This window comes from Pseudomonas sp. Lb2C2, from assembly GCF_052112205.1.
Taxonomy (GTDB): domain Bacteria; phylum Pseudomonadota; class Gammaproteobacteria; order Pseudomonadales; family Pseudomonadaceae; genus Aquipseudomonas; species Aquipseudomonas kilonensis.
This window is the reverse complement of record NZ_JAUTYW010000010.1, coordinates 113573-171243: the sequence shown is the minus strand read 5'-3', so window position 1 is coordinate 171243 and position 57671 is coordinate 113573. Positions and strand designations below refer to the sequence as shown.

The window sequence follows — 57671 nt, the reverse complement described above, 5'->3', positions numbered from 1 at the left end:
ATCTTGCCGACCTGGATGCCCGACGGGCGGTAGCTCATGTCGCGGATCGCCCCGACCGGGTCCGGCAGGGCCGCGACCTGGCGCAAGCCGACGATCATGCCGTCGATGCGTGCAGGGGTCAGCGCCAGGCGCTCGAGCATGGCCGGTTCCAGACCATTGGCCCGGCCGGCGGCCAGGTCCAGTTCGTTGGCAGCGGACAACTCGGCGCGTGCAGCGTCCAGCGCATTGGCGGCGGCCTGCAGGGCGCGGTTTTTCTGCGCGGTGCTGGCCCGGCCGATGATGCGCGACGCTGCACGAGCGGCGCGACCCAGGCGGGTCATGTAGTCAAGAACGGACTCAGTCATGGTCTGTGTGGTCTTGGCGATGAGGAAAGCGGCAGATTATAGCTGTCGTAACCCTCGACTAACAGCATGGACTCACAGTGGTGACCGGCGGAGGAGCAAAACAGGTGTAAACAGCCGGTTGAAGCGACTGTTCAGCGGTGATTAAGCTTTCCATTGCTATCATCGCGCTTCCTTTGGCCTCATTTCGTTTAACGCCATGACCGATCTGCCATCGCCCAACGCCCTGCCCCACGCCTTTTTCGATCGCGACGCCCAGGTGCTTGCCAAGGACCTGCTGGGCAAAGTCATCCGCCACAAGGTGGGTGAGTTGTGGCTCAGCGCGCGGATCATCGAGACCGAGGCGTATTACTTCGCCGAAAAGGGTAGCCACGCCTCGCTGGGCTACACAGAAAAACGTAAGGCTTTGTTTCTGGATGGCGGGCACATCTATATGTACTACGCCCGGGGCGGCGATTCGTTGAACTTCAGCGCCCAAGGCCCCGGCAATGCGGTGCTGATCAAATCGGCGTACCCGTGGGTCGATGCCCTTTGCGGGCCGGCGAGCCTGGCGCAGATGCTGCTCAACAACCCCGACGCCCAAGGCCGGCCGCGCACACCGCAAAAACTCTGTGCCGGCCAGACCTTGCTGTGCAAAGCCCTGGGGCTGAAAGTGCCGGACTGGGACGCCAAACGCTTCGACCCCGAGCGCTTGCTGGTGGAAGATGTCGGGGTGCCGACGGTCAATGCGATCCAGACCACCCGCCTGGGCATTCCCCAGGGCCGGGACGAGCACCTGCCCTACCGTTTCGTCGACGCCGCCTACGCCCCGTGGTGTACCCGAAACCCTTTGCGGCGCGGGCAGGTCGAAGGGCGTGATTATTTTTTGTTGCCCTGATGAAATACCGCATCCCGCTGTGGGAGCAGGCTTGTGGGAGCAAGGCTTGCCCGCGATGCAGGCGACACGGATCAACAGTAAGGTCGCGTCATCGTTTGTCGCGAGCAAGCTTTGCTCCCACAAGTTCTCCCCACAGTAAAAAATGCATGCCCATCACTATTCAATGGAGTTGTATTTATGGGCCCATGGCTCGATAGCATCACTGGCTGGTTGACCGTCAACCCGCAATGGCTGGCGGTGGCGGTGTTCATCGTTGCCTGCGTGGAGTGCCTGGCCATTGCCGGCCTGATCGTGCCGGGTACGGTGCTGTTGTTTGCGATTGCCGTGCTGGCCGGCAGCGGCGCGTTGTCCTTGGGCGAGACGTTGCTGCTGGGCCTGCTTGGCGGGCTGCTCGGGGACCTGGTGTCGTATTTCCTGGGCCGGCATTTCCACCAGAACATCCGGCGCCTGCCGGGGCTGCGGCACCACCCGGAATGGATGAGCGCTGCGGAAAGTTATTTCCAGCGCTACGGCATCGCCAGCCTGCTGGTGGGCCGTTTTATCGGCCCGCTACGGCCGATGTTGCCGATGGTGGCCGGGATGTGCGACATGCCGTTCCCGCGCTTCGCCGCCGTCAGCGTGTTGGCTGCGGCGGGCTGGACGGTGGCGTACCTGTTGCCGGGCTGGGCCACCGGGGCGGCGTTTCGCCTGCCACTGCCCGAAGGTTTCTGGCCACAGGCCGGCGTGGTCATCGGCAGCATCGCGGTGATGATCGGGCTAAGCGTCAACAGCAGCATGCGCCGCCATCGCCATGCCACGGCACTGATCGCAGGCCTGGGCCTGGTGATCCTGATCGGCCTGTTCATCGGCTTTCGTTACCTGACGGCGTTCGACCAGGGCTTGATGGCCCTGGTCCAGGAGCACCGCAGCGCGACGCTGGATGAAATCGCCGTGACCTTCACGCTGATCGGCGAATTCCGCTACATGTTGATTGTCTGCAGCCTGGTGACCGGGTTACTGCTGTTGGCACGGCAATGGCGCCAGGCAATTTTTGCCGGGGGCACGATGCTGATCACCGCCCTGGCCAATACCGGCTTCAAACACTTCTTTGCCCGTGTGCGCCCGGAAATCCTCAGCGACCCGCTGACCAGCTACAGCATGCCCAGCGGCCACTCCTCCGGGGCATTCGCGCTGTTCCTGACCCTCGCCGTCCTGGCCGGCCGCGGCCAACCGCCACGCCTGCGCCTGACCTGGCTGTTGCTGGGCTGCTTGCCGGCGCTGGCCATCGCCCTGTCGCGGGTCTACCTGGGCGCGCATTGGCCGAGCGACATCGTCGCCGGGGCGATGCTCGCCGCCAGCGTCTGTGCCGCCGCCCTGTGGTTGAGCCAGCGCCAGACCCCGCTGCCGGCCATGCCGCCAAAAGTCTGGTGGCTGGTCCTGCCGGCGCTGGTGGCGGTGTTCAGTTTCTTCGCCCTGCGGCACTTGCCGCATGCGATGTTGCGGTATGCCTATTGAACACACTATCTGTGGGCACTGGAGATCCACTGTGGGAGCGGGCTTGCTCGCGAAAGCGGAGTGTCATCCAACACATGTGTTAACTGATCCACCGCCTTCGCGAGCAAGCCCGCTCCCACAGGGGTCGGTGTTGTTCGGTGGATATGAGTGGTGTCAGGCGAAGAGCTCGCCCTGCAACTCATCGAGCAACGCCTGGATCGCATCCAGGCGCTGTTGCGGGTCGTCGAGTTGCAGCAGGTCGATCTTGTCCAGCTCATTGAACGGCAGCAGGTAGGCCAGTTGATTGGCCAGCGATTGCTGGCCGGTCGCTTCGGTACCCATGTTCAGGGCCTCGACCATCGGGTGCTCGGCCAGGGCCTTGAGCAGCGCCACCAGGTCGGCGTCTTCCTCTTGCAGCGGTTGCTCCGGCTCTTCTTCCAGCCACTCGACCTCAGCGACCGTCAGTTGATCCGCCTGGACGCTGCTGCCATGGACGATAAAGCGCCGCCCGCCCTGCACGCGAATGCCCAGCAGGCCATTGTCCTGCTGGGAGAAATCGGTGATGCGCGCCTCACAACCGACCCGCGCGTAACCTTCAGGCGCGATGCCGACTTCCTCGCCATCGAGGATGCACACCACGCCGAAGCCTTCGCCCTTTTTCATGCAGCGCCCGATCATGTCGAGGTAGCGCGCCTCGAAAATCTGCAAATCGAGGATGCAACCGGGGAACAGCACAGTGTTCAACGGGAAAAGCGGCAAGCTCATAACCAATTCCTTAAACCGTCATCGACACCACCAACGGCAGCAACACCGCGGTAGCCACGCCCATCAGACTCATCGCCAGCGCCGCAAAGGCGCCGGTTTCCTCGCTTTCCTGCAACGCCACCGACGTGCCCACGGCATGGGCCGCCAGCCCCAGGGCCATGCCCCGGGCTTCAGGGCTATGGACACCCAACCGGGTCAAAATGCTCGGGCCGAGAATGGCCCCAAGCACACCGGTGATCAACACGAACACCGCCGCCATGGCCGCCACGCCGCCGATCTGCTCGGCCACCAGCATGGCGATCGGCGAAGTCACGGACTTGGGCGCCATGGTCATCAGAATCATGTGCTCGGCACCGAAGGCCCAGCCCAACACCACCGCAGAGCCCGTGGCAAACACCCCAGCTATCACCAGCGTAGTAAAAATCGGCCAGAACAACTGCCGGATCCGTCGCAGGTTCAAATACAGCGGCACCGCCAGGGCGACCGTGGCCGGGCCCAGCAGGATGCTGAGGATCTCGGTGCTCTTGCGGTATTCGGCATAGTCGATGCCGCAACCGACCAGCACGACGATCAACAGCACCATCGACATCAGCACCGGTTGCAGGAACACCCAGCGGGTCTTTTCGAACGCCGCCAGTACCAGTTGATAGGCGCCCAGGGTAATGCCGATGCCGAACAGCGGATGGTGAATCACCGAGGTCCAGGCGCCCTGCCAGTCGAGCATCATTGGCTGTCCTCCGGGGCGGCGATGTGACGGCGGGCCAGGCGCTGCATCAGCACTCCCGTCAACGCCACGGACAGCACCAGGGACAAGGTCAATGCGCCGACGATGGCCCAGAAATCGGCGGCAATGGCCCCGGCGTAGACCATCACCCCCACGGCGGGCGGCACCAGCAGCAATGGCAGGTAACGCAGCAGGCTGCCGGCCGCCAGGTTCAACGGCTCGCTGACTTCGCCGCGCACCACCAGATAGCCGAGCAGCAACAGCAGGCCAATGATCGGCCCCGGCAGCACCGGCAAGAACAAATGATTGATCGCAGTGCCCAGCAATTGAAACAGCACCAGCCAGGTCAGGCCCCGTAGCAACATCCGCTCTCTCCCCTGCAACAGACTCAATGAACGCGCCAATTCGGTTCACGGCGTGATTGTGTGGCGAGGGAGCTTGCTCCCGCTTGAGTGCGAAGCGCTCATAAAATGGGGCCGCTGCGCAGCCCAGCGGGAGCAAGCTCCCTCGCCACGAAATCAAACGCACACGTCAAGTGAACGGAATTGCAAAGAATGCGCCGGCATTATAAGCATGCCCGCGCTATGGGTCGGCATTCGTAAAAAGCATGTTCGGTGACCTTACTTGCGCGCCATGTTGATCTACAGTGGTTCTCCGGGGATGCCGATCCCCGTTCCAGAAAAAGTACAACAGATGAACCCAAGGAGAGTCTCAATGCCCTACGTCCCCGTTGCAGCGCTCAAAGATTATGTCGGCAAGGAACTTGGACGTTCCGAATGGCTCACCATCGATCAGGAGCGCATCAACCTGTTCGCCGAAGCCACTGGCGACTTTCAGTTCATCCACGTCGATCCGGTCAAGGCCGCACAGACCCCGTTTGGCAGCACCATCGCCCACGGTTTCCTGTCGCTGTCGCTGATGCCCAAGCTGATGGAAGACATCCTGATCCTGCCCGAGGGTGTGAAAATGGTCGTCAACTACGGGCTGGACAGCGTGCGCTTCATCCAACCGGTGAAGGTCGATTCCAAGGTCCGGCTCAAGGTCGACCTGGTGGAAGTCACCGAGAAAAAACCCGGCCAATGGCTGCTCAAGGCCACCGCCACGCTGGAGATCGAAGGTTCGGAAAAACCGGCCTACATCGCCGAGCCGCTGTCGCTCTGCTTCGTGTAAACCTGTGCGGTCGCGAAACCGCTCAGGCAGTTTCGCATCGCTTCTCTGTATCCAAGGGGCATAGCTGCGGCATACTCGTGGCCTGATGACCTGGATCCCGTTATGCGCTTATTCGTCCCACTGACCCTGACCCTGCTGCTCACCGCCTGTGGCAACGGCGAATCGCCGCTGCCTCCCGACGCGCGCCTGCCCGATGGCGGCCGCTATCGCGGCGACCTGGTGGACGGGCTGCTGCAAGGCCAGGGGCGCATCGATTACCCCAATGGCAGCTGGTACGCCGGGCAGTTCGACAAAGGCCAGTGGCACGGCAAAGGGGAATGGCATGGCAGCAATGGCGAAGTCTATCGCGGCCAGTTCCAGCAGGGCCTGTTCCACGGCCAGGGCAGCCTGACCACACCGAGCAGCAGCTACACCGGCGGCTTCAAGCTGGGGCGGCGGGACGGTGAAGGGACGCTCAAGGAAAACGGCATGACCTACCGGGGCGAGTTCAAGGCCGACCGCTATTCCGGTCTCGGACGCCTGGAACTCGACGACGGCAGCCAATACCAGGGCCCATTCGTCAACGGCAAGCCCAACGGTGAAGGCCAGCGCTTCGATGCCAGCGGCAACCAGTTCACCGGCCATTTTGTCGACGGGCAACTGCAAGGCAAGGGCACCTTCAACAGTGCCGAGGGCGATGTCTACATCGGCGGCTTCAAGAACAACCAGCTCAACGGTCGCGGTCGCTACGAAAATGCCGACGGCGATGTCTGGATCGGCCAGTTCAAGGATGGCGCACTGACCGGCAAGGGCGAACTGATCGGTGCCGACGGCAGCCACTATCTCGGTCAATTCAATGATTGGCGCTTTACCGGCGAAGGCCGCCTGAACCTGCCCGACGGCAGCTTTTACGTCGGCCAGTTCGAAAGCGACAGTTACCACGGGCGCGGCACCCTGGCGCTGACCGACGGCACCGTGCAAAGCGGCACCTGGGCCAACGGCCAGCGGGTGCGCGACGCTGGTGGCAGGCTGCTGCCGGATGTCCTCGAACTCGGCCTGCTGGCCCAGGGCCGCCTGCTGGAGGACGCCCTGGCCAACATCCCGGCCTCGACCCCGGCGGTGGAGCTGTACAGCCTGACCCTGGGCGGCGACGGCAAGCAAAGCGTGTTCCTGCGCGAATCCGACTATGTCGCCAACATGCTCACCAGCCGTTTCGGCGCATTCGGCCAGATCCGCCTGGTGAACCACCGCGATCACCTCGGCGACCGGCCCATGGCCAGCCGCGAAAGCCTGCGCCGCGCCGCCGCCACCCTGGCCGAACGCAGCGGCCCGGAAGACCTGATTTTCATCTACCTGACCAGCCACGGCACCAGCGAGCATGAACTGGTGCTCGACCAGCCGCGCATGGAACTGGCTGACCTGCCCGCCGACGAACTGGCCGTGGTCCTCGCACCGCTGAAGAACCGCGACAAGATCGTGGTGATCTCGGCCTGTTATTCCGGCGGCTTCATCCCGGCACTCAAGGACGAACGCACCTTGATCATGACCGCTTCCCGGGCCGACCGAGTGTCCTTCGGCTGCTCCGAGGAAGCCAATTTCACCTATTTCGGCGATGCGCTGTTCGCCCAGGCATTGAACCAGACCGACGACCTGGAGCAGGCCTTCAAACGGGCCAAGGCCACCGTGGCCGAACGCGAACAGGCCGACAACTTCGAAGCCTCCGAACCCCAGATGTGGGCGCCGAGGACGGTCCTTTCCCACTGGCAACTGCTGCGCAAACAGCAGGCACGTAAAGCATTGCAAAGTGCTGCATTGAACGACGAGGCGACAAAGAGCAACTAAGCTGAACCGTATCAAGGGGGAAACACTATGTACTTGACGCCTCAGCATGTTTTGCTCGCCGGTGCGACCGGGCTGACCGGGGAACACCTACTGGACCGGCTGCTCAACGAGCCGACCATCACTCGCGTCTTGGCGCCTTCACGCCGGCCACTGGCTGAGCATCCACACTTGGAAAACCCGGTTGGGGAGCCGGCCCAGGTGCTGCCACAACTCAGCGGCCAAGTGGACATCGCCTTCTGCTGTCTCGGCACAACCATCAAGAAAGCCGGCTCCGAAGCAGCCTTTCGCGCGGTGGACCTGGACCTGGTGGTGACGTTTGCCAAGCGCGCCCGGGAACTGGGCGCACGGCACCTGGTGGTGATCAGCGCGCTGGGGGCCGACGCCAAGTCATCGATCTTCTACAACCGGGTCAAAGGTGAAATGGAAGCGGCACTCAAGACCCAGGGCTGGCCGCAACTGACCATTTGCCGGCCTTCCCTGCTGCTGGGCGACCGCGTCGAACCGCGCCTGGCCGAGCAACTGGCCGGGCCCTTGTCCAAGCTGATCCCGGGCAAGTACCACGGCATCGAAGCCTGCCAACTGGCCCGGGCCATGTGGCGCCTGGCGCTGGAAGAGCAGGATGGGGTGCGGGTGGTGGAGTCGGATGAGTTGCGCAAGCTCGGCAAATGATTGCGGCGTCTGAGCGGGCGCCATCGCGAGCCCCCCCAATCCAAGACCAGGCCCCCATTGTGGCGAGGGAGCTTGCTCCCGCTCGACTGCGCAGCAGTCGCCTTGGGTTTCAGAGGAAAAACTTGGGGCCGCTTCGCAGCCCAGCGGGAGCAAGCTCCCTCGCCACAGGTTCCGGGCAGACCAAGGCACCGTGATGTTCGTTACAGCCCGCCCGTAGCCTGAAACCCCACACCTATCGCCGTAAACAACGACAACGGCAACAACAAGGTATCGAGCAGCGTACTGCCCGGCAGATCGAGCCCCGGGTAACGCGGTGCCTCGGCACCAAAGCGGTCCTTGGCGCAGCAACCACCGTTGAGGGCGTACAGATCCAGGCGTGTCCCGGCGTACACCACCGGCGCGCCAGGCTTGGCGGCGTCGAGGGTGCGGGCGGTGGCGCAGCCGGTCAGCTGCAGCGCCAGCAGCACAATCAGCAGCTTATTCATCGCTGCTCAAATGATGTTCGCCCCAGCGCGGCAACATGTCCTGGGGGATGTTCAGCAGATTGAGGATCCGCGCGACCACGAAATCGATCAGGTCATCAATGGTCTGCGGCTGGTGATAGAAACCCGGCGAGGCCGGCAGGATGGTCACGCCCATGTTCGACAGCTTGAGCATGTGCTCCAGGTGAATGCTCGAATACGGCGCTTCCCGCGGCACCAGGATCAACTGGCGGCGTTCCTTGAGCGTCACGTCCGCCGCCCGTTCGATCAGGTTGTTGCAGGCCCCGGTGGCAATCGCCGACAGCGTCCCGGTGGAACACGGCACCACCACCATGGCGGCCGGCGCGCCGGAGCCCGAGGCCACTGGCGACATCCAGTCTTCCTTGCCATACACGCGAATCTGCCCCGCCGCCGCACCGGTGTATTCGGTGAGGAAGGCTTGCATCATCTGGGTCTTGGACGGCAGGGTCACGTCGGTCTCGGTGGCCATCACCAGTTGCGCGGCCTTGGAGATGAGGAAGTGTACCTCGCGGTCTTCACGCACCAGGCAATCGAGCAGGCGCAAACCGTACTGGGCGCCGGACGCACCGGTCATCGCCAGCGTGATGCGTTCGGGGCCATTGCTCATTTCAGGGCCTCGGCCAGTTTGCCGTGCAGGCCGCCGAAGCCGCCGTTGCTCATGATCACCACGTGAGTACCGGGCTGAGCCTGGCTCTTCACGCGCTCGATGATGCCTTCCAGGGAATCGCTGACAATCGACGGCACCGTGCACAGCGCCGCAGTGGCGCCGAGGTCCCAGCCGAGGTTGGCCGGGGCGTACCAGATCACCTGGTCGGCATCGACCACGCTTTCCGGCAGGCCATCGCGGTGCGCGCCGAGCTTCATGGAGTTGGACCGCGGCTCGATGATCGCAATCAGCGGCGCATCGCCGATGCGCTTGCGCAAACCGTCGAGGGTGGTGGCGATGGCGGTCGGGTGATGGGCGAAGTCGTCATAGATGGTGATACCGCGCACTTCGGCGACCTTCTCCATCCGCCGCTTCACGCTCTTGAACGCGCTCAACGCGGCAATGCCCATGGACGGCACCACGCCGACATGCCGGGCCGCCGCCAAGGTCGCCAGGGCATTGGCGACGTTGTGCTGGCCGGTCATGTCCCACTCGACCACGCCTTGGGACACACCTTCAAACATGACTTCGAACTGCGAACCGTCATCCTTGAGCAACTTCACCTGCCACTGCCCACCGGCGCCGGTGGTTTGCACCGGGGTCCAGCAACCCATCTCGATCACGCGCTGCAAGGCCGGCTCGGTGGTCGGGTGAATCACCAGGCCTTCACTCGGGATAGTGCGCACCAAATGGTGGAACTGCCGCTCGATGGCCGGCAGATCGGGGAAGATGTCCGCATGATCGAACTCAAGGTTGTTGAGGATCGCGGTGCGGGGACGGTAGTGGACGAATTTCGAGCGCTTGTCGAAAAACGCGCTGTCGTATTCATCGGCCTCGATCACGAAGAACGGCGTGCCACCCAGCCGCGCCGACACCGAGAAATTCTGCGGCACGCCACCGATCAGGAAACCCGGGCTCATGCCGGCGTGTTCCAACACCCAGGCGAGCATGCTGCTGGTGGTGGTCTTGCCGTGGGTACCGGCCACGGCCAGGACCCAACGGCCCTGCAGCACGTGATCGGCAAGCCACTGCGGCCCGGACACATACGGCAGGCCTTTGTTGAGCACGTACTCGACCGCCGGGTTGCCCCGGGACATGGCATTGCCGATGACCACCAGGTCCGGCGCCGGGTCCAGTTGCGCCGGGTCATAGCCTTGGGTCAGTTCGATGCCCTGGGCTTCCAGCTGAGTGCTCATCGGCGGGTAGACGTTGGCGTCGGAACCGGTCACGTGATGGCCCAGTTCCTTGGCCAGGACCGCCATCGAACCCATGAAAGTGCCGCAAATACCGAGAATATGGATGTGCATAGTCGACCTCGTAAAACATGGCCGCAGGTTAGCCTAGGGAGGGGGAAATCGCACCTTGTGTTTGAACCTCGGCGCACAGGCGGCCTTCTGTGGGAGCAAGGCTTGCCCGCGATAGCGGTGGATCAGCTTGCAGCGATATTGAATGTGCCGACGTCATCGCGAGCAAGCTCGCTCCCACAGTTGACCGCACAACCCCGGCTCGCTACTGGCTGCTTTTGTGGCGAGGGAGCTTGCTCCCGCTCGACTGCGCAGCAGTCGCCTTCGGTTTCAGGGTGGAAAGAAAGCTTGGGGCTGCTGCGCAGCCCAGCGGGAGCAAGCTCCCTCGCCACAACAGCAGTCAGCAGTCAGCAGTCAGCAGTCAGCAGTCAGCAGATTAATTATCAGTGGTTCAGCGGGCAATCGCGTGCTTACGCAGCTTGCGGTAGAGGGTATTGCGGCTGATCCCCAGTTGTTCCGCCGTGTGGGTCATGTGCCAGCGCTGGCGCTCCAGTGCATCGAGCAACGCCAGGCGCTCGGCATCCGCCAGCGGCCGCTCCGCCACCGTTTCAACCAGCGCCATCGACGGACGCTGGCGGATCATGGCCGGCAAGTCCTCCAACCCGATCCGCCCGCCATCGCACAGCGCGGCAAGGGTCCGCAGCACGTTGCGCAGTTGCCGCACGTTGCCCGGCCAGTCGAACCCCAGCAACGCCTGGCGCGCCGGTTCGTCGATGGACACCGTCTCGGCACCGCTCTCTTCAGCCAGCAAAAAATCCAGCAACTGCGACTTATCACTGCGTTCGCGCAACGCCGGCAGCGGGATTTCCAGGCCATTGAGGCGGTAGTACAAGTCCTCACGAAAACTGCCGTCCTGCACCCGATCCAGCAACTGCCGGTGGGTGGCGCTGATGATCCGCACGTTCACCGCCTCGGGCTCGCCGCCGATGGGCACCACTTGGCGGTCTTCCAGCACCCGCAGCAAACGGGTCTGCAAGGCCAGGGGCATGTCGCCGATTTCATCGAGGAACAGCGTGCCGCCGTCGGCCTGTTGCAGCTTGCCACGCATGCCTTCCTTGCGCGCGCCGGTGAAGCTGCCGCCGCGATAGCCGAACAGCTCGCTCTCGATCAGGCTTTCCGGGATGGCCGCGCAGTTGAGGGCGACAAAATGCTTGCCGGCGCGCTGGCTGGCGTGGTGCACGGCCTTGGCGAACGCCTCCTTGCCGGAGCCGGTTTCGCCCTGAATCAGCAGCGGTACATCGCGCTCGAACACCCGCAGCGCCTTGCGAAAATGTTCCTGCAACGCCGCATCCCCCAGGCAGATGCCCGGCAGGCGCGCGGGCTCGATGGCCTTGATCAGCGGAGCAACCGGCACCGGCACGCTGCGCGGCTGCCCCCGCAACACGGCGAACAAATGCCGACCGTCACGGGTGCGCAGCGGCCAGCTCGCACTGGCATTTACACTCGCGCGGCCGAGTAATTCGTCCAACGAACAGTCGAAAAAGTCCTCCACCCGCTGACCGAGCAAGCTGCCGCGAATATGCCCCAAGAGGTTCAGCGCGCTCTGGTTGACGGCGCTGATCCGCCCTTCGCCGTTGAACGCCATCAAGCCTTCGCTGAACAGTCCCACGGACTCGGCCTGCAAGTGAAAGCGCAGCAACCATTGATTGTCGAAGCAACGGAGGAAATAGCAGCTCTCGATCATCTTCGCCGAGAGATTGACCAGGGCCATGGTGTGGAACTGGCTCTGGCGCGACACGTCCGGCCGGGCCGAAGACACGTCGAGCACCGCCAGCAGTTCGCCCTGGGGATCGAACACCGGGCTGGCCGAGCAGGTCAGGCCGGTATGGCGGCCACGAAAATGTTCTTCCTGGTGGATGGTCAGGGCCTGGCGCTCCACCAGGCAGGTGCCGATGCCGTTGGTGCCTTCGCAGGCTTCGCTCCAGTCGGCACCGAGCCAGAGGCCGGCCCGTTCGAAAATCTTCCGTTCGCTGGGGGCCGTGACGCAGTTGAGGATCACGCCTCGGGCGTCGGTCAGCAACACCGCGTGGCCGGCGCCGGAGAGTTGCTGGTGCAGGCTGGTCATTTCATTGCCGGCGATGTGCAGCACCTGCTGCAAGCGCTCGCGGCTTTCCAGCACCCGGCCATGTTCGAGCACCGTCGGCGCCAGGTTCTGGGCCGGGTCGAGGTGATAGTCCTCGAGGCAGCGCAGCCAGGAACGGGCAATCGACGGATCGCTGCCAGGGCCCTGCAAATGGGCCTTGCCCTGGGTGACCGTCAGGACTTGCTGGGCATGGCGACTCAAATGGTTGCTGTGCATGTTCTTATTATTCTCCCCTGAAGGACCTTTTGGACCTGCCGACACATTACCCCGTGGCGAGGGAGCTTGCTCCCGCTGGGCTGCGCAGCAGCCCCAAAACCTGAGTTTGCGGTGTATCAGGCTGACCGAGCTGGCTGCCTTGGGACCGCTTCGCGCTCCAGCGGGAGCAAGCTCCCTCGCCACAAAAGCGGTCCGTCCATGGCCTCGCCGTCGAGGTCCAGCATCCTCCAGCCCAACCACCTTTGCAATGCTGGCGCGACCTGTCAGTCACAGACTGTCTCGCATCTGGCACAAACTGTCACACCCGCTGTATCGCAATCGTCACGCAGGGCATCCGTTTGTCCGACCAACTCCTCCTAAAGTCTTGATTTACGGGCCCCGCAAGGCAATGGCCCAACCTTTGCTCTAGGCTTAATTACCAGCGCTCAATTTTGCGCGGCCCTCCCGTATAAGCACAAAAGCCAAGGAGAACTCATCATGCGTTACGCTCACCCCGGTACTGAAGGCGCTATCGTTTCGTTCAAGAGCAAATACGGTAACTACATCGGCGGCGAGTTCGTCGCGCCTGTCAAAGGTCAGTACTTCACCAACACTTCCCCGGTCAATGGCCAGCCCATTGCCGAATTCCCGCGCTCCACGGCCGAAGACATCGAAAAAGCCCTGGACGCCGCCCACGCTGCCGCTGATGCCTGGGGTGCCACGTCGGCCCAGGCGCGTTCGCTGGTCCTGTTGAAAATCGCCGACCGCATCGAAGCCAACCTCGAAGTCCTGGCGATCACCGAATCCTGGGACAACGGCAAAGCCGTGCGCGAAACCCTCAACGCCGACATCCCCCTGGCCGCCGACCACTTCCGCTACTTCGCCGGTTGCCTGCGGGCCCAGGAAGGCAGCGCCGCCGAGATCGACGGCAACACCGTGGCCTACCACATCCATGAACCGCTGGGCGTGGTCGGGCAGATCATCCCGTGGAACTTCCCGCTGCTGATGGCCGCCTGGAAACTCGCCCCGGCCCTGGCCGCCGGTAACTGCGTGGTGCTCAAGCCGGCCGAGCAAACCCCACTGGGCATCTGCGTGCTCATGGAGCTGATCGGCGACCTGCTGCCGCCTGGCGTACTGAACGTGGTGCAAGGTTTCGGCAAAGAAGCCGGCGAAGCCCTCGCCACCAGCAAGCGCATCGCCAAAATCGCCTTCACCGGTTCCACCCCGGTCGGCTCGCACATCATGAAATGTGCTGCCGAGAACATCATCCCGTCTACCGTGGAACTGGGCGGCAAATCGCCGAACATCTTCTTCGAAGACATCATGCAAGCCGAGCCGAGCTTCATCGAGAAAGCCGCCGAAGGCCTGGTGCTGGCGTTCTTCAACCAGGGCGAAGTCTGCACCTGCCCATCCCGCGCCCTGGTGCAGGAGTCGATCTACGACGAATTCATGCAAGTGGTGATGAAGAAAGTCCTGCAGATCAAACGCGGCGACCCGCTGGACACCGAGACCATGGTCGGCGCCCAGGCGTCCGAGCAGCAATTCGACAAGATTCTTTCGTACCTGGAAATCGCCAAGGGCGAAGGCGCCGAGCTGCTGACCGGCGGCAAGGTGGAAAAACTCGAAGGCAACCTGGCGACCGGGTATTACATCCAGCCGACCCTGCTCAAGGGCACCAACAAAATGCGCGTGTTCCAGGAAGAAATCTTCGGCCCAGTGGTGAGCATCACCACCTTCAAGGACGAAGCCGAAGCCCTGGCGATCGCCAACGACACCGAGTTCGGCCTCGGCGCCGGCCTCTGGACCCGCGACATCAACCGCGCCTACCGCATGGGCCGGGCGATCAAGGCCGGTCGTGTCTGGACCAACTGCTACCACCTGTACCCGGCGCACGCCGCGTTCGGTGGCTACAAGAAGTCCGGCGTGGGTCGTGAGACGCACAAGATGATGCTCGATCACTACCAGCAGACCAAGAACCTGCTGGTGAGCTACGACATCAATCCGTTGGGGTTCTTCTAAGCCCTTGGGCCAGGCAGGTCATCTTGCCTGGCCCTTTAGATAGCTATCGTCGGATCGCCGCCCGGAGCAGGCTCGCCCCCACAGGGATCTGTGGATAACTCGTTTCCAGGGTTGAAACAGATCCACTGTGGGAGCGAGCTTGCTCGCGATGGCACCCTCACTGACAACATCAAACTACCGTCCCACCGCTCTGGCATGAGCCTTGCGTGCCCGCTCCACAGCAATCCCGAAAGTCCAACAGATCAAACAATAAAAAAGACAGAGAGGACTTATGACTTCTACCACCCAACTCAAACCCACACTCGGCACCCTGCATTTATGGGGTATTGCCGTCGGCCTGGTGATTTCCGGCGAATACTTCGGCTGGAGCTACGGCTGGGGCACCGCAGGCACCCTCGGGTTTCTCGTCACCGCCCTCATGGTGGCGTTGATGTACACCTGCTTCATCTTCAGTTTCACCGAACTGACCACCGCAATTCCTCACGCCGGCGGGCCTTTTGCCTACAGCCGACGGGCCTTTGGCGAGAAAGGCGGATTGATCGCCGGGATCGCCACCCTGATCGAATTCGTCTTTGCGCCCCCGGCCATCGCGATGGCGATTGGCGCCTACCTCAACGTGCAATTCCCCGAGCTGGACCCCAAGCTCGCGGCGGTCGGCGCGTACATCATATTTATGACCCTGAACATCCTCGGCGTCAGCATCGCCGCCGCCTTCGAGCTGGTGGTCACCGTGCTGGCGGTCGCCGAGTTGCTGGTGTTCATGGGCGTGGTCGCGCCGGGCTTCAGCTTCAGTAACTTCGTGCTCAACGGCTGGGCCGGCTCCAATGAGTTCACCCTCGCCTCGATCCCGGGCATTTTTGCGGCGATCCCCTTCGCGATCTGGTTCTTCCTCGCCATCGAAGGCGCGGCCATGGCCGCCGAAGAAGCCAAGGACCCGAAACGCACGATTCCCCGTGCCTATGTCAGCGGCATCCTGACCCTGGTGTTCCTCGCCATCGGCGTGATGATCATGGCCGGCGGCGTGGGTGACTGGCGCCAACTGTCGAACATCAACGACCCGCTGCCCCAGGCCATGAAGGCCGTGGTCGGCAACGATTCAACGTGGATGCACATGCTGGTGTGGATCGGCCTGTTCGGCCTGGTGGCGAGTTTCCACGGGATCATCCTCGGCTACTCGCGGCAGTTCTTCGCCCTGGCCCGGGCCGGCTACCTGCCCCGTGGCCTGGCGAAACTGTCGCGCTTCCAGACCCCACACCGGGCGATCCTGGCCGGCGGCGTCATCGGCATTGCGGCGATCTACAGCGATGGACTGGTCAACCTGCAGGGCATGAGCCTGACGGCGGCGATGATCACCATGTCGGTGTTCGGCGCCATCGTGATGTACATCATCAGCATGCTCAGCCTGTTCAGGCTGCGTAAGACCGAACCGAACCTGGAACGCACCTTCCGCGCCCCGGGCTACCCGATCGTGCCAGGGATTGCGTTGTTCCTGGCGGTGGTGTGCCTGGTGGCGATGGCGTGGTTCAACACCCTGATCGGCCTGGTGTTCCTGGCGTTCATGGTGGTCGGCTACCTGTACTTCCAACTGACCGCCAAGCAACGCTCCGATGCACCGGCGGACGCTATGCTCACAGGTATCTGAAGTTGCACCGGCACCGGGCTGAGGGCCTGGTGCCTGCTATTTAAAAGTGCACGCCGTCCTCCTGTGGGAGCGAGCTTGCTCGCGATAGCGGTGTATCAGTTAACAGATACTTTGCTGACACTCCGCTATCGCGAGCAAGCTCGCTCCCACAGGGTTACGGGTTGTATTTGAGTTATTTAGAGAACCAGGAGGACACCGCCCCATGGCCGCATTCGCCCATTCCGTCGGCGCCCAGACCTACCGCTTCGACAGCCTCAAAGACCTGATGGCCAAGGCCAGCCCGGCGCGTTCCGGGGATTTTCTGGCCGAGGTCGCGGCGCTCAACGATGGTGAGCGGGTGGCCGCGCAAATGGCGCTGGCCGACCTGCCCCTCAGCCATTTCCTGCAAGAAATGCTGATTCCTTACGAGGTCGACGAAGTCACCCGGCTGATCGTCGACACTCACGATAAACAAGCCTTCGCCACCGTCAGCCATCTCACCGTCGGCGGTTTTCGCGACTGGCTGCTCAGCGACGCCGCCGATGAACAGAGCCTGCGCGCCCTGGCCCCGGGCCTGACGCCGGAAATGGTCGCCGCCGTGTCGAAAATCATGCGCGTGCAAGACCTGGTGCTGGTGGCGCAGAAAGTCCGCGTGGTGACCAAATTCCGCGGCACCCTCGGCCTGCGCGGGCGCCTGTCCACCCGCCTGCAACCCAACCACCCCACCGACGAACCCGCCGGCATCGCCGCGAGCATCCTCGACGGCCTGCTCTACGGCAACGGCGACGCCATGATCGGCATCAACCCGGCCACCGACAGCACCGCCTCGATCTGCGCGATGCTGGAAATGCTCGACGCCATCATCCAGCGCTACGACATCCCCACCCAGGGCTGCGTGCTGACCCACGTCACCACCTCCATCGAAGCGGCAAACCGCGGTGTGCCCCTGGACCTGGTGTTCCAGTCCATCGCCGGCACCGAAGCGGCCAACGCCAGTTTCGGCATCAGCCTGAGCATCTTGAAAGAAGGCTACGACGCCGGGCTCAGCCTGAATCGCGGCACCTTGGGCAACAACCTGATGTATTTCGAAACCGGCCAGGGCAGCGCGCTGTCAGCCAACGCCCACCACGGCGTCGATCAACAGACCTGCGAGACCCGAGCCTACGCCGTGGCACGGCATTTCAACCCGTTCCTGGTGAACACGGTTGTAGGATTCATCGGCCCCGAGTACCTGTACAACGGCAAACAGATCATCCGCGCCGGCCTCGAAGACCACTTCTGCGGCAAGCTTCTGGGCGTGCCGATGGGCTGCGACATCTGCTACACCAACCACGCCGAAGCCGACCAGGACGACATGGACACCCTGCTGACCCTCCTGGGCGTGGCCGGGATCAACTTCATCATGGGCATCCCCGGCTCCGACGACATCATGCTCAACTACCAGACCACCTCGTTCCACGACGCCCTCTACGCCCGCCAGACCCTGGGCCTGAAGCCGGCGCCGGAATTCGAAACATGGCTGGCGAACATGGGCATCTTCACCCAGGCCGATGGCCGGGTGCGGTTCGGCGACAACCTGCCACCGGCGTTCCGTCACGCCCTCGCGCATTTGGGATGAGCCGCATTTTTATGAGTGAGTTGCCCATGGATAAAAAACCTGTCGATTCTCAAAACCCTTGGCTGAACCTGCGCAGCCTGACCCCGGCGCGCATCGCCCTGGGTCGCACTGGCACCAGCCTGCCGACCTCGGCGCAACTGGATTTCCAGTTCGCCCACGCCCAGGCCCGCGATGCGGTGCACCTGGCGTTCGATCATCAGGGCATTCGTGCGCAGTTAACCGAACGCGGCCGTGAAAGCCTGTTGCTCCACAGCGCGGCCAGCGACCGCAACAGTTATCTACAGCGCCCGGACCTGGGCCGACGGCTCGACGACGCCTCCGCGCAGGTCCTGGAGGATTACGCGGCGGCCCACCCTGGCGGCGTGGATCTGGCCATCGTCGTGGCTGACGGCCTGTCGGCGCTGGCGGTGCATCGCCATACCTTGCCGTTCCTGGCGCGGCTGGAAGAGCAGATCGCGGCTGACGGTTGGTCTGTGTCGCCAATAGTTTTGGTGGAGCAAGGCCGCGTTGCCGTGGCCGATGAAGTGGCACAGCGGCTCGGCGCGAAAATGTCGGTGATCCTGATCGGCGAACGCCCCGGCCTCAGCTCCCCCGACAGCCTGGGGCTGTATTTCACCTACGCCCCCAAGGTCGGCCTGACCGATGCCTATCGCAACTGCATCTCCAATGTCCGCCTCGAAGGTTTGAGCTACGGCATGGCGGCCCATCGCCTGATTTACCTGATGCGCGAAGCCTGTCGCCGCCAGCTTTCGGGGGTCAATCTGAAGGACGAAGCCCAGGTTCACACTCTGGATTCGGAAAGCGCTGCCGATATGAAAGGTAATTTCCTACTGGCGCCGCCCCGAAACTGATCCGTTTATCCGATTGCGTTTTTGATCCGCTTTCAGGCAGCATCAAAAGCACGGCAGCGCGACATTGTTGTCTGAATATCTGTCGACCTTTGCAGACGAGACCTACCATGCGGATTATCCAAGCGACCCTGGAACACCTGGACCTGCTGACCCCATTGTTCGTCAAATACCGGGAATTCTACGGCTCCCTGCCCTACCCGGATTCGTCCCGAGCCTTCCTCGAAAAACGCCTGCGCCGCAAGGAATCGGTGATCTACCTGGCCTTGCCGGATGACGACGACAACAAGCTGCTGGGCTTCTGCCAGCTCTACCCAAGCTTCTCGTCGCTGTCGCTCAAGCGCGTGTGGATCCTCAACGACATCTACGTCGCCGAAGACGCCCGCCGCCAACTGGTGGCCGACAACCTGATCCGCACCGCGAAAAAAATGGCCAAGGAAACCAACGCCGTCCGCATGCGCGTCTCCACCAGCAGCAACAACGAAGTGGCGCAGAAGACCTACGAGTCGATTGGGTTCAAGGAAGACACCGAGTTCAAGAACTACGTGTTGCCGATCAGCGACGGGATCTGAGCCGTTCGGAGCAATGTTGAAGGTCGGGGGCATATCCGTTGCTGCGGTAACGGCTGCTTAGGGTTCCGCCCTGACGGCGGCTCACTTTTGAAAAGCGCAAAAGTAAGCAAAACGCTCCTGCCCCACCACTTGGTGCCTCGCTTAGGCTCGGCATGCCCTCACTCCGGCATTGCTCCGTGGGCCCGCCGCGAAGGGCCATCCATGGCCCAGCGCGGCTATCCCGGCATCCATGCCGGGATGCCCACTCCACAATGCCTGCGTTCGGCCAGCGTGGTTAACGGGGCCCCAAGATCAACATCCACCGCGAGGCGGCCTAACGGCCGGCCTGGCTCTCCCGGTCGTACACCCATCAGATCTGTTTGAGCAGGACCTGTGGGAGCAAAGCTTGCTCGCGAGGCGGCCTGACAGCCGGCATGGCTCTCCCGCTCATACACCCATCAGATCTGTTTGAGCAGGACCTGTGGGAGCAAAGCTTGCTCGCGAGGCAGCCTGACAGCCGGCCTGATTCTCCCGCTCATACACCCATCAGATCTGTTTGAGCAGGACCTGTGGGAGCAAAGCTTGCTCGCGAGGCGGCCTGACAGCCTGCCTGATTCTCCCGCTCATACACCCATCAGATCTGTTTGAGCAGGACCTGTGGGAGCAAAGCTTGCTCGCGATAGCGATCCACCAGGCAACATCACTACTGACTGCTCCACCGCCATCGCAAGCAAACCCGCCCCCACAAAGTGCTCCCCTGCCCACAGAACCACCGAAATCCCCAGCTACAAACTCAACACGCGCTTCACAATCCTCGCCGTATAATGCCGCTCTTCCCGGCTTGTAAGAAAAAGCTACACACTCTGTAGCCATACTCAAAGCCAGTCCCACCCGCCTGCCGAGTCGGGCCGCCACCACAGGTGTTTTGCATGGATTTCAACCCCCTCGACCTCATTCTGCATCTCGACGTCTACCTCGACATGCTGGTGACCAACTACGGGACCTGGATCTACGCCATCCTGTTCCTGGTGATCTTCTGTGAAACCGGCCTGGTGGTCACACCCTTCCTGCCGGGCGACTCGCTGCTGTTCATCGCCGGCGCCGTAGCCGCCGGTGGCGCCATGGACCCAGTCCTGCTGGGCGGCCTCTTGATGCTCGCGGCGATCCTCGGCGACAGCACCAACTACCTCATCGGCCGCACCGCTGGCGAAAAACTGTTCAGCAACCCCGACTCGAAAATCTTCCGCCGCGACTACCTGCAGCAAACCCACGACTTCTACGACAAACACGGCGGCAAAACCGTGACCCTGGCGCGCTTCCTGCCGATCATCCGCACCTTTGCGCCCTTCGTCGCCGGCGTCGGCAAAATGCCTTACCCACGCTTCTTCGGCTTCAGCGTGCTCGGCACCATCCTGTGGGTCGGCGGCCTGGTGACCCTCGGCTACTTCTTCGGCAACGTGCCCTTCATCAAGCAAAACCTGTCGCTGCTGGTCGTCGGCATCATCCTGCTGTCGCTGCTGCCGATGATCATCAGCCTGGTGCGCAGCAAACTGAGCCAGCGCGCCTCGAAAGCCCACCCGCGCTGATCGCCATGTGGTCCCTGAGCAACTGGCGCCGCCGACGCACCCTCGCCAAACACCCCGTGGCCGAGGACACCTGGCAGCGAGTGCGGCAACAATTGAGCTTCCTCGACGGCATCAGCGCCGCCGAGGACCAATGGCTGCGGGAAGCCTGCGTGCTGTTCCTGCACGATAAACACCTCAGCGCCCTGCCCGGCGTCGAACTGCACCAGGAACAACGCCTGCTGCTCGCCGCCCAGGCTCAATTGCCGCTGATGCACCTGGGCGAGCTGAACTGGTACCAGGGCTTCCACGAAATCGTCCTCTACCCCGACGACTTCCTCAGCCCCCAGCGCTACCGCGACGCCAGCGGCATCGAGCACGAATGGGACGGCGAACACAGCGGCGAAGCCTGGCCCCAAGGCCCGATCATCCTGGCCTGGGACGGCGTCATGGCCAGCGGCGGCTGGGACGGCTACAACCTGGTGATCCACGAACTGGCGCACAAACTCGATATGCTCAACGGCGACGCCAACGGCCTGCCACCGCTGCACGCCGACATGCGCGTCAGCGACTGGGCCGACGCCATGCAACAAGCCTTCGACGACCTCGACCGCCAACTCGACCACAACCCCGACACACAAACCGTCATCGACCCCTACGCCGCCGAGAACCCGGCGGAGTTCTTTGCCGTCACCAGCGAATACTTCTTCAGCGCCCCAGACCTGCTGCACCAGGCCTATCCAAAGGTCTACGAACAGCTCAAGGCGTTCTACCGTCAGGATCCGTTGGCCCGGCTGCGGCAACTTCAAGCCGAAGATCCGGTCTATCAGGCGTCATACTAAGGTCTCTAAGACCCTGGTAACGTGGCAACAGCGGCCGAATATGCCTATAATCGCCGCCACTTTTTGGTCAATCCGACCAGTCATTTGGTCAACTAACGGGGGCACCGCCCAATGAGCTACAGCAAGATTCCGGCTGGCAAAGACCTGCCGAACGACATCTACGTCGCGATCGAAATCCCGGCCAACCACGCCCCGATCAAATACGAAATCGACAAAGACAGCGACTGCCTGTTCGTTGACCGTTTCATGGCCACCCCCATGTTCTACCCGGCCAACTACGGTTACATCCCCAACACCCTGGCCGACGACGGCGACCCCCTCGACGTGCTGGTCGTGACCCCATACCCAGTGGCCCCAGGCTCGGTCATCCGCGCCCGTCCAGTTGGCATCCTGAACATGACCGACGACGGCGGCGGCGATGCCAAAGTCATCGCAGTGCCACACGACAAACTGTCGCAACTGTACGTCGACGTGAAGGAATACACCGACCTGCCACCGCTGCTGATCCAGCAGATCGAGCACTTCTTCGCGAACTACAAAGACCTCGAAAAAGGCAAGTGGGTCAAGATCGAAGGCTGGGCCGGTGCTGATGCCGCCCGTGAAGCGATCACCAAGTCGGTTGCCGCCTACAAAGGCTGAAACAAACTTGATAAAGAACCCCGGTTTGCCCCGGGGTTTTTTTATGTCTTAATGGTTCCCAATACGAAACTGTATTAACACTGTGTAACCACGTTTAGCCCGCGCCTTTCAAATCCTGCAAACGGAAAGATCGTCTTATATATTTGAACGACTTGTTTATTGCCGAAAACACAGTCGCCCCTAAACTTTCCGTTTATGAAAATACTTTCCAGTGGCGACCGCTTCCGAGCCCTTCTAAAAGAAGCGAACATCCGTTCCGCCGACTTCGCGAAGTTATACGGCGTGAAATCCCAACACGTGAACAACTGGTTCAACCGTGGCATCCCGCCCGGGCGCATCCACAGCATCGCCAGCCTGCTGACCGTCAGCCCGGAGTGGCTCGCCCACGGCGAAGGCCCGCAAACCCCATTGGGCCTTGGCCCCGGCACCACCTACGAGGCGGCCGAAAACGATGGCGTCTACAGCGTGGTGGAGCCCACGGACATTGAACTGCCCTTCTACAAGGAAGTCCCCATCGCCCCCGGCGAAACCAAAACCCACATCACCGAAATCCCCGACCAATCCATCCGCCTGCCCCGCAGCCACCTCGAATCCCTGGAAATAAACCCCAGCGACGCCATCTGCATCACCATGGTCGGCGACAGCATGGCCGAACGCATCGCCGACGGCTCCACCCTCGCCATCGACCGCGGCCTGACCCAAATCGTCGACGGCCAAATCTACGCGCTTGAGCATGACGGGATGCTGCGTATCAAATACCTGCACCGAATCCCCGGCAACCGACTGCGCCTGCGCAGCCACAACAGCGCTGCGTACCCCGACGAGGTCTTCAGCGCCGAACAGATCGACGCGCAACACATCCACGTGATCGGCTGGGTGTTCTGGTGGTCAACCCTCAACAAACAGCGACCGCCGGTGTCCGACTAACCCACCCAAGACCAGAAACCGTGGCAGGAACTGTAGCAAGAGCTGTGGCAGGAGCTTTTGTGGCGAGGGAGCTTGCTCCCGCTGGGCTGCGCAGCAGCCCCCTGCTTTCCCCCTGAATCCCCCTAACCCAATGATTCCACACCACTTACCCCTGGGCTTCCGAAGCAAACCCGCGTATCCTCCGCCCCACATTTGCGAGCCCACGCCTCGCACCGACAAGGCAGATCACTTTCTGACCAAGTCCCACAGACGGCCGCAAGAGCCGGATGTACGTTTTGAAGGCTGGTAAGGTTTGTCAAAAACGAGCTGAATCAGTCAACGAGAAGCCGGCCATAAGCCGGCTTTTTATTCTCCAAAAAAACCAGCCAATTAATTTACATCGACCCCCATCAAAGCTAGAGCGAGCCCTGATCGCGCCGTTCATCAACGGCGTATGAGCACCACGCTTCAATACCTAGGCCGGTTGGATGCAGGCTTTGGTGACCTGATCGAACCTTCGTTATGCGCGACCGCTGCCTTCAGGCGCGAAGGATCTAGATCAAGAACACATCAATGACGGTGCGCCTTGCACCTCCTGCTTTATTCTTGTCACGACGCCCTTTTCGCCCAAAAGGGTGAGGGCACTGAAATTCTGCATCGCGATCTTTCCAAAAAACTATCCAGTTATCGTAGAGCCGGCGCCACAATAATGCATGGAACGTCCGAGCCAGCTTGCGAACGGAGCTGGCCAATCGACAGATGAGCACAAGCAGAGGAGGGCTGTCTACGCTACCGCCGCACGCAAATTACTGTATATTAATACAGTAACATCAATTATGAATGCGCAACTGGAGCTCTTCACCAGTTCAGGTTAAGCTGCCAATCATGAAAACTACCTCCTCAAAAATCAGCCCGGTCGCATCTGTTCACTTCTCGGGGCACGAGACGTTTCCGCTGCGTCAAATGTGGCTCAAAAAAGCTTTCGATCAAGCCAACGGTGACGGACTAATTCCCAAGACAACCTTCACTACCGAAAGCTCTATTGCCGCTTTCGGAGTAGGTAAAAACATGGTTGCGTCCATTCGGCATTGGGCCTTGGCATCCGGCGTGATGGATGACGAAGGCGGTACCTTTCGCGTAACAAGCCTCGCCATGGAGATACTGCAAGAAGGAGGCCTTGATCCTTACGCAGAGGATCCTGCTACGGCATGGCTTGTGCATTGGCAGCTAGCCGGACGGCGTCACCGTTCAACAACATGGTATTGGCTATTCAACCATGTGACCGCGCCAACCTTCACACGCCAAGAGCTCGAAGAGCCTCTGACCGAGTACGCTCGTAGCCTTGCCCCTAAGCATCGGCTTTCAAGCGCTACTATCTCGCGAGATTTGGAGACCTGCTTGCGCAGTTATGCCCCCAAAACCGCAGCCGGCTCGCCCGAAGACTTTGCCGAACCCTTACTCGGTGAATTAGGTCTGCTCCAAGAGGTCCACAAAGGCCAATATGCTTTCCGTCGAGGCCCTAAAGCGTCTCTCCATGACGGCATTTTCACCTATGCGCTCATCGATTTCTGGAATAGAACAGCAAGCAATCAAAGCTCGCTGGCCTTCGAGACTATTGCTTATGCAGAGGGTTCTCCCGGTCGAGTCTTCAAACTAGACGAAGAATCCATCGCTCAAAGATTGATTTTGTTGGCCGACTTAACCGGAGGCAAGCTTGCTTGGACCGACTCCGCCGGCCTCCGCCAAGTGCACAGAAAAGCGGTCTCCAATGAAGATCAAAAAGAAATGGCCAGGTGCGCATATGACTGAGAGAAAAGAGTTAATGCTCTCGGATATTGTTCACATTTCACATCAATATCAGCGATCAATCCGAATAGACGCAGACATTGGTCGTTCCGACGCATTGGATGGGTATATCGTCCATGCAACAGCAGCATCCGTCGTAGCAGGGATGTGCAGGCAACTTGCGAGCACTAACCAACGAAGTTTCACATGGACCGGACCGTTCGGTGGCGGCAAGTCCTCACTAGCTGTCGCCTTGGCGAGCGCACTCCATCCTGATAAGAGCCTGCGCGCGAAAGCTCGCACCGCCTTAAAACTTGACTCGAAACCAGATTTCGACCAGGCCTTCCCTGTCCAAGAGGGGTGGCTAGTGGTTCCTGTGGTTGGCCGGCGTGGCAGTGTTGTAAAAGAACTGGACGCTGCGATCCGAAAAAGCCGAGGCATGAACGTTGACGGTCGAAGCAAGCCCACTCCCCAAAGCGTCATTTCTGATTTGATTGGCGAAACCAAGAGCCGCCCAAACGATGGAGTCCTAGTATTTATCGATGAAATGGGTAAGTTTCTGGAGGCATCCGCTCTAGGTTCTGGCGATGACGTCTACTTCTTCCAAGAGCTTGCTGAAGCATCTGCTCGCGCCGATGGCAGACTAGTTGTAATAGGCGTTCTACATCAATCATTCGCACAATACTCCAATCGATTGGGCATCGACACGCGGGACGATTGGGGCAAAGTTCAGGGACGATACTTAGACCTTCCCTTTGTAGCTGCGAGCGACGAGGTCGTTGAACTTATCGGCAGTGCGATCGAAGCCAAAAGCCGCCCGGAGTGGGGGCAGAAAACATCTGATGCGATAGCCGACGCGATCCGTTCTCGCCGCCCTGCTGTTGGAAATGATTTTTCTGCCGCCCTAGAACGTTGCTGGCCATTACACCCAGCCATGGCCGCGTTACTCGGCCCAATTTCTAAACGTCAATTCGGACAGAACGAGCGTAGCACCTTTGGGTTCCTATCGTCGGTTGAGCCCTATGGTTTCCGCGCTTACCTGGAGTCAACGCCTTCGGACCAGACGTCCTTGTATCGCCCGAGTGACTATTGGGACTACCTGCGCGCAAATCTAGAGCCTGCAATTCTGGCCTCACCTGATGGGCACCGTTGGTCCCAAGCGGTTGAAGCTGTAGAGCGCGCCGAGGCAAAGTCAGGTGATCCACTGCTTGTAGCGATAATCAAAAATATCGCCGTGATTGATCTATTCCGTAACGGCTCAGGACTTTCTGCAGACCTGCCAGTCATCGCGGCCCTGTTCCACAATGTACCTCGCGAGCAGATTGAGGATGCTCTGAATAAGCTCTCAGCACTCAAGGTTGCCTTATACAAGACTTACACCGGCTCTTGGTCAGTATTCGAGGGCAGCGACTTTGATATCGATGCGGCTATTTCCCAAGCGCTGGCTTCATCTGCTGGAGTCGATTACGCCAAGCTCTCTCAACTGATGGGCATTCATCCTATAGTAGCCAAACGGCACTACCATGAAACAGGCGCTATGCGCTGGATGGAGCTCTCACTTCAGAGCATTGAGCAAGCCGAAAAAATCGCCAAGGCTTACACTCCGCAACGGGGCGAGTTCGGTCAATTTATACTAGCGCTGCCAGGACGCGATATCTCAGCAAGCGAAGCTCGCAAACGAGCTCAAGCATGCGCGTATTTGGAGCCTTGGCCAGTACTGGTAGGAATCCCATCTAACCACGCCCGCATAGCAGAACTATCGGCTGAAGTAGTTGCTCTAGAGCAGGTAAAAGAGCGCCACGAGCTCGGAGGTGATCCCGTAGCTCGCCGCGAAGTCTTTGCTCGCTTGGCCGCGACCAAATCTGATCTCGAAGACCAGCTACAAGCAGCTGTTTCACTTTGTAAATGGCACGATGGAGACGACACGGTCATCGAGCCCGGCACAAAACTCTCACCGAAAGCTTCTGAGCTTGCCGACGATCTCTATTATGCCTGCCCGCCGGTCTGGAGCGAGTTAGTAAATCGCGACAGCCTCTCTAGCAATAGCGTCAAAGCCCGCCGCGATTTGCTACATGCAATGATCGACGCCGAGGGCATCGAGCGGTTGGGGATCGAAGGTTTTCCTGCAGAACGCGGCCTGTTCGAAACGCTGCTCGTGGCATCTGGTGTATACCGTAAAGAAGGTGAGTTTTGGCAGTTCTGCCACCCACCCGAAGCTTTGCACGAAGGATTTTATGAGCTTTGGCAAGTCACGCAAAAGCTCCTCCTCGATGCCAATACACGAGTAAGCGTGGACTCGATCTACAATCGCTGGCACCTGCCTCCATTTGGTATGAAGCAGGGTATTTTGCCCGTGTTTCTCACTGCATTCTTGCTTGCTCATAAAGCCAACGTCGCCGTTTACAAAGACGGTATGTTTATCCCCCGACTAAGCGATGCGGACATTGACGAGTGTTTGCAAGACCCTAAGCGATTCACTCTCCGCTGGATCACGATCGATGAAGACAAAGTCCAAATCCTGGAGGGCATTTCTTCCCTATTAGAGGAAGTCGGGGAGAAAGCCGGCTCTGCAGATCCGCTCGAAGCCGCACGCGGACTAGTGGCATTGATTTTCAGCCTGCCAGATTGGGGACGGCGTACACAACGCTTAGGTGAAACAGCCAAAGCAATACGCGACATGCTGCTAAAAGCCAATGATCCACACAAAGTTCTGTTCGTCGATCTAGCGTCGCTTCTTGGAGCTGATGACGGCGAGGCCTATGTAAAAGCACTGCGTGGTCCTCTGCATGAAATCGCGGAGGCGTACCCAAAGATGCTCTCCGAGGTCGAAGCCAAGATGCTTCAAGCGCTCGATGCCTCTCTCAACAACTTGGATTCGCTCCGTGAAAGAGCGAAGGCTGTAGCTGGCATTTCCGGCAACTTCAGGCTCGATGCATTCTCTACACGACTCGCGTCTTACGATGGCAGCCGTTCCGCATTGGAGGGCATTCTGAGCTTGGCCGCTGAAAAACCTCCCCGCGACTGGGTCGACCGCCACATCGATGCAGCTGTGCTTGAGCTTGTCCAATTCGCCCGACGCTTTCGTGAGGCAGAGGCGTTCGTCACAGTCAAAGACCGTCCCGCATATAGCGAAGCAATCGCAGTTATTATCGGTGCAGGTGCGCAAACCAAGACGATGTCGAGATCATTCTCGATTTCGGAGCGCCACCGTAGAACGGTCGAAGACAAGGCTGCTGAGCTCGCCTCGATGCTGCAAGAGCAAGGTTTTGAAACTGACATCTTGCTGGCCATTCTTGCTAAAGCTGGAATGAACCTGGCTAGTGAAAAGGAGCAGATGGATGACTGAAAGACACGTGCTAGGTTTATCCGGCGGGAAAGACAGCGCCGCCTTGGCCGTTTGGATGCGTGACCACCATCCCGAACTAGACATCGACTATTTCTTTACTGACACCGGTGAAGAGCTTCCCGAAGTCTATGAGTTTCTAGGACGACTCGAAGGCTATTTGGGCAAACCCATCGAACGACTCAATCCTCGCCGTGATTTTCGCTTTTGGCTGCGTGAATTCAATCATTTCCTCCCCAGTGCGCAGACTCGCTGGTGCACTCGCCAACTCAAATTGGCCCCGTTCGAACAGTGGGTCAAACCATGGCTCGCAGCAGGAGATAAAGTTTTCTCCTATGTAGCAATCCGAGCTGATGAGGAGTATCGCGAAGGGTATTCAGCAAAAGCCGAAAACATGATTGTGAAATTTCCGTTCCGTGAAGCAGGCATTGATAAAGCTGGAGTCGTCGACATACTCGAGTCTTCTGGATTGGGTTATCCGAAGTATTACGAATGGCGATCTCGCAGTGGCTGCACATTCTGCTTCTTCCAGCAGAAGATCGAATGGGTTCGACTCAAAGAGCGACACCCTGAGGACTACGAAAAAGCCAAGGAGTTAGAAAAAGACGCACTAGAACACGGCTCGCCTTTCACTTGGTCTAAGGGCGAATCACTTCGGGATCTAGAAAAGCCAGCGCGTATTATTGAGATCAAAGCAGAATATGAGGTTCGCCGTGCGCGCCTTCGCAGAAATATCCCGGTTAATCCCCTACGCCCACTGAAAATATGCCCCGAAGACATCGACGATGTCTACGGGGAGGATGAAGGCAATAGCTCTTGCCTAATCTGTCACAAATAGATTTATCACCTAATGATTGCAGCCTCCAAGGCTGCACTAAATTCGGCGCTTGTCTGAAACCGGTTATTATTGCTGTGAAGCAAAGCACGCTCCATAACGGGAAATAGCTCCGCCGGTCCACGCCAATCAGCGGCTTGGACTATTCCAGTTGGATGCCGTCCGCATGTGGCATACCAAAAAACCGAAGCCAGCTGGAACACGTCTGAGGTTTGGCCAATTGAATCCGCACAGCCCAAATTCTTGTTGAAGGCCTCTGGCGACATCCATAGCGCCGGACCTATTCTTTCGTCCACGAATGATAAATCGGGCCCACCTTCATGCAGGTCGCATAGGCCAAAGTCGCTGATTGCCCAAGCATTGCCCACAACTAAAATGTTTTCGGGCTTGATGTCGCGATGCAGAGCCTTTTCGTTAACCTTAACCAATGCCTTGGAAAGACCAAGGAATTGCGCGAGATATGTTGCAGGGGGAATCTGCTGTGGCGTTTTGGCATGTTTGCCCAAGTCATCCGATGCCTTCATCAGAATGACGAAGGGCAACTCCTCGGCTTGGCCTTGCTGCTGAACCACAAATCGACCGCGACGCCGGACGCGCTCCATTCGAGTGCCCGTTACAGTGCCGGTTGCTACAAAGCGGATGATGTGTGGGTCGTCGAAACCACGAAGCAGCTCGACCTCGCGTTGAAATCGCTCTCGGCGACGTTGCCGTAGCTCAAGTTGAAACTTGACCGCGTAGCTATCCCCCGAGAGTTTCTCGTTACATTCGTGGACAACGGCATTACCTCCGGCAGCAATTCGCTCGCTAACGATGTAGATCCGACCATCGTCGCCGGTGATATGATCGTCAATCGCGTAAATGCTGGATTTGTTTCGATAGAGTTCGACGCGACTCATACGTGGCCTCCCCCCTTATTCTTCGTATTCAGCATCGTCGAGGTCGTAATCGTCCTCTATTGCGCCCGGGATTTCTGCCCCCTCAATGACCACCGCGGCGTTGATGCCCCCTTTGCACCTAGCATGCGCCCACTGCGAGTTTGACAACTGGAACACCGCGCTCCCAGCAGGCCAGTAGAGAACCGACCTCCCCAAGCTAGTCTCGCCTTCGTCGAATCCGCCACAACCTTCGCAGACAAACCCCTCCGCAGGCGGGCACCCGTCACCACTGAAGTTTGAATCAATGGAGAACCGAAGATCACTTGCGGTCTCCGAAACAATATTGCGCTGCTCTTCGTCATCCATCGCAGCAGCATAGGTCCCTCGCAAGATCGCGCGGATGAACACCATGCGCCAATTTCGGCTGGATGTAGAGTTGGCCTGAGAGACACAGTAAACCGCGTACTTGCTGAGTATCGGCACCTCCGATGTGGGGGCGATTCGAGCATCCAGTAGCGCCAAGTCCTGCCGTAAGAAGCTCAGGTCAGCGGGCAACGCGAAACCGGCACGCTTCAGAGACAAGACGGCAAAAAAGAACGAATAGAAGTCTGCCTTCTGTTTCCAGCGGGTTTTTTTCATTGGGAACGTTAAGTCGAAGATCTTCACAATGTCTGCGATCACACCCTCGAACTCCGCTTGCGCGGTAGAAGAATCAGCCGCTGGCCAGGCCGCATAGTCACGACAACACTCGTCGATTGCATCTTTCTTATCGCTGATGCCTTTCAGCAGAGCAGCCATCAACTCGCTGACATATTCAACGTCGAGCGAACGCCGTCGAGCCGTAGCATTGAACAGGCCCATGTCGTCAAGGGCATCAAGGTTGGCTAGCTCCTCAGAGATCCTCAAGAACTCACCGGGGAAGTCCGCCTTTCGCAGCTCCTGCCTGTTAAGCGGTACCAGATACTTGTTGACACGAGAGTAGACCTCCCGGAGCTCCTCAGGCGGCAAGCCTGAGGCTTCATTGAAGTCGATGGAGTAGAGCAAAACGTCCTCGCGAACGTCCTCCGACAGTTCGGAAAATTTCTTGCCGTTGTAAGGCCCGCTGTATGGGGCCTCCAATTTGAATCCATCATTCAAGAAGGAAAGGATAGTCGTGATCCGCTGCTGACCGTCGATGACACTTCGATACGTCCTCATGTCTTTGATGGCTTTGGATACGAAAATCTTTGGCATGGGAATATCGTTGAGGATGCTGTCTACCAGCATCACGCGAGCCGCATCCCCCCAAACCTCACGTCGTTGATAGTCAGGCTGCAGCAGCAATGTCCCATTGCCGTTCCATTCTCGAATGTCAGCAATCGTATGCGGACTTGACTGCCATTTTTTTGCCATGATCTTTCCTTGACTTTGGTTATTGGTTGTCCACATGGATGGCAGCTACAGCGGCTTCGATGTCCTGGTCTGATAGGAATGGTGCCTGGGCGAATACCAGCCCCTGCTCTCCATTGAGCTTGGCTGCTAGATGACCTCTGCCCAATAACAATTCCGCTCCAGGCCTATCGAGAGCGATCTTTGATGTGGCTTCGCTGGAGACCTTCAAGATCAAGCGGTTACCCAAATTTTCACGAAGCTGCATCGGCATGACATCTTTGTCAGGCCGTTGTGCCGCGAAGATCAGATGGATGCCGGCCGCGCGGGCCTTTACACCCAATCGCTGAACCGCTGCGCCCACTGCTGATTTGTAAGCATCGTCAAGCATCCAGTCAGCAAACTCGTCGTGAACCAAGAAGACCATTGGCAGACGCTCTTCGGTGGAGACTTTCGAGTTATAGGTCGGTAAGTCGCGGGCCCTGGCTTTGGCAAAGGCGCGATAGCGATCCTCCATCTCTTGAACCAGAGCATCCAGCACTTCGGCAGCTTTTTCCTTAGTGGTGACAATCTCATCGCGCATATGCGGCAAATCAGCCAGTGGCGCGTAATCCACCCCCATCTTGGGATCGATCAAGATAATTTGCGCCAGCGCCTTGGGATTGGTCGCAGCGATATCCAATATAAGAGCCTGGATGAGGACCGATTTGCCACTACCCGTAGCCCCAGCCACCAATGAGTGCGGCTCATGCGATGAAAGCCCACCGAACTCAGCCCCCAGGTTCAGATACAACAACGCCCCGTTAATCTCCTGAAGCCCCAATAAGAATGAGGTGTTGATACCCGCAACGTTTCTATTGAGTTCTCGACGTGACCAAAGCTCCCAAAGCGATACAGCCTGCCGCTTTCCGCCAGCGACCGTCACCACGATCTCTCCTGGCTTAGGTTGGACAGTTACTAGATTAATGGCGTGAGTAGTGAGGAGCTGTGTTCGTTTATTCTCGATATCTTCGACACGCAAGCGATCAGAACCCGCCAGACGAACGAGGCAGCCGTTTGGAGTCAAGCGAGTGCCGAGGATCGCTGCCTGAAGACCGTAGCTGTTAAGCGCAGATTTGAGCTTCTTAGTGATCTCTTGAGACCACTCCTCCCGGTCAGCATCGGCCTGCGCACTGCCGGAGAACTTGGACGCGACCAAATCAGACAGCCTGCCCCCAAAGTTGGTTGTCGCAGCGGAAAGCTGGCCAGAAGCTGAATCAGCATTGGCTACAATGGCAAGAGCCGGTTCCTCCATAAAAACCGAAGGTGTGGCCGCCGGGTAAGTCGGCGGAGCCTCCTCGCCGTTTTTATCTAACGAAGAGACCTCCTCGACAAAGGTATCGATCCGTCCACTCGATAGCTGCGCCATTGCGGCCAACCATGGTACTCGCGGGGCGGGCAATTTAAAGCGGTGTCCGCTCCAAGGCTGCTGGGGCCCAAGCCCTGATCGAACTTCGTGACCACCAGCGCCTTTGGCATAGGCTTCAGCGAGCTTTCGCAGATCCGGTCGATCGAATACCTCTTGCCAAGCCATCACGCCTTCTGTCTCATCCAGAAGCTCTTGCTCAGTAGACGAGGCAGCCCCCGCGTCCGAGGTGTGGACGTAAACATGTGAATAGCCACGCAACGAAATTTCTACATCGCCCTCTCGCAGCTTGGCGCGAGCGCGCTCCATCAAGCCCGTCATACCGGGCGGAATATCGGCATCTAAAAGCATGTCTGCCAAACGGGCTAACCAGACGTCCCGATCAAGACGACCCGGATCACCAAAAAGAGCCTCACGGAACATGCCCAATGTTGCCAGCAATTGATCCTTGGAGCCTCGTCGAGCCTGAGCTAGCCCATCGGCACCGACATATTTCGACTCAACAATTGAAATGACGACACGGACAGTTTCCTCGTGCTCCTCAACGTTTAGCGCCAAAATATCCGCGATGCGGCTTTCAGATTGGGATAACCAACTTGCGTAATCGTCGAGTAAGAAATAGGCGGTCAAGACCTGCCCACCCTTCGCGGAGACCTGGAACTCCTCCGCGAGCAAATAACGACTCAGCACAAGACCAAGCATCTCTCCGGCAGAGACGCCTCGCTTGGCCGCACGCAGTACGATATCTCCAGAGACTGAAAGCGCGTCGCGCTTCGCCTTGTCGGCAGCAGCCTGAAGCTCATCGGATCCGAGCTGGAGATTCAACTCTTCCAATCGCCTGCGAACTAGCACGCCCAACAACCGGAGTTCCGAGGTCGAGCTCACAATCATATTGCGGCCGTTGGTAGAGTTTCGACGGTAGCGCACCACTGTGATGTTGTTGTGCTGGAGCTGTCGCTTGTCGAGTAGTTCGTCGTAGGTGGCCACCCATTCGGCCAACTCGTGCGCGTCCTTAATCATTGCTGCCAACGCTGGGCTTTGTAGAGAAATACGACGCGCAGGTAAGAATCGCTCCTCTGGCATAGCATCCGTCTGGCGGCAAACTGCCGCAACAGCTGACACATATGCCCAGCCTGAAGCTGTTTGCCATGGACAGGCCAGGAATGTGGTCGACTTCAGCTCGTTCTCGCCCGACACGCTTCGGTAAGACCAGCGCGAGGGTGCATGATCCAAGTTTGGTCGGTCATTGGTCCACTGTACGGGGAGCCATTCTGTTTGGGCCTCCCGTGCGACCACGTCATGCAGGAAAGCCACATCGAAAGCCTTGAAGCCTTGCGCACTCTCACCGGGAGTCGTCGAGAGGGGAGTCACAGAAATACGCAATTTGGATATGAAGTTGTCACTGGTCTCGCTGACCACTGGCAGATCAGGATCGTCCCCGGCCTTGTTGACCAGCTCGCCATACACTCGTCGCAGCTTTCCTGGATCTGAGTGGCGCACAGAAACGCTACATTGGAACTTGCCATCCTCTTGGATCGAAGAGAGTTCGCGCACTGTAGCCAGCGGTAGCTCGGCTGCATCGGCATTATAAAGCACAACGCTAAGGTTGCTTGCCTCGTGGGGCTGCAGCCCCACATAGCGCTCCAAAAGCTCACGCGCCTGTCTCGCAGCAGCCGTCGGATCGACATCGGTCATCGCTCCGGCAGCCCCACGCGTAGGCGACTCCAAAAGGCTATAGCCGTTGATTGTGCTGCTTTCCGATACCAGCACCAAAGCTCCGTTCCGATTGAGAACCGCGATCTCTGGATAGAACGGATGAGCGATCTCGTCAGAGAGCTCCCGCATGAAAATTTCGCGGTCGCCATAGAGAATACTGCCGCTGGAGAGCAAATGAGTGGCGAAACCAGCTACGCGTCTCGTCTTTACCGCAAGGGCCTTCATTCGTTCTGGATGCCACGGGGGAATGATCATTGCGAGGTTATCACCTGCAATCCGAACCGTGCCTACAGATAGTATTTCAGAGACCAGTCTCGAACGGCATACATCGCCACGGGCATGTGTCATTAGGGTGTTCAACAGTTCCGCGTAAGACTCCGCTTGACGCATAATGGCATCGCCATGCAGCCCGGTCGTGACGAAGTCCTCCATCGCTTTGATGTAGTCCTCCTCGAACTTATCCCAAGAAGCCTTCACCTCATTTTGCTGATGTGCCGTCAGCCTACCCTCCTGAGCGAGCTCTTTGATCCGAGCCTTGATCACATGGCGCAGGCTTTGGAGCTTACTGACTGCAGGGACCAGTGACCCTGCATCAGTCGAGTACGTCGCCTCCAATGTCCCGGTGTCGAGTAACGAGACGTTTTGCACCCCACCTTTCTTGCTCACTAACTTGCGGGGTACTTCGGTACAACCTACTGCCCCCTTTTCCAAGAGGCGACGCATGTCGGCGGCCAACGAAAGGCCAATCACCGTTGGCTTGTAGCTCCAAAGGAGCTGCGTCTTAGCCAGCACCGTCTCGTTATCCTTAGCAACCTGAATTAAGGCCACGTCAAACTTGATCTGTAGGGCTAAGCGCGATAACGACAGACTCGGACGAACCTTGTTCTTCTTATCGTTGCGAAGCTTCTTCTCCTCGGCGAAGAAGGCTTCATAGTCGAAGAGGGGATCGGGTAAATTTGCATTCCCCATCCGCTCAACCTTCCACTCGACTTTGGAGCCCATGAGCTCCTTTAAACCTCGGTACATAGCCGAGAAGTAGCTGCCGGCATCGTAGTTGAATCGCTCACGCCACTCCTTGCGGCCCTTAGTCACAGTGAAGCGCAGGATCCGCTCTCCTTCTGGATCGCGCAGGCCAGCATGCAAACTGTTGACCACACGAGCGAAACCCTCGAACAAATCATTGCAGTCAATGGGCTTGCCATAGAGAGCCTTTTCCCAGCGCGAGCAAAGCTTGGCGTCTTGCTCCAGGAGTCTTCGTTGCTTAACGAAAAACTCTTCGTCCTCTTCAGTGAAATCTGCGCGTCGCTCACGACCTTTCAAGTCCTCCAATAGCTTGCGGCTCTCGGCATCAAGTGAGTCCTCCTGATCGCACTCATGATCGAAGAAGCGGATCGTCGACTCTGCTAAACCAAGTTGCTGTTCTTTGGGCTTGTCGAAGGCAAGATATACGCCATCGCTTTCCCACTCGAATTGGGCAAGAGCATCGGATGCTTCTAGATCTCCAGCTGGGGCGGCGGCGAAAGCATAGAGAGCTTGGCGGGCACCCTCCGAAATTTCTGCAGCATTAGCATCGATTCGCTCGGTAATCTCCTCGGGGTCAAGAGCTTGGCCATTCTGGCGGAGTTTTTTGAGCAGCGGCGCACGCTGAGAAAAGAGTTTGATAAAAGCCTTATGCCAGGGCTTGCGCGATTCCGCGAAAGTCTTCGCATTCGAGAAATAGGTGCTGTCTCTGGGGAGTCCCGAGCATGGCAAGGCAAAGCCAACCGCATCACGGATGGGCAGCCCATGCGTGGCGACAGCCTCGACGATTGCAGAACAAAATTCGCCAAGCTGCACTAACGAAAGCTCCGAGGATGCTAATAACCCGCTAAGAGCTGCACGGAACACCGCTCGGTCGTCGGGGACTGGCGAAATACCACCAGAGTGGAGCGTGGCCTCGACCCACGGCTCAGGATCAGCCCGCATCTCCTTAGCGCCTATGGCCATGACGTGACCCAAGGTGTCCGCAAGGTTGTGTTCATTGCCATTGGCCGTAAGAATCGCAGCCTTGATGGTCAGAGCGTTATTTCGTACGTAGCCTGCGTTATGAGGAATCAGAATGTCAGGCGGCAGGCCTTGGCCAACTACCAAGGCCTCTGGGATCATGAGGTCCACTTGGGCGAGCAAATCCGGATTGGCAAGGACAGCGCGCACGACAGCTGCAATCTGACTGGCTGAAAGCTTATCCAGTCTGAAGAGCGCAGCCAAATCACCGGATTGGCCAGGATAGGATATGCGCTGGGCAAGAATGTCCGCGCCAACGCGCCCAATAATGCGATCGGTCAGCATGCGGCTTCTCCCTGAAACGCGAACGGGTTTTCTACAAACGAGCAGGAGTCGGAGAGCCTGCGAACCAAGCCCAAACTGACGAGACGGGCTTCGAGATTGGTTCGGTTCTCGCTGAGTTCTTCTTGGTCTACTAGCTTGGCGCCGACTAGGCGCGCGCCCTCTGCATCACCAATTACCAGGCCATAACGATGCTTGGCTTCAGCGAGAAATTCATCGAACTGCATACGGTCTTCAACGATGGAGACCACTATCGACTTGAGCAATCTATCATTCGGCGCGTATCGAGTGCGTCTCGAGAGCCGGCGTGAGCTGAGCCCGATAGCACGCGACCATGAAGCATGAATCCTGCCGACATGCTGCGCATGACGCGCCAAGGCATCCTCAACCAGTTTGGCAACCAACTCTTCTGGGCTCTTATCGGTGGAGTCCTCATCGTCGCCGGCATCAGTCGGCGGCCACTGAAAGCGATCTCGCATGAGTTTTACACGCTCAGCATCCGGAAACTCCATAGACTCAGCAGCAACCCATCCAACATCCAACCGGATTGATTCGATATGAGCCCGCACAGCCTTTGCTGACATCCCTTGATTGAATTGGTAACTGTCGCCAGAAAGCGCTCGCACCTTCGTGCGCTCCTTGGAGACGATTTCGCAAACAATTTCGACCGGATCGTCATCGCCAGCTACCCTCTTCGCACGCTCTAAAAAATAGAGCAGCATGTTCAGACCGGTGATCGCAATCAAATGCTCCAAGGCATCGTAGATCGGCATATCCTTGTTCAAGATCGACAACCAGTCGTCGCAAACTTGGTCGAAACGGTTATTGGCAGCCTCGGGCAGATAACCCGAAAGCCGTGGTTCTTCGGCACTCTGAGGCATACCTTGCAGAGCCCTGACTAAACGGTTCATCGGCGCCCGATGGTCAAATAGGCGCCTGACGAGGATGGCACCGAGCTCCTCTCCACGCTTGGCCCGAGAGAGGATGAGATAGAGCAACTCACCAGTACGAGCAAAGAATCGACGATCGTTGCTCATGCCCCCTTTCGCATTGATCGCTAAGTCCTCATAAAGAGCATCAGGACCGAAAGGAAAGACGAACTTAGAACTCCAGCGCTTGTTACTGCGAGACTCAAATGACGAGGAGCGCAGCAGTTCAATTGCCTTTGCAAAATCATCAAAACTAGTGAATGAGTGACGCAGATAGGTCATATCTTCATCACCCTTACCTGTTGCTCCCTGCCTAAAACGCTCAAACCACTGCTTCCATTTCTCCTCATCAGACGCGGTGCTCTCCGCAATCGATTCCACATAAGGATTGTTGAATAGCAACCCACGTAAGCGGATTTGCCGCTGTGGCCTGAACATGACCGAGCCGCCCTGCTCTTGATGAGGCCTGAGCGGATGATCCATATTCGATCCAAGTACACCCAAGAACTCCAAAACAGTCAGGTGAGGAAGCTGCTCGTCATAAAGTCGATGTCCCCAAATGTTCTCGTCGACGCAAAAGTCGACGCTTTTAATCTCAGGTCTCTTGATGATTACACTCATTCCGAGACCCTCACAGTCACTGGGCGCGAAAAACCGCGACCTCCAGGCTCAATATCGATGAAGTTAAGTGTCAGTACGGAGGTCTCACCTCCGACTTCGTCATCATCACCAGCCACGCTGGCCTTCTTGACGATCTCAGCCTTACGCAAAAGCTTCGCCTTGAAAGCCAGCAGATCTTCGAGACATTCGTTGGAAAAACTCGCGGGCAAAGCACCCTCAGCCACGCGCGAGAGGAACTCATGGCGAATAGGTGTCAAGTCAAAAGTAACCGAATTGCCCAAGCCCACAGCAAGCGAAATGTCGAGTCGAGGGCGCCCCGTCTCCTCGACAAGTTTAATCGCCATACCAACGCCGCCTTGTCGACGGGAAAGCGTCTCGTAGTCACAAAGCACGCTTACCCGGCTTTGAGTAAAACCGCCCGAACTTGCGATGAAGATGCGATCTTCGTTTTCGAGGAGAAGACCTGTTAATACTCGGTTAAGGCCCTTAGCCATGCGCCCGCGAACAGTCTCGCTCACTGGCTTCTGCGCTTTGAGCGCCTCGATAATTCCCAAGTAGTCCCCACCAAAGCAGAAGGCTGTCATTGACCAATGCGGATAGCCTCTCTCGCCATCCGGGAGTGTGAAGAAAAGCCTGCGTCGCTGATCCTCGAGCATTGTAAGGAACTCGAAGGCCCCCCCTTCCAAACGTGAGCCCTCATACCCTTCCAAATAGGCGTCTTGGGCAGCGCGAAAGGCGGCCGTGGCTCCGTAGATCGGATCACTCGCGACCAAGCGGCCGAAGTCGGCTTGCAGCCGCGAGTCATCCTTGCCATAAACCAGCAACCCATCAGCAGCATTGGTGGACTCGTCGCCCACTCCAAAGCTAGACATTGCCTTGAAGATGGGGCGGTCAGAGGTTCTTCGCTTAAGGAGATTGGCCCCGAAGGCATTGGAATAGACACTAGCTTTGCCAAGATCCCCTCCTCCCTGAATCTTCGCGACATCTGCGCAAGTCAGCAGGTTGTCTTTTGCCTGCTTGGCATCGGAACAACCGAGGATCATATTCGAACAAAGCGCAAGTAAGTCACGTATAGGGAGGTGCAGCCCATTGTGCCTGGCAATTTCAACCAAATCGCCCAAGCGGCGAGAGAGCTGGCCACCATCTGACTCACCCAAAAGCCTGCGGCGATTCTCGTTGATGGGACAAATTTTATCTTCAATCTGAAGTGCACAGCGTTTGCAGTTGTCCCATTCAGGATGCCCTGCCACAGCCATAGCCACCTCGTCTAACGTTTTACGGCTAGTGGAGCGGCTGAGATCGAACACCGCCAGGCGTTCAGGAGCCGGGCCGGCCTGTAGGAAGCGCTCTTGCAGCGGTTTACGAAGTGGGTGATCCCGCTCTTGGCGCCGGCCTAAATCACGAAGACGATCAAGAATTTGACCATGGTTTGCGGCGAGGATCACGACCTCAGAGTCATCACCCTCTAGCACCGACCTTTCAAGTCGCTGCAATGGCAAATCGCTCTCCTCGCCATTGAGCTCGGAGAGATCCTTGATAAAGATAGCCAAGCGCCCATCCGCCAGATGTAATTCTTTCACGTTGCCTTTGGCGGCCCAAGCATCGGGAGCCCCACCAATACGCTCCCACAAGGCACGGCAGTGGTACGTCTTACCATCACCAGCAGTTCCGGCAATCAAGATAGACCCCGGCGCCTTGGATTCAATGTGCCTAACCATGTCCTCTAAAAAAGGCGCTGATAGGCTAATTGGCTTGACCCTAGCCTGTGCCAATGCCCTCGAAACATACTCGTCGAACATCGCTAGGTTGGTCGATGACGGCCCATAGCTACGCAAAAAATGGACCCAAGCACTTGATGGTGGAGCCTCAACATCAGTACGCCGCACGGAGCCGCCACGACCTTTACCGGCCTGCAGCATCCGCTGATCAATCAGTGCATCACGTGTTTCCCAATAAAACTCATCAGTTAAATGGGGGAACTGAGTTCTGAGCCGCTCTAGCAGCGACTGGTTGCCAATACTAGAACCATCGGCGGGAACGGCGGCCAGCAAGGCCTCAACCAACTCATTCACTCTCGATACTCCTTTATCGCCCGCCGTAAAACGGGAGCCAATCAAATATGAAGACAAATAGACCGGAAGGAATCGAAAGAAAGCTGACGCTAGGAGCCTTGCAGAAACCTGCGCCTATGGAGAGCCATTCCCGAGACACGCAACCCATCATTTGCGGTGCCGATCACCATAGCCACTGGCAAAGCATGGGTAAAGCCCATAATCATTCCTTTTTGCCATCACAGATGATTGACAGAGGAACATTCGCTGGACATTGGTAACGCGACCACATCAACGTGACCTTACAAAACGGTGACGAAACGCTGGTAAATAGTGCCCCCCTACACTGCATTTGAAGTGATCCGAATGAAAACGAAGCCCAACAAGATCTCTGAGGCGATGCTTGGCGCAACGAGGGGACGAGCGAAACTGACAACAATAAAAAAATTGTAAAACAATACATTATGAAACAAAGACGCCTGCAACTAATCGCGCGCTTAATATCTATTTATTGGCGCTGACAATGCTCAGAGCTAGCTTAACAAATCAGCAATCCGGACAGAAATCAAAGAACATGCTCAGCCTGAAACGTACGACAACTCCGTTTTTAAAGTTGAAATTAGCGACAACAGTGCCTACGCGCTGCTATCCGGTTGCTTACCCAACAATAAATCCAGCGTGCTGACAGGCCTAACGCTTCCAAGGCATCGCTCACAGTATACGACCATCCAAATCTGCACCTTTGTATACGTCCCTCGGCAACCAACAGGAAGTTAATCATGCCCATCCCAGATTTTCAGAGCGTCATGCGGCCGACGCTGGCCACCGTTGCCGACGGCACACCGCTGGCATTGAGCGAACTTCGCGAGCGCATCGCCAACGAGTTTCAGCTCAGCGAGGAGGAGCGCAGCGAACGCCTACCTTCCGGCAAGCAAACGGTCATTAACAATCGAGTCGGTTGGGCGCGCACCTATCTGAATAAGGCGGGGCTGCTGAGCATTCCGGCAAAGGGACTGGTGCAAATCACCGAACGCGGTCGAGAAGCGCTGAACAGCGGGCCGGCACGTATTACCGTTAGGTGGCTCAAGCAATACCCTGAATTCGCCGCGTTCCATACGACCAGTCCCGCCGATGACCCAGCGTTAGCCTTACAGAGCGAACCGGTCGAACAAGCTACTCCCGACGAGCAACTGGCCGCCGCACACCAGGCGCTGACGCAATCATTGGCGGATGAACTGCTAGTCCTGGTGCGTGCAGCTTCACCAACTTTTTTCGAGCAACTGGTAGTCGATCTGATGATCGCCATGGGCTACGGTGGTTCACGTAAGGAAGCAGGTCGAGCGACGCAACAAACCAACGACGACGGCATCGACGGAATCATCAAAGAAGACAAGCTCGGCCTGGACGTCATCTACCTGCAAGCCAAGCGTTGGACCTACACCGTACACCGCCCGGAAATCGACAAGTTCATAGGCGCCCTCACCCGCCAACGCGCTCGCAAAGGTGTGTTCATTACTACTTCGGACTTTTCCAATGGAGCCCGCGAGGCCGCCATGAGCCTGGATATCAAAGTGGTCTTGATCGATGGGTTGGAGCTGGCGCGGCTGATGGTCGAAAACAATCTCGGTTGCAACGTCAAACAGGTTTACGAAGTGAAGCATTTGGATAGCGATTACTTCGTGGAAGATTGACCCAGCTGGCTTGCCGCTCACCGCACCCACTGATGTCTGCTGACGTGGACAATTGTCCAACAGGTTGTGGACAATTTTGGCGCTCGTCGCTTCGGGACTCGCGGGATACAAAAAGGTCTTGCCTAGCAAGACCTTTTTTCATACCTGGGGTAAGCGCGGCCCCTTGCTACCTCACCTCAACAATATCCAAAGCCCGATTCGCCAATAGCTCACTCACCTCAATCACCTGCAAAATCCCCAACGCAAAATGCCGTCGCGATCCCTCAAGACCAAACGCCAAATCACTGATCATGGCATTGGCCGAAGCCAGGTTCTCACTGAGATTGGCAAGCAGACACTCCGAATCAACATCCGGTGCGATACGGAAGATGGTGTTAGGTTTGTCAGACGCTTCCTTATCGGGCGTAGGCTTTAGGTAATAATCCAAAGCCCGGTTGGCAGCGTCATCAAGCTTGTTGTTACGAGCAGACTGAGCGCGAGACACATGCTCATCTGCAGTCGGAGGATTCGGTGTAATTTTGACCATAGCCTTAACTCTCTTTGGTGAGGCCACAACCCTCTCGCTGCTAAACGAGTGGGTGGCAGCTGTGCGCGGGTTAGCAGACCGACGAGTTAAGAAATCGGCGCGCCCGAGGGCGCCCCACGCACAGCCACCATCAAATGCAGGGATGGGAATACCTGACTGATGAAGCTTGATGCGACTCAACTCGACGGGCTGCTAAACCCGATCACTGATGGGCAGTGACAGGATCAAAGCTACCGACGCGGCCAAGGGCGCACAAGCCGGCGGATTCTGGCGTAGTTGTAGGCAATGGCGCAAGGCGATGTCAGCCCCTCCCAAATCCCACGTGCCCCAATAAACATCCCGCCGTTTTCCCCTAACGTATTCAAACGAACCACTTCGGCTGAGCGTCCCCCACTCCCAATCGATTTAACGGTAGATAGTCCAGACGCCAAGCATTGCCAGTGCCCAAAGCAGCACTCCGGGCACCATGGCCAGATAATTCCAGGCGGTGAAGCGCGAATTGCTCAGCGCCTGAGGGTCGTTGGCGGCGAAGTTGATCATCGGTTGGCCCCGGCTCACCACATAGGCTCGCAGTGGAATCGCCAACAGTAACCATCCCATCAGAAACTCGAAGCCATCGACGCGCTTCGCCACTGCATCCAACAGATTGGCACCGACCGTCAGCACAACGAATACGGTTGCCCACTGCTCATAGTCCCACTCATACGTACGACCACTGCCACGAATTTTCTCATTCGCGCGCCGATACAGTTGGTGAATGAAAAATATGCACAACAGGCCGCGAGCCCACGGCCAGATATCTGCCTGGGTGGATTGCTTGTACAGGCTCCAGTTTTTGTATGACCAGTAATAGAAATAGAAGCCAAACGTCAGAATCGCCAGTGTCAGAAGCTTTGCCGGTGAGACCACATAGAATTCGTATGGCTGTTCAACGAAGGTATCCAATGGAGCCAAAGGTGGTGCGTAAACATTTTCGGACACGGCTGCTTCCTTGATAAGGGTGAACAGATAAGGCTAACGACCTGCCGGGCGAAATATTGAGGGCAATCATCACAATCGATCATGTGTCGTGGCTGGCCGCTGTCGGGCTACCAGCAACAAAAAAGGCCTTGCCATGCAAGACCTTTTATTCATACGCCGGGGTAAGCGCGGCCCCTTGTTACCTCACTTCAACAATATCCAAAGCCCGATTAGCCAGCAGCTCACTCACCTCAATCACCTGCAAGATCCCCAACGCAAAATGCCGTCGTGATCCCTCAAGGCCAAACGCCAAATCACTGATCATGGCATTGGCAGAAGCCAGGTTCTCACTGAGATTGGCAAGCAGACATTCCGAATCAACATCAGGTGCGATACGGAAGATGGTGTTGGATTTGTCAGACGTTTCCTCCTTCGGCGCAGGCTTCAGGTAGTAATCCAACGCCCGGTTGGCAGCGTCATCAAGCTTATTGTTACGAGCAGACTGAGCGCGAGACACATGCTCATCTGTGGTCGGAGGGTTCGGTGTAATTTTTGCCATCGACTTAGGTTCCTTAAGTGATGCTGCAACCACCTCGCGACTAAACGAGAGGGCGGCAGCTGTGCGCAGGTTAGTCGACCGGTGAACCTAAGAATCCCGGCGCGCCCGAGGGCGCCCTGCGCACAGCCACCATCAATACAGGAACAGCACAGCCTGTCCGACGGGACTTGGTACGCCTTAGGTTGAGACGGGCGACTAAACCCGATCACTGATGCTCAGTGACAGGATTCAAACTACCGACGGGCCCCAAAACGCACAAGCCGGCGGATTCTGGCGTAGTTGTAGGCAATGGCGCAAGGCGATGTCGGTCGTGGCTGGTCTCGTGGAGTCACGATAAACAGCTGGCTGGAATGTGGCTGATGCACCGCTATCGCGAGCAAGCTCGCTCCCACAGGGGAGCTTGTGTACGTATGTCGCTGGGGAATGCATTCGCGACCGGCTGCATCCTTGCAGCCAGTCGCGAAGAGGGTTACGACGCGTTGTTCAATGGGGCTTGCGAGCAATGTCGCAATGAATCAGGCGGGATATCTCGATCATATCCACGACGGTTTTGTCATCGACCGCAAACCCGCTGCCTGAAACCCCGGTGTTGCTATTACTTGAGTGTGACGTCGAGCATCGGCGGGATGTAACCGTAGTCGTACTCGGCCACCACGAACGTCTGCAGCCCTTTTATTTTCATGCCCACCGTGGGCGCCTCGGTGCCACCGACACGAATCTGCGTGCCGGTTTCGTCGGTCGGTACGCTGTCGATGAAGGAGGTCACCAGGCCGTTTGGCATTACATAGTGCGAGTAGGTCTGGAATGGCTGCGAGGACGGGTTGCCCAGCACCAGGCCGGAACCGTTCAGCGGCACGTAAGGGCCGAACAGCGAGTCCGCGACAAAACCGTACACCCCGTCCGGGCCGGTTACACCGTCGGCATAGGTGAAGGTATGGCTAATCGTGAACAGGTAGTACTTGCCATCCTGGAACACGAAGTGCGGGCGCTCGGTCTGGTCGTTTACCCCGACGGCGGTCAGCAGTGGCGGCAGCATTTCCCAGTCGTCACCGTCCGCGTCGCGGGCCGCGGCGATGCCGACGCAGGCGGTCTGGAAGCGCGAGTTGCCGACCTCTTCATAACCCGGCGGCACATCGCCGATTTCTGCCTCGCCTACTTTGTGCGAGCCGCGCTCACCGGCCACGTTGCCCTCGAACAGCATGTACAGCTTGCCATCTTTCGGGTCGCGGAAAGGCCATGGGTCGCGGAAACCCCAGAACGCGTTTTGTGCTTCGGTCTGATACATGTTGCCGTCGGCCTCGAACAGCGGCTTGACCTTCTCGAAGCCGACCATGCTGACACCATGTTCAGTGGTCACTACCCGACCGCGCACCTTGACGATGGTCGCGCCTGGGGTGACGGCGGTGTAATACAGGTCTACTTCACCTCGGTCGTTCAACAGGATCGGCGTACCGGCCCATTCGCGAGCGGTCGGCGAAACGCCTTCGGCCATCACGCGGCCACCGAATTCCCAGTTCTTGCCGGTACGAGAGAACCAGTAGTACATCTTTGCCCGACCGTGACGATCGTTCCAATCGCGGAGGATGTCGTAGTTACCGTCCTCGTCGAGGTACTGCGGGTCGTTTGGATGACGATCGGCAGTCAGGGTAAAGATTACCGACCAGCCATCGACGGACGTCACGTTACCGTCCAAGTCGCGCAGGGGCATGGTGTCCCAGATGAACACGTCGTTGTTCAGTACCGGGAAATCCGCGCTGACCAGCGGCTGGGTGGTGGTGGGATCATCTGCCCGGACTTTCAACGCGTCGGCGCGGGTCCAGAGGCTGGGTTGATGGGGGGTTGCACCGAATTTTTCAGTGGTGGTTTTCATAAGGTAATACCTCGTCCATGAATGGATTCAAATAAATGACGCTTTAGAAATACTGTATGTGCATACAGTGAAGCCACCTTATAGGGGCTTATGCATGCGGGTCAAGCATAAAAATGCATTTGTGCATAATTTGATTTTTTCTTTGAGCTGATACGTTTCAGCTGTGAACGTTTGCAGAAGTTAGTTCATGTGGAGATCGACGACGTTGCCTGCACGGTCGGTGCTCTGAACGCTACTCGATGGAAAGCGCGCGTAACGGGGCACCGGGCGAAAGCAATGCATAGAGGGATTGGTCAACTGAGCCTGCGCGTTCTGCGCAAAGGCCAATGCAGGGTGGGAAGCCACACGGGGTTTAGATTTGTCGCCGTCGGCGGCATGAAGGGAAGCGGGACGTGGTGAGCTGCTTGCGAGGTGGTGAGTCAGTGGTTTTGATGTTGACTGGTGTGCCGCTATCGCGAGCAAGCTCGCTCCCACAGTGGGAGCTGCGAAATGCCTGTTATGGCGGTGGGTCACGAACGCTCAGTCACTCAATACCCGGGGTAAGCGCGGCTCTGGATTTCACACATCGAGGTCAGGCTTGGTCTAGGCAAACGCGCAAACAAAACTCCTGACGCGACCGGCTTCAACACCCAACAAGCCTATTTCGGTTTCATCAATGGCTTGGAGTTGAATCAGGTTCATGCCTTCGCGCCGGTAAACTGCACTGCCCTCTGAATCTGCATGAACCACATACCCCCCATGCTTTACGCCTACACGACCTTTATCGAGAACAATACTGGCCGAGATCAGGATATGGAAATCCAGGACGTTGTTCTTATGCAGAACCGTCGCGCCAATGAAATGTTCTGCGCATATTTCCAAAGCCATTTGCAGCCCATGGATCGCTGGGGTTTCCCGATAACTGCCCGGCATGAATATCTTATCTTCCCAGAACTGCGCGTCATTCAGTTCTTCCAGCCCATCGTTTCCTATGTTGGGGTAACGTTTATGCTGGTAAAAAACGTTTCCATTCCAAATGATGAAGCCTGTATTTCTAACGATTCCGCTGCCGGCTTCTGAACCATCTGTTTCGATTTTTGCGATCCGCTCCTTCGTAGCCTTTGCATAATCGCCATAAACCCCTTTGTTCATGCGGTCCCGCTCCGGGATTTCATTCACAACCGCATCTATTTCCGCACCATATTTTGCCTTGTTGATATTTCTGGCCTGCCCCCATGATTTCAACTGCTGGGTTCCCCTTTTCAGCTTCCTGGAATCTGGACGCAACATTGACTTGAACCAAAGCGTCGTGCCTGGGACCAGTATCAGCCATGGATTTATCTTTGAAATATCTATCAATGTTGCACGGATGATTTCTTTTTCTTCCTCCGAAATAAACGAGACAGGCATTTCCTTGGAGAAAAGATACTCGGGGGCAACGACAAGACAATAATCCAGTTGATGTCGATCGATATGTTTGGCGAAGGCAGTTCTCGCCATGTACAGCAAAGCCCCGATTCTAAGCTGTATGCAGAGAAGGCTATTCTCGACGGGGACTCTTAATCTGCGTGTATCGAAGTCCCAGACCACCACCAGCACGTTCGGCATCCTTTCCTCCCGCCTGGCTGCTGAGCGGTGCCGCAAGCCGGGTTGGCCGCATTCGTGTGAGAAGGCACTTGGCGCATATTCCAGGAAAATTCAGCTTAGATGAGCCAGGACGATTTGGCCGACAGCCCCTGAAAAATATTTGTGAAACGCAAGAGTCGAGGCTCTTTTGGATGCCGCAAAAAAAATCGGGCAGGTGACCAAACTGCCCGACGCCAACGACCTGCCCCATCACCCCAACGTATTCAAACAAACCACCTTCGGCTGGGTCATTTCCTCATACGCGAAGCGCACCCCTTCCCTGCCCAAACTGCCGTACTTGGAACCGCCAAACGGCATCGCATCAAACCGGAAATCCGACGAATCATTGATCATCACACCCCCCGCTTCGATCCGCCGCGCAGCGCTCATCGCGGTGTTGAGGTCGTTGGTGAAGATCCCAGCGTGAAGCGCGTATTCAGGTTCGTTAGCCAACGCAATGGCCTCATCAAACGTGTCGAACGGCTGCAACACCACCACAGGCGCGAAGGCTTCGTTGCGCCAGAGTCGGCTGGAGTGATCGACGTTTTCCAGGACGGTGGCGGCGTAGCAGGTGCCTTGGCGGCGGTGGCCGCAGAGTAAGGTGGCGCCTTGTTGCAGGGCTTCGTTGACGACCTGTTCGGCGTTTTGCGCGGCTTGTTGGGTGATCATCGGGCCGATGTCGGTGTTGGCGAGCAGTGGGTTGCCGACGACGAGGGCTTGGGCCTGGTTGACGAAGCGTTCGCGGAAGGCTTCGTAGATCGGTGCGTGGATGAGCAGGCGTTGGGTGCCGATGCAATTTTGCCCGGCGGCCCAGAAGGCGCCGGAGACGCAGCTGTCGACGGCGGCGTCGAGGTTGCAGTCGCCCATGACGATGACGGGGGCGTTGCCGCCGAGGTCCATGGCGAGTTTTTTCAGGCCGGCAGTGCGGGCGATTTGTTCGCCGGTGACGAAGCCGCCGGTGAAGGAGATCATCCGCACGTCGCGGGCGGCGACCAGGGCTTTGCCCAGTTCGGCGCCGCCGGTGGCGACGGTGACCACGGTTTCAGGCAGGCCGGCGGCGACCAGGTACGACACCAGTTTGAGGGCCGACAACGGTGCCAGCTCGGACGGTTTGAGGATCACCGCGTTGCCGCCGGCGATGGCCGGGCCGAGTTTGTGGGCGACCAGGTTCAGCGGGTCATTGTAGGGGGTGATGGCGACGATCAGGCCCAGGGGTTCGCGGGTGAACCAGCCCTGGCGCGATTCGGCGCCTTCGTAGGCGTCGAACGGTACGATTTCGCCGGCATTGCGCTTGGCTTCTTCGGCGGAGAGCTTGAGGGTGTTGACGCAGCGTTTGACTTCTTTTTCCGCCTGTTTGAGGGTCTTGCCGGCTTCGTCGACGATCAGCCGGGCGAAGGCCTTGGCGTCGCGTTCGATGTTCAGTGCCGCTTGTTCGAGGATGCTGGCGCGGCGATGACGCGGGAGTGCGGCACAGGCGCGTGCGCCGCTGCGTCCGGTCTCGAGCAGGTGTGGGACTTCTGAGGCGCACACGTCGGCGACGGTGCCGACGACGCTGCCGTCAAATGGGTTGAGGACTTCGATGTGCGGTTCGACGACCGCCAGGGCCAGGCGCGATACGTTCACAGGGTGTGCTCCTGTTTGCGGGTTGCCGATTGGTGGATGTGGATGATGTCCGACAGCAGTGCGAAGGCGGTTTCGGTGCGGCCTGCGCCAGGACCGGAGACGGTGACGGCGCCAAGCAGTTCGCTGGTGAACGACACAGCGTTGGTGGCGCCGCTGATGCTCGCCAGTGGGTGGTCGTTGCTCAGCAGGCGCGGTTCGACGCTGGCGCTGATGGAGCCGTCGGCCTGGCGCGTGGCGGCGCCAATGAGTTTCCAGCGTGCGCCGTCGTGGCGGGCTTTTTCGATGTCGGCGAGGCTGAGGGCGGAGATGCCGCTGCAGGTGACGTCGCTGACGGTGAGTTTGGCGTCCAGAAGTTCGTTGGCGAGGATCACCACTTTCAGACGCACGTCGTGGCCTTCGACGTCTGCCGTTGGGTCGGCTTCGGCGTAGCCCAAGGCTTGGGCCTGGCTGACGGCTTCGGCAAACCCGAGGCCGCCTTCCATGCAGGTGAGGACGAAGTTGGAGGTGCCGTTGAGGATGCCTTCAAAACCGGTGATCGAGCTGCCGGCGAGGGACTGTTTGGCGAGGCGAATGACGGGGGTGCCGCTCATGACCGAACCTTCGTATTCGAATGCGACGTTGTTGCGCTGGGCCAGGGCTTTGAGTTCGGCGCCGTGCAGGGCGATGGGGCCTTTGTTGGTGGTGACCACGTGCTTGCCGCGCTCCAGGGCCCAGCGGCAGAACGAGGTGGCAGGCTCGCCGTCCACCGGATTGGTGAAGGTGGCTTCGGCGATGATGTCGGCGCCGCAGTCTTTGATCACCGCTTCATTGAGGGCATCGACGGTGCCGCCGGGCAGTTGGGCCATGGCGCCTTTGGTGGTTGGCAGTTTGGCCAGCAATGCGGCGTCGAGGCCGTGACGGTCCATCACCGAACCGAGAAACAGGTCGGTCACGCCGACGATTTTCAGGGTGAAGCCGAGTTCGGTTTTCCACTGCTGGTTGCGCTCGGCAATCAGTTGAGCCAATGCCCGGTTCACACCGCCGAAGCCGACCAGCGCCAGTTTGTATTCAGTCATTTTTGTTATGTCCTTGATCCGGGTGATGAGGTTGTTGGGATCTAGGTTAGGGGGGTGGGGGTGGCAGTGAAATATGGCAATTTGCTCTATTTTTTGGGCGTTTTGACCAGGGGGGGGGCAAAGTGGTGGGTAGGGAAAAACCCGACTCATATCTCAGATTGGTGAGGTCCATTTGTGGCGAGGGGATTTATCCCCGCTGGGCTGCGAAGCGGCCCCAGATCATCCAGCGCGGTGGGTCAGGTTGATTGAGGTCGACCTGGTTGGGTCTGCTGCGCAGCCCAGCGGGGATAAATCCCCTCGCCACAGGTAGTTCTGCGCCTAGGGTCCAGTGGTGAGGCTTCAGACCACCGACGACAACACAAACGACGTCACGGTGTTCTCCACCCCCGGCAACGCCGAGATCTCTTTCCACACCTTGTGCACCCGTTCCGGGTTCGCCGCACCGACCCGCAGCATCAGATCAAACTCGCCGCTCATCACATCGCACTGCAGCACTTCCGGCATGGCCTGCAACGCTTGCAATACCTCGGCGCCGCGCATGCGGTCGTAGCGGTAGACGAAGATCACCGCGTTGATGTTTGACGACGCGTGCGCGCCCTCGCCGGTGCGCACCGTGTAGCCCTGGATCGCGCCGTCGCGTTCGAGGCGTTCGATGCGTTGGCGTACGGCGTTGCGCGAGAGGTTGACCTTGGCCGCCAGTTCAGCGTGGGCGGCGCGGGCGTTGAGGCGCAGTTCGGCGATGATGCGTTCGTCGAGGGGATCGAGCATTCGCTTCATGGGGCCTCCAGTTATAGGGCGCCGAGCAGTTGATGGAGGGCACCGAGGTCGTCCGGCTGGATGCGACGAATCTGCGCCGGGCCATGCTCGGAAACCGGGCGTTGTTGCGCCGCAATGTGGATCCCCAACTCACCAAGCAACACCGCCGATTTGACCGGCGATATCTCGCCCAAGGTCACCATCGGCGCCACCAGGCTGCGCCGGTACAAGCGCGCCGCGAGCACGCCGGTGGCGGTGTGTGGGTCGATGACGTAACCAGTGTCGCGATACAGCGACGTAATTTCCTCCAGCGTCTGTTCATCGCTGACCGCGTACGAGTCGATGATCATCCGCGCCTGCAACCAGAACTCGTTGGCGATGGTCATTTCACCCTGGGTTTCGAAGGTGTGCATCAGCGCGCTCACGGCCTGGTCGTCGTGCCCATAGAGCTCCCAGAGAAACCGTTCCAGGTTGGAAAAGATCGACAAATCCATGGCCGGCGACAGGGTCTTGCTGGCGCGCAATCGCGAGTAGTGGTTCTTCAAAAAGAACTGATGCAGCGCGTCATTCTGATTGGTGGCGACGATCATCTGCGTGATCGGCAAGCCCATCTTCTGCGCGATGTAGCCGGCATAGACTTCGGCAAAACTCGCCGCCGGCACACTGAAGCCGATGGGCCGCTGACCGCCACCCAGTTGCAGCACCGCGTGGAAATAAAACACCAACTGCGCCATGACGCTGACCCAGTTGCTGGAGTTGAAACTGATCGCCTCATGCTGGCGGAACAGTTGGCTGACCAAGGTCTGGCATTCATCGAAACTGCCATCGACGGCCACTTGATGAACCCGCGGATGCGCCGTCGCTTGCAGGTCTTGAAGCTGGTCTTGCGGTACGCCGGCCTCGGGATAAATCACCACCACGTCGGTCTCGTCGCAGTGTTTGAAAGCCTCGATGGCGGCCAGGCCGGTGTCGCCGTTGGTGACGCCGATCACCACGGCGCGACGCCCGCGTTTGCGCAGGAAATACTGCACCAACCGCGCCTGCAGTTGCGCGGCAAAATCCTTCGAGGAGCGGGTCGGCCCATGGAACAATTCCAGGACCCATTCATTGCGATCCACCTGATGCAACGGCGCCAGCGAGCGATGGCTGAACTGGCTGCCGGCCTCCTTGAGCACCCGCTTGAAGTCAGCCTCGGGGATCGCCTCGCCCACAAACGGACGCATTACTCGATAGGCCAGTTCGTCGTAGGACAAGGTCGACCAGTTGGCGATGTCCTGGGGTTCGAAGTGCGGCAATGTGACGGGGACAAACAGGCCGCCATCCTCGGCGATGGCCGACAGCACGACTTTTTCGAAATCGACCTGTACGGCGGAATTTCGGGTACTCACATAGCGCATGGTCAACTCCGTAAAACAGTTCATTTAAAGCGATGCGCCTGCTCCACCAGCCAGGTGGAAAACCGCGCCGCGTCCGGGTGCTGCTCAGCCCCGGAACTGCGCACCAGGTAAAACGATTCGCTGGCTTCGATGCGCTGGGCGAAGGGTTCGACCAGGCGTCCGTCGCCGAGCATGTCACTCACCATCGACGACCGGGCCAGGGCGATGCCCTGCCCCAGTTCAGCCATGCGCAGGGTGCAGACCAGCGTGTCGAACTGCATGCCGGTCGAGGAATCCACCGAGTCGGCACCGACCATTTTCAGCCAGTAGCCCCAGCCCTCTTCGTAGCCCAGCACGTGCAGCAACGGATGCTTGGCCACGTCCGCCGGCACTTTCAGCGTCGCCATCAAGGCCGGCGAGCACACCGGGAACAAGGTGTCCCAGGTCAGGCGCTGCGACACCAGGCCGGGCCATTGGCCGTGGCCCCAGCGAATTTCCATGTCGTCTTCGCCATCGAGTTCCTTGACCCAGATGTTGCTGATGTAGCGAATGTCGACGTGGGGATGGGCCTGGCGAAAATCCACCAGTTTCGGTGCCAGCCAGTGCACGAAAAACGCCAGGCTGCCGCGCACCTTGATTGGCCGGCGTTTGTGCTGGCCAAAAATTTCGTTGGTGCCCACTGCCAGTCGCGTGATTGCGTCCTGTACCACCGGCAGGTAGGCCTGGCCTTCCTCGGTCAGACCCAGGCCGCGGGGCAAGCGCTTGAACAGCGCCACGCCCAGGTGACTTTCCAATTGGCGGATCTGCTGGCTGACCGCGCCCTGGGTCAAGAATAATTCGTCGGCGGCGTGGGTGAAGTTCAGGCAGCGGGCGGACACTTCAAACGCCCGCAGCCAGTTCAACGGGGGCAACGTTTTTTGCTTCATGGTCTTACCTCGTTAACCCCCACGCACCGGGCACGTTTGCCCGCCCCGTCGACGCGCCTTAGAAAGCGTCGGACGGTTGTGCCACGAGGGCAACCGACAAGCGTCGCTCGCGGCTTTTGCGGGTAATGTAATACACGAAGTAACACCAGGCGATGAACGGCAAGCCGAAGTACAGCGCCACCCGCTGCTCAGGGTCGAAAGCGATCCCGATGCACGCCAGGCTGCAGCACACCAGCGCCCCCAGCGGCACCCACGGATAACCGCGAACGCGGAACTTGAGGTGGCGAATGTCGCCGCCGTTGGCCACATAGTGACGGCGGAAAGCGATCTGGCTTGCGGCGATGCTCATCCACACCACCACCACGGCCAGGCCGGAAATCGACACCAGCGCCAGGTAGATGGTGTCGGCGGCAAACACGCTGCTGAGCAACGACGCCGCGCCGCCGGCCATGCTGACGATGATCGCGTTGAGCGGCGTGCCCATGCGGGTCAGGGCCGAGAACTGCTTGGGCAGGTGGCCTTGGTCGCTGAGGGTCCAGAGCATCCGCGAGGCGGCGTACAACCCGGAGTTGGCCGCCGACAACAGGGCGGTGATGATCACGAAGTTCATGATGTCGGCGGAGTACGGAATGCCGATGTAGGTGAACACGGTGACGAATGGGCTCTCCACCAGACCGGCTTGCTCGCGGGGCAGCAGCGTCGCGAGGACAAAAATGGTCCCGACGAAAAACACCGCCAGGCGCAGCACCGTGGTGCGGATGGCGCGTGGCACATTGCGTTGCGGGTCCTTGGTTTCACCGGCGGCGATGCCGATCAGTTCGGTGCCGGAGAACGCGAAGGACACCGCCAGCAGCGTCATCGCGATGGGCATGAAGCCGGTAGGAAACAGTCCCTCGCGGGTGAAGTTGCTCAAGCCGATGCTGTGGGCCTGATCAATGTTCAACAGGCCGAGAATCGCGCCACCGCCGATCAGCAGGAACACCACCACGGTCAGCACTTTGATCAACGACAGCCAGAACTCGGTCTCGGCGAACAAACGCACCGACACCACGTTGGTGAGGAACACCACGCCGGCGAACAGCGCGCTCCAGATCCACACCGGCGTGTCGGGGAACCATCGGGTCATGAGGATGCCGGCGGCGGTGAATTCGGAACCGATGGCCACCGTCCACGTCAGCCAATACAACCAGGCCACGGTGTAACCGGTACCCGGCCCGAGAAAGCGCGTGGCGTAGGTGCTGAACGAACCGGTTTCGGGCATCTGCACCGCCAGCTCACCGAGGCACATCATCACCATGTAGACCATGAGCGCGCCAATGATGTAGGCGATCACCGCCCCCATCGGGCCGGCCTGGTTAACGGTGTAGCCGGAGGTCAGGAACAGCCCGGTGCCGATCACGCCGCCCAAGGCCAGCATGACGATATGGCGCGTCTGCATTTCCTGCTTGAAGCCGGCCCGCGTACTCGTTTGTTGTTCTGTTATGGACATGGTTGTTCTCATGAAATGTCAGGGCGCGCATCTACGTCTGCGCGAGTCAGACAAGCGCCACTGAGCTTTTATTATTATTCCTATTCATGAACGCCCCATTCACAGCCTTGTTATGGGGTACCAACTTTCAAACTTCAGTTTGCGGTCTCGATGTGGACTTCATTGAGCTGCGGATTGAGGGTCTTTTTGACGAAGGCGAAGGCCTGTTTCAGATCGTCCAATAGATCGTCCGTGTCTTCGATGCCGACCGAAACCCGCACCAGGCCTTCGGAGATGCCCAGGGCCAGGCGCTCTTCCAAGGTGTTCTCGACATGGCTGGTGGTGCGGGCCGGGCCGTAGATGGTTTCCACCGCGCCCAGGTTGCCGGCGCAATGGGCGAAGCGCAGGCGTGGCAGCAGCAGCTTGACCGTGTCCATGCCGCCGACCAGGACAAAACTGACGATGGCGCCGAAGCCGGACATCTGCGCGCAGGCCACGGCGTGGTTCGGGTGACTCGGCAAGCCCGGGTAATTGACCGCCTCCACCAGCGGTTCGGTGCAGAGGAATTCGGCCAGGGCCCGGGCGCTGTGTTGTTGCTGACGCATGCGCAGCGCCAGGGTCTTCATGCCACGGATGATCAGGTAGGCCGAGAACGGGTCGAGGCTCGCGCCGTTGATTTCCCGGTAATGCCGCACCTGGGCCATCAAGGCTTCGCTGCCACACACCAGGCCACCGAGCACATCGCCATGGCCGCTGAGGAACTTGGTCGCGCTATGAATCACCACGTCCACTCCCAGGGCCAGCGGGCTCTGGTTCAGCGGCGTGGCGAAGGTGTTATCGGCCACCACCACGGCGCCAACACGCTTGGCCGCCGCCACCAGGCGCGGGATGTCGAGGATCTTCAGGGTCGGGTTGGTGGGGGTTTCCAGGTACAGCACCCGGCAACCCTTGGCGATTTCACGCTCGAGGTCGTCGTGATCGAAGGTCTCGCACAAGGTCACAGCCACGCCGGTGCGCGGCAGGAACTCTTCGAAAATCTTGTTGGTGCCGCCGTAACTGTCCTTGGTCGACACCACGCGATCGCCATGGGCCAGGAAGGTGTAGAGCACACTGCTGATCGCCGCCATGCCACTGCTGAAGGCCACGGCGGACTCGGCCATTTCCAGTTCGCGGATCTTGGCTTCGAGGGTCTCGACGGTCGGGTTGCTCATGCGGCTGTAGATAAAACCGGGGGCCTTGCCCAGCGCAACGTCGTACCAGACGTCGATGTCGTCGTAACCGTACGCGGCACTGGCCACGATGGGGGTTTGCGTGGCGTTGTAGGGGTGCCTGACTTGCTCCCCACCCCAAACCGCCCGGGTTCCCGCGCCGGCATTATCAAGCCCTGTGCTGTCAGGTTTATTGTTCATTGAGGCTACTCACACTGAGGGGGTGGACGTTGAGCCATCCACCGGATCTGAGGGCCAATATAGGGAAAAGCCGCGCGCCCGAGAAACGATGTTATCGGTGCCAAAGGGGTGGTTTTTTTAATGGCTGGGGGCGAAGCAGCAACCTGCAAGTCACTGATAAACCTGTGGGAGCGAGCTTGCTCGCGATGGCGTCGGGTCAGTTACATTGATAGTGGCTGACACTCCGTTATCGCGAGCAAGCTCGCTCCCACAGTGGAGTTGTGGTGGCATCGGGAATGCGTGAGCGCCTGTTCTACAGGCGACCGTTGACTTAAAGGCTGTGTGAATCATCGTGGCGAGGGAGCTTGCTCCCGCTCGGCTGCGCCGTAGGAGCTGCCGAGCGAAGCGAGGCTGCGATCTTTCCAAAGCCAGTTGAGTATCAAGCGAAAGATCAGGATCAAAAGATCGCAGCCTTCGGCAGCTCCTACCACGGCCCAGCGGGAGCAAGCTCCCTCGCCACAGGTTATCGATCGTTCCCACGCTCCTGCGTGGGAATGTCGCCAGGGACGCTCCGCGTTCCGCTTCTGGATGTGACGCAGAGCGTCACGGGATGCATTCCCACGCGGGAGCGTGGGAACGATCAAGGACCAGCGTTAAACGATTGCAACCACCGTCGATGGTATTCAACCTGCTCTGCAATATCGTTGGTTAAATCCTTATCTTCATAATCAAAAATATTGACTATGTCACTTTCATCCGCTGTCTCTCCCCAACGGACTTCATAAGCAACTACACCGCCAGCCATTTGCGAAGACATTCGCGAGGGATGCACATTGATTTTGGCTCCCTTGCATAAAAAACTCACATCCGGAAAATCTTTCCGAACCATCCCTAGGCACAAATACAAATCCGCCGCCGTGTAACTTCTTTCTATTCCATCTGGCATCGTTACGGTCATCGCCATAATTTTTCGATCACACTTAAAAATCGCTTTTTTAAGGACGCCATCAATTTCAATTACCACCTCTTTAGAAGCCATATCATCACCTGTCAAAATTGGGGATTGAGTATCCTACATAGGATCCATCTTCATTCACTGGCGTTGCCCCTACTATATCTTTCCTATCAACCCCTCCAGGCACAGCTATTTCAACTTCCTTTTTATGCGGTGACATCAAACCCAGTTTTTTATTCACATCAATACCCGGCACATTTTTCAACACGTACACATATCCTGACTCAAGCCCAAAACCAGTTGCGAACTTTATTGCCTCTGCCTTTGAAGTAGTTGTACTTACATAAATACTAGGTGGACTTCGATTATCTTTAGCATGCAAAAATAGATCGGTACTAAATCCTAACGGTTCGAATCCTGCCTCAAATATTTCCCAAGGCTCTCGTGAGTCACCTCGATAGGTATAGATATCTTTTGGCTTGG

45 protein-coding genes (2 of these 45 running past the window's edge) are annotated in these 57671 nt (G+C 58.6%); 18 read left to right on the top strand and 27 right to left on the bottom strand.

Going from position 1 to position 57671, the window contains the following annotated elements; all coding sequences use genetic code 11:
* A protein-coding gene (locus Q7F16_RS26825; protein ID WP_046065506.1) for a glutamate-5-semialdehyde dehydrogenase crosses the window boundary here: on the bottom strand, positions 1–344 show its beginning. 928 nt of this gene lie to the left of the window's left edge; the window shows 344 of its 1272 coding nt (coding positions 1–344); it begins with the start codon at positions 342–344; its stop codon lies beyond the left edge, outside the window.
* Positions 345–540: 196 nt separating this feature from the next.
* Here Q7F16_RS26825 and Q7F16_RS26820 point away from each other — a divergent pair, with 196 nt between their 5' ends.
* Positions 541–1218 (top strand): DNA-3-methyladenine glycosylase, encoded by a 678-nt coding sequence (locus Q7F16_RS26820; protein WP_053189917.1) that lies wholly within the window; start codon positions 541–543, stop codon positions 1216–1218.
* 177 nt (positions 1219–1395) lie between these two features.
* Complete coding sequence (locus Q7F16_RS26815; protein WP_409557339.1) at positions 1396–2712, top strand: bifunctional DedA family/phosphatase PAP2 family protein; 1317 nt, start codon at positions 1396–1398, stop codon at positions 2710–2712.
* A 153-nt stretch (positions 2713–2865) separates the two neighbouring features.
* On the opposite strand, the gene Q7F16_RS26810 is transcribed toward Q7F16_RS26815, so the two are convergent.
* The 3 genes from Q7F16_RS26810 to Q7F16_RS26800 are packed head-to-tail and all read right to left on the bottom strand — an operon-like array spanning position 2866 to position 4545.
* The gene (locus Q7F16_RS26810; protein WP_014340384.1) at positions 2866–3456 is read right to left on the bottom strand and encodes an LON peptidase substrate-binding domain-containing protein; all 591 of its coding nucleotides are present in this window, start codon (positions 3454–3456) and stop codon (positions 2866–2868) included.
* Between the two features lie 10 nt (positions 3457–3466).
* On the bottom strand, positions 3467–4183 hold the full coding sequence (locus tag Q7F16_RS26805; protein WP_003205906.1) for an LrgB family protein: 717 nt from the start codon (positions 4181–4183) through the stop codon (positions 3467–3469).
* On the bottom strand, positions 4180–4545 hold the full coding sequence (locus Q7F16_RS26800; protein WP_046065509.1) for a CidA/LrgA family protein: 366 nt from the start codon (positions 4543–4545) through the stop codon (positions 4180–4182). Before Q7F16_RS26800 ends, Q7F16_RS26805 begins: the two co-directional genes overlap by 4 nt.
* Positions 4546–4894: 349 nt before the next feature.
* On the opposite strand from Q7F16_RS26800, the gene Q7F16_RS26795 reads away from it, so the two are divergent.
* From Q7F16_RS26795 to Q7F16_RS26785, 3 genes are all read left to right on the top strand, one after another.
* Positions 4895–5350, top strand: coding sequence for a MaoC family dehydratase (locus Q7F16_RS26795; protein ID WP_003205908.1), 456 nt, complete (start codon positions 4895–4897; stop codon positions 5348–5350).
* A 102-nt stretch (positions 5351–5452) separates the two neighbouring features.
* On the top strand, positions 5453–7171 hold the full coding sequence (locus Q7F16_RS26790; protein WP_095963504.1) for a C13 family peptidase: 1719 nt from the start codon (positions 5453–5455) through the stop codon (positions 7169–7171).
* 27 nt (positions 7172–7198) lie between these two features.
* Complete coding sequence (locus Q7F16_RS26785) at positions 7199–7840, top strand: oxidoreductase (RefSeq protein ID WP_014340389.1); 642 nt, start codon at positions 7199–7201, stop codon at positions 7838–7840.
* A 200-nt stretch (positions 7841–8040) separates the two neighbouring features.
* Here Q7F16_RS26785 and Q7F16_RS26780 read toward each other — a convergent pair whose 3' ends face one another.
* The 4 genes from Q7F16_RS26780 to Q7F16_RS26765 form a co-directional block, all read right to left on the bottom strand.
* A complete protein-coding gene (locus tag Q7F16_RS26780; RefSeq protein WP_409557340.1) occupies positions 8041–8325 on the bottom strand; it encodes a YceK/YidQ family lipoprotein in 285 nt (94 codons plus the stop codon).
* Entirely contained in the window at positions 8318–8950 is a 633-nt protein-coding gene (gene ubiX / locus Q7F16_RS26775) for a flavin prenyltransferase UbiX (protein WP_053189919.1), read from the bottom strand. The genes Q7F16_RS26780 and ubiX overlap by 8 nt, the downstream gene beginning before the upstream one ends.
* Positions 8947–10296 carry a UDP-N-acetylmuramate:L-alanyl-gamma-D-glutamyl-meso-diaminopimelate ligase gene (gene mpl / locus Q7F16_RS26770; protein WP_003205915.1) on the bottom strand — a complete coding sequence of 450 codons (1350 nt, stop codon included), beginning with the start codon at positions 10294–10296 and terminating at the stop codon, positions 8947–8949. The genes ubiX and mpl overlap by 4 nt, the downstream gene beginning before the upstream one ends.
* A gap of 388 nt (positions 10297–10684) precedes the next feature.
* A complete protein-coding gene (locus tag Q7F16_RS26765) occupies positions 10685–12592 on the bottom strand; it encodes a sigma-54-dependent Fis family transcriptional regulator (protein ID WP_409557341.1) in 1908 nt (635 codons plus the stop codon).
* A 477-nt stretch (positions 12593–13069) separates the two neighbouring features.
* Here Q7F16_RS26765 and exaC point away from each other — a divergent pair, with 477 nt between their 5' ends.
* The 12 genes from exaC to Q7F16_RS26705 all read left to right on the top strand — a co-directional run bounded on the left by exaC (position 13070) and on the right by Q7F16_RS26705 (position 29143).
* Positions 13070–14590 (top strand): acetaldehyde dehydrogenase ExaC, encoded by a 1521-nt coding sequence (gene exaC / locus Q7F16_RS26760; protein ID WP_014340393.1) that lies wholly within the window; start codon positions 13070–13072, stop codon positions 14588–14590.
* Positions 14591–14861: 271 nt separating this feature from the next.
* A complete protein-coding gene (gene eat, locus Q7F16_RS26755) occupies positions 14862–16232 on the top strand; it encodes an ethanolamine permease (RefSeq protein ID WP_409557342.1) in 1371 nt (456 codons plus the stop codon).
* A 202-nt stretch (positions 16233–16434) separates the two neighbouring features.
* Positions 16435–17829, top strand: coding sequence for an ethanolamine ammonia-lyase subunit EutB (locus Q7F16_RS26750; protein ID WP_409557343.1), 1395 nt, complete (start codon positions 16435–16437; stop codon positions 17827–17829).
* Positions 17830–17855: 26 nt separating this feature from the next.
* On the top strand, positions 17856–18680 hold the full coding sequence (gene eutC / locus Q7F16_RS26745; RefSeq protein WP_409557344.1) for an ethanolamine ammonia-lyase subunit EutC: 825 nt from the start codon (positions 17856–17858) through the stop codon (positions 18678–18680).
* A 107-nt stretch (positions 18681–18787) separates the two neighbouring features.
* The gene (locus Q7F16_RS26740) at positions 18788–19249 is read left to right on the top strand and encodes a GNAT family N-acetyltransferase (protein ID WP_079302744.1); all 462 of its coding nucleotides are present in this window, start codon (positions 18788–18790) and stop codon (positions 19247–19249) included.
* Positions 19250–20157: 908 nt separating this feature from the next.
* Positions 20158–20814, top strand: coding sequence for a DedA family protein (locus tag Q7F16_RS26735; RefSeq protein ID WP_014340397.1), 657 nt, complete (start codon positions 20158–20160; stop codon positions 20812–20814).
* Between the two features lie 5 nt (positions 20815–20819).
* Complete coding sequence (locus Q7F16_RS26730) at positions 20820–21632, top strand: zinc-dependent peptidase (protein WP_409557345.1); 813 nt, start codon at positions 20820–20822, stop codon at positions 21630–21632.
* Between the two features lie 111 nt (positions 21633–21743).
* Positions 21744–22271, top strand: coding sequence for an inorganic diphosphatase (gene ppa / locus Q7F16_RS26725; RefSeq protein WP_003205933.1), 528 nt, complete (start codon positions 21744–21746; stop codon positions 22269–22271).
* Positions 22272–22466: 195 nt separating this feature from the next.
* On the top strand, positions 22467–23198 hold the full coding sequence (locus Q7F16_RS26720) for a LexA family transcriptional regulator (protein ID WP_046065520.1): 732 nt from the start codon (positions 22467–22469) through the stop codon (positions 23196–23198).
* An 864-nt stretch (positions 23199–24062) separates the two neighbouring features.
* Positions 24063–24986: a DUF4007 family protein gene (locus tag Q7F16_RS26715; protein ID WP_409557346.1), complete on the top strand. Its 924-nt coding sequence runs from the start codon at positions 24063–24065 to the stop codon at positions 24984–24986.
* Positions 24946–28308 (top strand): ATP-binding protein, encoded by a 3363-nt coding sequence (locus Q7F16_RS26710; RefSeq protein WP_409557347.1) that lies wholly within the window; start codon positions 24946–24948, stop codon positions 28306–28308. Before Q7F16_RS26715 ends, Q7F16_RS26710 begins: the two co-directional genes overlap by 41 nt.
* Positions 28301–29143: a phosphoadenosine phosphosulfate reductase domain-containing protein gene (locus Q7F16_RS26705; protein WP_409557348.1), complete on the top strand. Its 843-nt coding sequence runs from the start codon at positions 28301–28303 to the stop codon at positions 29141–29143. Before Q7F16_RS26710 ends, Q7F16_RS26705 begins: the two co-directional genes overlap by 8 nt.
* 5 nt (positions 29144–29148) lie before the next feature.
* On the opposite strand, the gene Q7F16_RS26700 is transcribed toward Q7F16_RS26705, so the two are convergent.
* From Q7F16_RS26700 to Q7F16_RS26680, 5 genes are read right to left on the bottom strand one after another with little or no spacing between them, the layout of a single operon-like run.
* Complete coding sequence (locus Q7F16_RS26700; RefSeq protein ID WP_409557349.1) at positions 29149–30036, bottom strand: protein kinase domain-containing protein; 888 nt, start codon at positions 30034–30036, stop codon at positions 29149–29151.
* Between the two features lie 15 nt (positions 30037–30051).
* A complete protein-coding gene (locus Q7F16_RS26695; protein ID WP_409557350.1) occupies positions 30052–31407 on the bottom strand; it encodes a DUF262 domain-containing protein in 1356 nt (451 codons plus the stop codon).
* 19 nt (positions 31408–31426) lie between these two features.
* Positions 31427–36832, bottom strand: coding sequence for an FtsK/SpoIIIE domain-containing protein (locus tag Q7F16_RS26690; RefSeq protein WP_409557351.1), 5406 nt, complete (start codon positions 36830–36832; stop codon positions 31427–31429).
* Positions 36826–38379, bottom strand: a complete 1554-nt coding sequence (locus Q7F16_RS26685) for a hypothetical protein (protein ID WP_409557352.1) — start codon at positions 38377–38379, stop codon at positions 36826–36828. Before Q7F16_RS26685 ends, Q7F16_RS26690 begins: the two co-directional genes overlap by 7 nt.
* Positions 38376–40451, bottom strand: a complete 2076-nt coding sequence (locus Q7F16_RS26680; protein ID WP_409557353.1) for a hypothetical protein — start codon at positions 40449–40451, stop codon at positions 38376–38378. The genes Q7F16_RS26685 and Q7F16_RS26680 overlap by 4 nt, the downstream gene beginning before the upstream one ends.
* Positions 40452–41209: 758 nt before the next feature.
* On the opposite strand from Q7F16_RS26680, the gene Q7F16_RS26675 reads away from it, so the two are divergent.
* Positions 41210–42121 (top strand): restriction endonuclease, encoded by a 912-nt coding sequence (locus tag Q7F16_RS26675; RefSeq protein WP_409557354.1) that lies wholly within the window; start codon positions 41210–41212, stop codon positions 42119–42121.
* Positions 42122–42287: 166 nt separating this feature from the next.
* Here Q7F16_RS26675 and Q7F16_RS26670 read toward each other — a convergent pair whose 3' ends face one another.
* From Q7F16_RS26670 to Q7F16_RS26605, 14 genes are all read right to left on the bottom strand, one after another.
* Positions 42288–42647 carry a DUF6124 family protein gene (locus tag Q7F16_RS26670; protein WP_053188468.1) on the bottom strand — a complete coding sequence of 120 codons (360 nt, stop codon included), beginning with the start codon at positions 42645–42647 and terminating at the stop codon, positions 42288–42290.
* A 405-nt stretch (positions 42648–43052) separates the two neighbouring features.
* Entirely contained in the window at positions 43053–43628 is a 576-nt protein-coding gene (locus Q7F16_RS26665; RefSeq protein WP_046065532.1) for a hypothetical protein, read from the bottom strand.
* Positions 43629–43806: 178 nt separating this feature from the next.
* Positions 43807–44166, bottom strand: coding sequence for a DUF6124 family protein (locus Q7F16_RS26660; RefSeq protein ID WP_409557355.1), 360 nt, complete (start codon positions 44164–44166; stop codon positions 43807–43809).
* Between the two features lie 595 nt (positions 44167–44761).
* Positions 44762–46036, bottom strand: a complete 1275-nt coding sequence (locus tag Q7F16_RS26655; protein ID WP_409557356.1) for a glycoside hydrolase family 68 protein — start codon at positions 46034–46036, stop codon at positions 44762–44764.
* A gap of 582 nt (positions 46037–46618) precedes the next feature.
* Positions 46619–47623, bottom strand: a complete 1005-nt coding sequence (locus tag Q7F16_RS26650; RefSeq protein WP_409557357.1) for a hypothetical protein — start codon at positions 47621–47623, stop codon at positions 46619–46621.
* A gap of 228 nt (positions 47624–47851) precedes the next feature.
* Positions 47852–49264 (bottom strand): aldehyde dehydrogenase family protein, encoded by a 1413-nt coding sequence (locus Q7F16_RS26645; RefSeq protein WP_409557358.1) that lies wholly within the window; start codon positions 49262–49264, stop codon positions 47852–47854.
* Positions 49261–50319, bottom strand: coding sequence for a homoserine dehydrogenase (locus Q7F16_RS26640; RefSeq protein WP_409557359.1), 1059 nt, complete (start codon positions 50317–50319; stop codon positions 49261–49263). The genes Q7F16_RS26645 and Q7F16_RS26640 overlap by 4 nt, the downstream gene beginning before the upstream one ends.
* A gap of 339 nt (positions 50320–50658) precedes the next feature.
* Entirely contained in the window at positions 50659–51096 is a 438-nt protein-coding gene (locus tag Q7F16_RS26635) for an Lrp/AsnC family transcriptional regulator (protein WP_057452280.1), read from the bottom strand.
* An 11-nt stretch (positions 51097–51107) separates the two neighbouring features.
* The gene (thrC, locus tag Q7F16_RS26630) at positions 51108–52472 is read right to left on the bottom strand and encodes a threonine synthase (RefSeq protein WP_409557413.1); all 1365 of its coding nucleotides are present in this window, start codon (positions 52470–52472) and stop codon (positions 51108–51110) included.
* Between the two features lie 20 nt (positions 52473–52492).
* Complete coding sequence (locus Q7F16_RS26625) at positions 52493–53377, bottom strand: LysR substrate-binding domain-containing protein (protein WP_003205954.1); 885 nt, start codon at positions 53375–53377, stop codon at positions 52493–52495.
* Between the two features lie 58 nt (positions 53378–53435).
* Positions 53436–54866, bottom strand: coding sequence for an amino acid permease (locus Q7F16_RS26620; RefSeq protein ID WP_041476165.1), 1431 nt, complete (start codon positions 54864–54866; stop codon positions 53436–53438).
* A 134-nt stretch (positions 54867–55000) separates the two neighbouring features.
* Entirely contained in the window at positions 55001–56254 is a 1254-nt protein-coding gene (locus Q7F16_RS26615; RefSeq protein ID WP_367860418.1) for a cystathionine gamma-synthase family protein, read from the bottom strand.
* Between the two features lie 619 nt (positions 56255–56873).
* Positions 56874–57272 carry a hypothetical protein gene (locus tag Q7F16_RS26610; protein ID WP_409557414.1) on the bottom strand — a complete coding sequence of 133 codons (399 nt, stop codon included), beginning with the start codon at positions 57270–57272 and terminating at the stop codon, positions 56874–56876.
* 4 nt (positions 57273–57276) lie between these two features.
* Positions 57277–57671: the final stretch of an RHS repeat-associated core domain-containing protein gene (locus tag Q7F16_RS26605; protein ID WP_409557463.1), read on the bottom strand. The gene runs 4450 nt beyond the window's last position; only the last 395 of its 4845 coding nucleotides appear in the window; its start codon lies beyond the right edge, outside the window — the gene reads right to left on this strand; it ends in the stop codon at positions 57277–57279.

Excerpts from the sequence above, each read along its gene's own strand:
- Q7F16_RS26670 (WP_053188468.1), bottom strand. The coding sequence starts at position 42,647 with ATGGTCAAAATTACACCGAATCCTCCGACTGCAGATGAGCATGTGTCT.
- Q7F16_RS26675 (WP_409557354.1), top strand. The coding sequence starts at position 41,210 with ATGCCCATCCCAGATTTTCAGAGCGTCATGCGGCCGACGCTGGCCACC.
- eat (WP_409557342.1), top strand. The coding sequence starts at position 14,862 with ATGACTTCTACCACCCAACTCAAACCCACACTCGGCACCCTGCATTTA.
- Q7F16_RS26730 (WP_409557345.1), top strand. The coding sequence starts at position 20,820 with ATGTGGTCCCTGAGCAACTGGCGCCGCCGACGCACCCTCGCCAAACAC.
- ubiX (WP_053189919.1), bottom strand. The coding sequence starts at position 8,950 with ATGAGCAATGGCCCCGAACGCATCACGCTGGCGATGACCGGTGCGTCC.
- Q7F16_RS26790 (WP_095963504.1), top strand. The coding sequence starts at position 5,453 with ATGCGCTTATTCGTCCCACTGACCCTGACCCTGCTGCTCACCGCCTGT.
- Q7F16_RS26700 (WP_409557349.1), bottom strand. The coding sequence starts at position 30,036 with ATGAGTCGCGTCGAACTCTATCGAAACAAATCCAGCATTTACGCGATT.
- Q7F16_RS26750 (WP_409557343.1), top strand. The coding sequence starts at position 16,435 with ATGGCCGCATTCGCCCATTCCGTCGGCGCCCAGACCTACCGCTTCGAC.
- ppa (WP_003205933.1), top strand. The coding sequence starts at position 21,744 with ATGAGCTACAGCAAGATTCCGGCTGGCAAAGACCTGCCGAACGACATC.
- Q7F16_RS26810 (WP_014340384.1), bottom strand. The coding sequence starts at position 3,456 with ATGAGCTTGCCGCTTTTCCCGTTGAACACTGTGCTGTTCCCCGGTTGC.
- Q7F16_RS26705 (WP_409557348.1), top strand. The coding sequence starts at position 28,301 with ATGACTGAAAGACACGTGCTAGGTTTATCCGGCGGGAAAGACAGCGCC.
- exaC (WP_014340393.1), top strand. The coding sequence starts at position 13,070 with ATGCGTTACGCTCACCCCGGTACTGAAGGCGCTATCGTTTCGTTCAAG.
- Q7F16_RS26715 (WP_409557346.1), top strand. The coding sequence starts at position 24,063 with ATGAAAACTACCTCCTCAAAAATCAGCCCGGTCGCATCTGTTCACTTC.
- Q7F16_RS26785 (WP_014340389.1), top strand. The coding sequence starts at position 7,199 with ATGTACTTGACGCCTCAGCATGTTTTGCTCGCCGGTGCGACCGGGCTG.
- Q7F16_RS26820 (WP_053189917.1), top strand. The coding sequence starts at position 541 with ATGACCGATCTGCCATCGCCCAACGCCCTGCCCCACGCCTTTTTCGAT.
- mpl (WP_003205915.1), bottom strand. The coding sequence starts at position 10,296 with ATGCACATCCATATTCTCGGTATTTGCGGCACTTTCATGGGTTCGATG.
- Q7F16_RS26625 (WP_003205954.1), bottom strand. The coding sequence starts at position 53,377 with ATGAAGCAAAAAACGTTGCCCCCGTTGAACTGGCTGCGGGCGTTTGAA.
- Q7F16_RS26780 (WP_409557340.1), bottom strand. The coding sequence starts at position 8,325 with ATGAATAAGCTGCTGATTGTGCTGCTGGCGCTGCAGCTGACCGGCTGC.
- Q7F16_RS26800 (WP_046065509.1), bottom strand. The coding sequence starts at position 4,545 with ATGTTGCTACGGGGCCTGACCTGGCTGGTGCTGTTTCAATTGCTGGGC.
- Q7F16_RS26650 (WP_409557357.1), bottom strand. The coding sequence starts at position 47,623 with ATGCCGAACGTGCTGGTGGTGGTCTGGGACTTCGATACACGCAGATTA.
- Q7F16_RS26640 (WP_409557359.1), bottom strand. The coding sequence starts at position 50,319 with ATGACTGAATACAAACTGGCGCTGGTCGGCTTCGGCGGTGTGAACCGG.
- Q7F16_RS26610 (WP_409557414.1), bottom strand. The coding sequence starts at position 57,272 with ATGGCTTCTAAAGAGGTGGTAATTGAAATTGATGGCGTCCTTAAAAAA.
- Q7F16_RS26720 (WP_046065520.1), top strand. The coding sequence starts at position 22,467 with ATGAAAATACTTTCCAGTGGCGACCGCTTCCGAGCCCTTCTAAAAGAA.
- Q7F16_RS26805 (WP_003205906.1), bottom strand. The coding sequence starts at position 4,183 with ATGATGCTCGACTGGCAGGGCGCCTGGACCTCGGTGATTCACCATCCG.
- Q7F16_RS26740 (WP_079302744.1), top strand. The coding sequence starts at position 18,788 with ATGCGGATTATCCAAGCGACCCTGGAACACCTGGACCTGCTGACCCCA.
- Q7F16_RS26655 (WP_409557356.1), bottom strand. The coding sequence starts at position 46,036 with ATGAAAACCACCACTGAAAAATTCGGTGCAACCCCCCATCAACCCAGC.
- Q7F16_RS26685 (WP_409557352.1), bottom strand. The coding sequence starts at position 38,379 with ATGAGTGTAATCATCAAGAGACCTGAGATTAAAAGCGTCGACTTTTGC.
- Q7F16_RS26735 (WP_014340397.1), top strand. The coding sequence starts at position 20,158 with ATGGATTTCAACCCCCTCGACCTCATTCTGCATCTCGACGTCTACCTC.
- eutC (WP_409557344.1), top strand. The coding sequence starts at position 17,856 with ATGGATAAAAAACCTGTCGATTCTCAAAACCCTTGGCTGAACCTGCGC.
- Q7F16_RS26635 (WP_057452280.1), bottom strand. The coding sequence starts at position 51,096 with ATGAAGCGAATGCTCGATCCCCTCGACGAACGCATCATCGCCGAACTG.
- Q7F16_RS26615 (WP_367860418.1), bottom strand. The coding sequence starts at position 56,254 with ATGAACAATAAACCTGACAGCACAGGGCTTGATAATGCCGGCGCGGGA.
- Q7F16_RS26695 (WP_409557350.1), bottom strand. The coding sequence starts at position 31,407 with ATGGCAAAAAAATGGCAGTCAAGTCCGCATACGATTGCTGACATTCGA.
- Q7F16_RS26690 (WP_409557351.1), bottom strand. The coding sequence starts at position 36,832 with ATGCTGACCGATCGCATTATTGGGCGCGTTGGCGCGGACATTCTTGCC.
- Q7F16_RS26765 (WP_409557341.1), bottom strand. The coding sequence starts at position 12,592 with ATGCACAGCAACCATTTGAGTCGCCATGCCCAGCAAGTCCTGACGGTC.
- thrC (WP_409557413.1), bottom strand. The coding sequence starts at position 52,472 with ATGCGCTATGTGAGTACCCGAAATTCCGCCGTACAGGTCGATTTCGAA.
- Q7F16_RS26710 (WP_409557347.1), top strand. The coding sequence starts at position 24,946 with ATGAAGATCAAAAAGAAATGGCCAGGTGCGCATATGACTGAGAGAAAA.
- Q7F16_RS26815 (WP_409557339.1), top strand. The coding sequence starts at position 1,396 with ATGGGCCCATGGCTCGATAGCATCACTGGCTGGTTGACCGTCAACCCG.
- Q7F16_RS26620 (WP_041476165.1), bottom strand. The coding sequence starts at position 54,866 with ATGTCCATAACAGAACAACAAACGAGTACGCGGGCCGGCTTCAAGCAG.
- Q7F16_RS26660 (WP_409557355.1), bottom strand. The coding sequence starts at position 44,166 with ATGGCAAAAATTACACCGAACCCTCCGACCACAGATGAGCATGTGTCT.
- Q7F16_RS26795 (WP_003205908.1), top strand. The coding sequence starts at position 4,895 with ATGCCCTACGTCCCCGTTGCAGCGCTCAAAGATTATGTCGGCAAGGAA.